Here is a 51392-nt window from a genome sequence, read left to right on the forward strand (position 1 = left end):
GAACCCTGGAGGCGCTTGAGCCGCATCCACAGGAAGCGCAGGTCGATGTCGGCCTGGAAGCCCGAGGTGGCTCCGCAGATCACCACCATCCCGGAGTTGTCGCACAGATAGAGCGAGGTGGGCAGGGTGTCCGCCCCCGTGTGCTCGAAGACGATCCTGGGCGCGCGCCGCTCGCCCAGCTCCTGCCAGAACCTCTTGCCGAACTCCCGCACCCCCCGCATCCACTCCGCGTAGGCCTGGGTGTCGCTCTCGTCGGGGACCCGGCCCCAGTGGTCGAAGTCGGTGCGCAGGATCGTGCCGACGGCACCGAGCTCGCGGCACACCTCGGCCTTCTCCGGGGTCGAGACCACGGCGATCGGCCTACCGCCCACCTGACGCGCCAGCTGGATCGCGGAACTCCCCAGACCGCCCGCGCCGCCCCAGATCAGCACTGGGTCGCCCGGTCGCACGACGTTGGGCTCCCAGCCGAAGAGCTGGCGGTAGGAGGTGGCCGCGCTGACGAGGAAGCCGCCCGCGACCTCCCAGGTCATCGTGTCCGGCTTGCGGTGGCACTGGACGTCCTGGACCAGCGAGAACTGGCCGAAGGAGCCGTAGTTGTGCTCATAGCCCCACACGCGCATGCTCCGTGAGGCGATGGGGTCCCGACCCATCCGGATGTCGTCCGAGCTCTCGTCCCACTGCCCCGGGGAGATGATGACGTGGTCACCGACCTCGACCCCGCGCACGCCCTCGCCGACGGCCCAGACCACGCCCGAGCCGTCGGAGCCGCCGATGTGGTAGTCCTCCGTGGCCCCCGCCTTCTCCCGCGCGGCGATGACGTCGGCGGGGTGGCCCATGGCCGCCCAGATGTTGTTGTAGTTGATGCCCGCGGCCATCGTGTAGACGAGGACGTGACCGGGCCGCAGCTCCGGCACCGGAACGACCTCCTGGGCGAACGCGTCACGGGGCTCGCCGTAGCGCTCACGCCGGATGGTGAAGGCGTGCATCCGCTCGGGCACGTGGCCCAGCGGGGGAACCTCACCGAGGTCGTACAGGTCCTTGAGGTCCTTGGACATGGTGCGCCAGTCCTTTCCAGAGCCGGGAGGCGGGGGCTGTCGGGGGACGTAGGGCGACCGGCGTGCGACCGCCGGGGCCGGGGGGTCGGTGGGACGGAGGGGGTCGGCGGGATGGAGGGGATCGGTGAACGACAGCGCGCATGCGCGTGCGAATGCACGGGAGACTACCCCGCTTCGCCTTGAACGCGCACAAACGGTCTCTTGGGGGACAAACTCACGCATGCCCGTAATTCACGCGACGACGCCGGACACCGGCCGGGGCGGGCACGCCGGCGGGGGCGGGGCCCGAAGGCGCCCGCCCCCGCTCGGGACCGGCTCGGTTCACCCCCGGGTCACGGCCGGGGGTCAGTCTCAGCTGTCGACCGGCTCCAGCTCGCCCCGGATCAGCGCCAGGATGACGTGGTTGTCCTGGTACTGCTCGTTCTGGGAGGTGGGGGTGTCGGTCGGGAACTCCTTGACGCGAACGCCCTCGACCGCCGGGGAGAGGTACTTGTAGGTCCAGATCGGGATGCGGGGAAGGAGCTCGTTGAAGACGATGGCCAGCGTCTTCAGGGCCTCCTTCTGCTCGTCCTCGTTCTCCGCCCGCTGGGCGGTGTCCACCAGCTCGGCGATGTCCACGTCTCCCTGGGAGGGGCTCTCGACCTGGAGGTCGAATCCCTGGCCCGGGGAGTCCTCGGTTCCGGCGTTCTCGGTGAGGAAGTTCATCTGGAAGGCGCCCCAGTAGTCCGGCTGCTCCGGGTTGCCCCAGTGGCGCACGGCCACCTCGAAGTCACCGGCGCCCCAGATGCCCCACGGGTTGTCCTCGGGCACGTTGCGCGCCTCGGTCTTGATACCGAAGGCGTTCCAGGCCTCCTCGACCTGGGTGGCGGTCAGCTCGAAGTCACCCCAGCCCGCGACACCGATGACCTCGAAGCTGGCCTCCTCCCCGTCCGGGAGGAGCCACTTGCCGCCCTCCTTGGTCCAGCCGGCGTCCTCCAGCAGCTCCGTGGCCTTGTCCAGGTCCTGGTCGAAGTTCTCGAAGTCCTCCAGCTCCTCGGCCGTGAGGATCTCCTCGGCCTGGATGTCGGCCAGGCCCGCGTAGTGCGTGACGCGGCTGTAGCCGTCGCCCCGGGCCACCTGACCGATCTGGTCTCCGTCGAGGACGTAGGCGAGCGCCTTGCGCACGCGCACGTCCTGGACCTCGGGCTTGGCCTTGTGGTTGAACATGATGCCGCAGCCGTCGTAGCCCGCGTGCTCCACCCAGCGGAAGCCCTCCACGCTCTGGAAGGCCTGCTGGTCGGCGGCGCTGGGTGCCAGGGTGGAGTAGTCCACCTCGCCCTGCTGCACCAACAGCGCCGACTGCCGGTTGTCACCCTTGTGGACGACGACCTCGTCGAACTTCACCTCGGTGCCCTGATAGCCGTCCTCGTTGCGCACCAGGGTGATGCGCGCGTCCGACATCTGCGCCTCGTCGAACATGTACGGGCCGCTGCACACGATCTCGTCCGGGTTGAACTCGATGAACCCGGCGTTCCACTCGGAGTGCTCGTCGTCGCCCTGGCGGACACCGTCGTTGACCATCTCGACCGCGCGCTCGCCGAACTCCTCGTAGGTGGCCTTCGAGACGATGCGGTGCTTGATGATGCTCCGCTCGATGTTGGGGAACGGGTTCTCGAAACCGAGGCGGACGCTGAGGTCGTCCAGCTTCTCCAGGTTCTGCACCTGGGGGAAGCCGAATCCCCACGGAGGGGCCTCCAGAACGCGCATGGCGTAGCTGCGGATCATGTCGTCGGCGTCGAGGTCGTTGCCGTCGCTCCACTTCAGCCCGGAGCGCAGGGTCAGGACGAGGTCGTTCCCGTCCCACTCGTGTCCCTCGAGCAGGAGGTAGTCCCAGTCGTGCTCGGCCCAGTTGAAGACGCCGCCCGGACACAGGAACAGGTCCTTGTACACGGAGCCGAGCAGGAGAGCGCCGTCCTCACGGTGGACGTTGCGCGTCATGGAGTCCAGGTCGTAGTCGAAGACCCCGGTGAACTGGGTGGCGTCGGAGCTGCCGCCGCTGTCGGCGGAGCAGGAGGACAGCAGTCCGGCGCCCGCCACCCCGACCGAGCCGAGACCGACGGCCTTGAGGAGCCGCCTTCTGCTCAGATCGTTCAGGATCGCGTTGCGCGAGGGGGTGGAGGTCATTCTTGACGCTTCCTTTCCAGAAGGACGGCGAGCAGACCGAGGGCGAGTACGGCCAGGCCGACACCGACGGTGACGACACTGATGACGAACTCGGCTGTGCCGGGGGATGTGATCACGGCCATGAGGGTGCAGGCGAGGGTGAGGAAGGCTCCGACGAACAGGCCGAAGCGTCCGATGAGGAGCAGCAACTCACCTCACCCCCTGGTCACGACATGGCAGGCCAGCAGCCGGTCGTGGCTGCGGACCAGCGGCGGCCGCACGGTGTCGCAGCTGCCCTGGGCGTAGATCGGGCAGCGCGGGTGGAAGTCGCACCCGGGAGGCAGGTCGGTGAGATCGGGGATGTCCGAACTGCGCAGCCGGACCCGCTCCTTGCTCCGCGCCAGGTCCGGGTCCGGTTCGCAGACCGCGGAGATGAGCGCCTTGGTGTAGGGGTGCTGGGGGTCGTTGACCACCTGGGGGGTGGGCCCGTGCTCCACGACCTTGCCCAGGTACATGACCGCGATCTCGCCCCGCCAGGCGAAGTACTTGGCCACGGCGAGGTCGTGGGTGATGAACAGGAAGCTCACGCCGAGTTCGTCGCGGAGCCTGCCAAGGGTGTTGAGGAGGCTCACGCGGATGGACACGTCCAGCATCGACGTGGACTCGTCGGCGATGATGACCTCGGGTTCCATCGCCAGGGCGCGGGCCACGGCGACACGCTGGCGCTGGCCGCCGGACATCTGGTGGGGGTACTTGTCCAGGTAGTCCTCGGCCGGGGTGAGGTCGACGCGCTCCAGCAGGTCGGCGGCGACCCGGCGGGCCTCGTGGCGGTTCTTCACCAGCTTGTGGCGGCGCAGCCCTGCGGAGACCGTGGAGTAGACGGTGCGGACCGGGTTCAGGGAGGCGTAGGGGTCCTGGTGGATGTACTGGACCGAGCGCCGGAAGGCCGCCCGCTCCTTGCGGTCCATGGTGGCGACGTCCCTGCCTCGGAACAGGACCGAACCGGCCGTGGGGCTGGACAGGGCGGCGGCCATGCGGGCCGTCGTGGTCTTGCCGCAGCCGGACTCCCCCACCAGGCAGAGGACCTGGCCGGGCCGGACGTCGAGGTCGACCCCGGCAACGGCGGGGACCTCGCCCCGCGACGTCCGGAAGACCTGTTGGGCCCCCTTGAGGGTCAGCACGGGGGGCTGGGCGCGGCGCTCGTCCGCCTCAATGGCCTTCGTGGTGCTGGCGGCGTCGATGACGGTGCCGGGCGGCGGGTCGCTGGGCGCGGGGGCTCCGCGGTGCCCGACCGTGTCGGCGGCGCGCGGCGCGGTGTCGTCTGGGCGCGGTTCGGCGTGGGTGGGGTTGACGGTCCGGTCAATCACGGGAGACCCCCTCGGCGTGGAGTGCGGCGTCGGTGGAGCGCAGGCAGGCGGCCGTGTGGCTCAGGCCCGCGTCGCGGTGCTTGAGAACGTCGAGCGTGGGGCGCGTGGCCGTGCAGGCGTCCAGGGCGTGGGCGCAGCGCGGCGCGAACGCGCAGCCCGGGGGCAGGGAGTGCAGGCTGGGCGGGCCGCCCGGCAGGGACTCGGGGACGTGGAGGTCGCCCACGACGGGGGGCACGGAGTTGATCAGCGCCGAGGTGTAGGGGTGCCGGGAGCGGTGGAAGATGTCCCGGGTGGTCCCGGTCTCGATGAGCCGACCGGCGTACATCGTGCCGACCCGGTCGGCGAGTTCGGCGGCCAGTCCGAGGTCGTGGGTGATGAAGACCATCGAGAACCGCAGTTCCTCGCGCAGCTCGGCGAGGCGCTCCACGATGGACCGCTGGGTGAGGATGTCCAGGGCCGTGGTGGGCTCGTCGAGGATGATGAGCTGGGGGTTGAGCGCGAGGGCCAGGGCGATGAGGCTGCGCTGGCGCATGCCGCCGGAGAGCTCGTGCGGGAAGCTGTCGAGGACGCGCGCCGGGTCGAGGCGCACCATCTCCAGCAGCTCGGCGGAGCGCTCGATGATCTCCTTGCGGGTGCGGCGGCGGCCGGCGGGTTCGTGGGCGCGGAAGGTGTCGAGGAAGTGCTCCTCGATCCGCAGCACCGGGTTGAAGGCGTTCATGGCGCCTTGGAAGACCATGGCCGCCTCGTTCCAGCGGAAGCGGCGCAGCTTCTCCTTCTCCAGGGTGCGCACGTCCACTCGGGTGCCGTCCTTGCGGCGGAAGAGGATCTCGCCCTTGGAGACGACGCCGGTGCGCGGGAGCAGGCGCAGCAGTCCGAGACCGAGGGTGGTCTTGCCGCAGCCGGACTCGCCGACCAGGGCCATCGACTGGCCGGGGTGGAGGTCGAAGGAGACGTCGTGGACGGCGGTGACCTGGGTCCTGCGCCCGGTCCGGTAGCCGACGTCGACGCCGCGGACGGACAGCAGGGGGCCGGGGGCGTCCGGGGTGGCGGGGAGGTCGTTCACGGGGCTCACCTGTCCCGGAGTCGTGGGTTGAGGGCCTGTTCAAGGGAACGGGTCATGGTCACCAGCCCGATCTGGAAGAGCATGATCATCACCATCGGGGCGATGAGGAAGGGCGCGGCCTGGGGCAGGAGGAAGGCGTTGTTGTCCCAGGCCTGCTGGATCATCAGTCCCCAGTTGTCGGCGGTGCTGGGCAGCAGGCCCAGCAGGTACATGCCGACGACCGCGTAGATGGCGTTGGTGATGGCGATGATGAAGTTGATGAAGATGTAGCCCAGCATGTTGGGCAGCACCTCGACGAAGAGGATGCGCGCGGTGCCGAGGTCCTGGAGCCGCGCCGCCTCGATGAACTCGCGTTCCTTCAGCGAGAGGACCTGTGCCCTGATGGACCTCATCAGGAACGGCCAGGTGACCAGGCCGATGATGAGGGAGACCACCATCGGGGAGGAGGTGCGGTAGAAGGAGGCGATGACCAGCATCAGGACGATGAAGGGGATGGTCATCGTGATGTCGGTCAGCTGGAGCAGCAGGTGGTCCAGACGGCCTCGGACGTACCCGGCCACCGCGCCCAGGACCACGGCGATGGCGACGGTGATGAGGGCGGCGACGAAGCCGACCAGGATGGGTTCGCGTCCGCCCAGGATGAGCTGGGTGAGGGTGTCCTTGCCCTCGTGGTTGGTCCCGAGCCAGTGCTCGGAGCTCATGGGACCCCAGATCCTGCTGACGTCCGTGGGGTTGTGGTGGTCGATGAGCAGGGGGCCGACGAAGGCGAAGAGGAGGACGCTGAGGACCAGGCAGAGCCCGATGAACCCGCTGGTGCTGCGGGTGATGCCCTGCCAGATGGTGCCCCAGACGCCCGTTGACGCTGGTGCGGTGGTGACTGCCATGGGTCGTCCCTTTAGTGCGTGTCCGGTGGATGCTGCCCGTTGCGAGCGGTGCGGACGGGTGTCCCGTGCCGAAGGCGTCCGTTGGGGTTGGTGGCGGGTGACGTGTGGGCGGTGCTGGCACGGGGTTCAGGAGGGTGGGCCCCTGCTGTGCTCGGCTCGTAAGGCTCCGCGGTGGTCGCGCGGCGGGGCCCGCCCGGGTCTGGCTGTCGGCTGGTGGGAACGCCGTGCCGGTGCGGCTGGGGCGACGCGCGGCAGGGCGCGTGTCCGACGAACACGCCCTAGTTCCGGATGCGCGGGTCGAGCCTGCTGTAGAGCAGGTCGGAGACGAGGTTGGCGATCACCACGCACGAGGTGATGATGATGAGCAGCCCCTGCAGGAGCGGGTAGTCGCGGTAGTTGACCGCGTCGAGGAGCAGCCCGCCCACGCCCTTGTAGACGAGGACCTGTTCGACGAAGATCGCGCCTCCGACCAGGGTTCCGAAGGAGATCGCGATCTGGGCGACCAGTGGCAGGACGGCGTTGCGACCGACGTAGGCGGTGGCGATGCGTCCGTCGCGCAGGCCCCGGGCACGGGCCACGGTCACGTAGTCCTCGCCGAGCACCTCGGTGGTGGAGGCCTTCATGACGAGCATCCAGGTGCCGATGATGGCCAGCACGTAGGTGCCGATCGGCAGCGCCGCGTGGAAGAACGCGTCCCCGACGAACCTCAGCGTGAACTCCGGTTGGACGCCGGGACTGAGGGTTCCGCGCAGTTCGATGGGGTTGAACCAGCCCAGGTACATGCCGCCGCCGACGACCAGCACCATGGCGATGAGGTAGTTCGGGACGGCGCCGAGAACCGAGGCCACGACGCTGAGCACGTGGTCCAGGATCTGGTTGCGGCGGTAGGCCATGATCATGCCCAGTGCGAGGCCGAGGGCGATCGCGACGAGGGTGCCGACGCCGATGCTGAAGAGGGTCCAGGGGAGGTAGGCGCCGATGGCGTCGGTGACGCTGAAGCCGGGGCGGTTGATGGTGCCGCCGAGGTCGAGCGTGAACAGCCCGACGATGAACTCCCACCACTGCCGGAAGAGGGGCGCGTCCGGGTCGTAGGCCAGCGAGTGGATCGCGATGGCACGGGCCTCGTTCATCGACATGCCGCCCTGGGTGAGGCGGCCCGCCATGACGTCGATGGGGTCGCCCGGCATGGCGCGGCCGAGGAAGAACGTCACGTTGGCCACCACGAAGACCACGACGAGGGCCTTGCGTACCTTCACGAAGACGTAGTTGCGCCAGACCCGGGCCAGGAGGCGTTGGGTCGTCCCTGGGGCGGCGGGCGCGGGTTCACCGGTGTCCGGGGGTGGTGGGGAGGCCGCGATTTCGGTGGCCACGAGGCTCCTTCGAGCAGGGGGCACGGCGGTGGTGGGGGAGATGGGGGCGAGCACGGAACTATTAGGAAACTTTCCTAATAGAACATCACGGTAACGCCACCGATGTGGCTCACGCCACCCTCGTGACCAAACGGCGTCTTTTGCGCGACAGGATCGGCATCACAAAAAGAACAAACAATGACATAACAGCACAAACAACCGAATGGCTTGTGGCCGTATTCGGCCACTCGTCCAAAGACGCTACTTTTGATGGTTTTGCGGCTCTCTGGGCGCTTCGTACTGTCACGGAGTCATCACTCACGCCTGCCGGAACGGGCCCGCTCCCCCACCGGCGGCAGGACTTCGGAGGGAACCCCCGTGCCCCGAGCACGCACCACCATCCGCGCGGCCGCGGTGGCCACCGCCACCGGCCTCGCCCTCTCCCTGACGGCGACGCTCCCCGCCGCCGCCGACACCGTCCCCTCCCCCGGATATCCGGTGGAGCGTGCGGCCCTGACTCCCTTCCTCGACCAGGAGATCGTCTGGGCCGAGTGCCCCGAGAGCGAACTCGTGGCGGCCGGCCTGGAGTGCGCCGAGTACGAGGTCCCCCTCGACTACGCCGACCCCGACGGCGCCCGGCTCACCATCGCCGCCAGCCGCGCGGCCGCCACCGACCCCGGGGAACGCCTCGGCCTGCTCCTGATCAACCCCGGTGGACCCGGCGGACCGGCCCGCCACATGCCGGCCGCCCTGTCCGGAACGTCCGCACACGGCGTGTACGACCTCATCGGCATGGACCCCCGCGGCACCGGGGCCTCCTCACCGCTCGACTGCGGCGTCGAGTTCCCGATGATCCGCCCCCGTGCCAGCGACGCCGAGATCTCGACCGACACTCGTGAGAAGATCCGCTACGCCCGGGCCTGCGACGCCGCCGAGGGCGACCGGTTCCCGCACATGACCACCGCCAACACCGCCCGCGACATGGACGTGCTGCGCGCCGCCGAGGGCGAGGAGCGGATCAACTACCTCGGCTACTCCTACGGCACCTACCTCGGCCCGGTGTACGGCTCCCTGTTCCCGGAGCGGCTCGACCGCAGCGTCCTGGACTCGTCCATCCACCCGGACGGGGTGTGGCGCGACGTCTTCCTGGGCCAGGCCCCCGCTGGCACGGCCAACATGGAGCGCTACACGGAGTGGCTCGCCGAGCACGACGACGTGTACGGGTTCGGCACCGAACCGGAGGAGATCGTCGCCCTCTTCGACGAGACCTCGGCGCGGCTCGACGAGGAGCCCCGTGACGACGTCCCGAACGTCGAACTGGTCGACGGCGCCGCCTTCGACCTCCTGGCCTTCAGCACCTCGCGTGCCCAGGGCTACTGGGACCTCAACTCCTGGTTCCTCCAGCTGCTGGTCGACGGCGAACCGGTCCCGGGTGAGGAGGTCGAGCAGCCGGAGATGAACCCGGTGTTCGACATGAGCATGGACCTGTTCTCCGCCGTGGTCTGCGAGGCCGAGTGGCCCGACCGGCTCGGCCTGTACCACCAGCAGTCGCGCGAGTACCGGGACGCGCACCCGTACGGCACGGGCGCCCTGTGGACCGCCCCGCAGGCGTGCACCTTCACCCGGAACGCACCGACCGAGAAGCCCGTCGAACTCGTGCGGGACGGCTACCCCGAGGCCCTGGTGATCGCCGCCGACCACGACGCCAACACCTTCTACGAGGGTGGACCGGTCATGGCCGAGCGCCTGGAGAGCCCCCTGCTCACCGTCACGGACGAGGGCGGCCACGGGTTCTACCTCATGTCCGACCCGTACACCGGGGAGCTGGGCCACCCCTGCGTGAACGACGTCGTGGACTCCTACCTGATCGACGGCGTGGTTCCGGAGGACACCGAGTGCGGCGGCATCCCCCGTCCGGGGAACCCCGAGGTGTCGACCTTCGACGGAGACCCGGGGATCCTGCTGACGGACGTCGAGCGCCCGAACGAGTGGCTGCTGCCGACCGCCCCGAGGTAGGGGCCGTCCGACCGGCATGACGAGGGCCCGCGCCGTCTGACGGCGCGGGCCCTTCGTGCCACGGAGACGGCCCGCTGGTCCGGCGGGGCCGACACCCCCGGATCAGCGGTTGGCGCCCTCGAGGCTCTCGGTGATGGCGCCGCCGTCGGACATCACGTAGCAGAGGATCTCGCGGTCGTCGATCAGATCCCAGCTCTCGACGGTCGGGCTGAAGCCGCCGACGTAGATCTCCGACTCCACGAAGTCCACGCCGACGAACTCCGCGAAGGCGCTGCCGGTGCAGATCTCGTCCACGGACTCCGACACGGACCCGTCACCCGGGTAGTCACCGTCCGGGAGGTCCTCGGCGTGGAAGACCTCGGCGTCGTGCGGCTCGGAGCAGTCGACGACGGGGACACTGTCGACCTCCCCGCCCCCCATGGCGGTCCGCATCTCACTGTCGGTGAAGCAGTCACCCACCCCGATCTCCATCACGTTGCCCGCCCCGAGGAAGGAGTCGAGCGCACCACAGGCGGAAAGGCTGACGACGGCACCGGCGGTGACGACCGCGAGGGCGGCTCTGCGGGCGACGGGGGAGGAGGAAGACATGAGGGAACTCCGGGCTTTCTTGCGTGCGGGGTTTTCGCCGGGGACAAAAGTGGCGAGAACGCAAGATTTCACCAGGTGATCTGCGATGTCAATCTGGTATTCCGACGAACACGAACATGTGGCGCACGCGTACTCCACGTGACCATGCGACGGCATTCCCACATTCCTGACCTGCCAGGTGTCGGCGTCCGGCACACGGGCCCGGGCGCCCCTTTCCCACTGCGTACGGCGCACGGAAGTCCGGGCTGAGGTGGGGCGAGGGAGGGTGGCGGAATCGAAAGTAACCGTCGGTATCCGACGATTCCCCGGGTTTTCCCACCGGGGAAAGGAGGCGGCACCCACCCGTTGATCGTCACGCGGGCCCACGACCTTCGGGCCGGACGTCACGGCGCCGCCACAATGGGCGCCCCTCCCCCACTCGAACCCGGGCGTCGACCCCCGCCCCGCTGACCCCACCGGCATGAGGAAGGCCCGCGCCGGTCTGCGGCGCGGGCCTTCGTTCACGTTCCGGGCCGGGCCCGATCACGCCGGGCCCCGCCTACAGGTTGGACTGAGCGAGGGTGCCGGTGGTCTGGGAACCGTCCATCTGGCCGATGAGGCAGAGGTACTCGCGGTCACCCATCTCCCAGCCCTCCTCCATCGGGAAGAGGCTCTGGATGGCCAGGACCGACTCCTCGTAGGCGGTGCCGACGAAGGCCGGGAAGGCGTCGTAGCAGTTCTCGTCGACCATCTCGATGACCTCGTCGCGGCCCGGGTAGTCGAGATCGCTGTCCAGGAAGCCGCCGTGGTAGACCTCCAGGTCGTGGGACTCGGAGCAGTCGACGATCGGCGCCGTGCTGACGGAGTCGTCGTACTCGACCTCCATCTCGTTCAGGCAGTCACCCACGGCCAGGGCGCTGACGTCCTGGTCCTCGGCGCCGAGGGGCTCCTCGGTCTCGGTCTCCTCGTCGTACTCGGACTCCTCCGCGGCCTCGGGGTCGATCGACTCGCCGGGTTCGTCACTGCCCCCGGACAGGGCGGGCGGCAGGAGCGGCAGGCCGCAACCGGACAGCGACAGGGCGGCACCGGTGGCCAGGGCCGCGAGGGCGACTCGGCCAAGCAGGGGGCGGCGCGCTTCGGACAACATGACGACTCCACGGGGTATCTGGTTGCCCACCGACTCGGGAGGGGTATCGGCGGTACCTATCCAGACGCGTCCCGAGGTGAGAAGGTTTCGACCGATTCGGGAGTTCGTTTCCGCGGAGTCCGCCCTGACCAGGGGCGGGAGGGGGCGCGGGCACACGGAAAAGGGCCCTGGCCGGTGGAGACGAACTCCACCCACCAGGACCCTTCGCTGTGCGTCATCAGGGACTCGAACCCCGGACCCGCTGATTAAGAGTCAGCTGCTCTAACCAACTGAGCTAATGACGCCGGCCTCCGCTTCGAACCTCGCGGCTCTCTGCGGCAACAAGTTAACTCTACCCGAACTTTGGAGCGCCCGGAGCCGGAACGGGCCGATGTGCCCCAGAACACGAAGGAGACCCCGCGATCGGCCCACGACCTCACCGGGCACACGGAAAAGGGCCCTGGCCGGTGGAGACGAACTCCACCCACCAGGACCCTTCGCTGTGCGTCATCAGGGACTCGAACCCCGGACCCGCTGATTAAGAGTCAGCTGCTCTAACCAACTGAGCTAATGACGCCGGTCTCCGCTTCGGGCCTCACGGCTCTCTGCGGCAACGAGTTAACTCTAGCAGGACCACGGGGTGGCCGCGAACCGGTTCCGGACCGACCCCTGGTCGGCCCCGTCACATCGCGGCCCTGGCCCGGAAGGGCGAACCCACCGGGCACGGTTCGTACCGCTCCGACTAGAAGAAGGCCACGAACAGGGCGACGATGATGCCGACGGTCAGGGCGACACCGACGCCGGCGAGTACCAGCGGCAGGATCGGGCGGCGCGGAGCCTCCTCGGGCTCGGGGTTGTCGTCGACGAAACGGCGGAAGTGCTGGGTGGTTCCCGCCGGGTCCAGGTTGGGATCGTTGTTCTGCGTCATGGCCTTGACACTAGCGACTCATCTGACCGCTGAGCACCCCTTGAGCAAGATCCGGTCGATCTCACAACCCTCTCTTGGGATGACCGAAACCCGCACTTTTCGAAAGGCGCAGGTCACCAACGGCCGTCTCCGCCCCCCGATCCGTGTCCGAGGACTTCGCCTGGATGAAAGCCGACCGTAAGACGGATCGCCCAGACTCAGGCCCGGGGTTCCGGACCCGGTCGGTACTTCCCTGCGACCGTGCCCGCCCCCAGGGGCCCGGCGCGCAGGACCGCGGCCATCCGGGCCGTGGGCGAGACCGCGTGCGCCGGGTCCTCCCTCTCCACCAGACGCACCAGCTCCGACGCGGACCGTTCCGGGTGGGCGTCCAACCAGGCCACCGCCATCCGCAGGGACAGCGGGAGACAGCCCGCCAGCTCGGCCACGCGTCGCAGCGCCTGCGGCGTACAACGATCGGGGCCCAGCAGCGAGCGCAGCAGGATGACCGCGTGCTCCTCCGGCAGGGCGTCCACCGGCAGGGCGCGCAGACCGTCCCGGACCAGGAGGTCGGTGAGCCAGCTGCGGCTGGCCACGACGGCGCAGCTCCCCTGACCGCCCGGCAGCAGGGGCCGCACCTGGTGCGCGGTGGCGGCGTTGTCCAGCAGGATCAGCACCCGGCGCCCCGCCATCAGGGAACGGGCCCGGGCGGCTACCTCGTCGGGTTCGGGTGCGGGTCCGTCCGGCCCTCCGGCGTCCACCCTCCCGGCGGACAGCGAACGGACCAGGCGGCGCAGGACCTCCCCCGGCTGGCGCGGACTGCCGTCGGGGGCGCGCAGGTTCACGTACAGCTGCCCGTCCGGGAAGTGCGCCGCCACCGAGTGCGCCCAGCGCACGGCCAGGGCGCTGCTCCCCGCACCGGCCGGCCCCCGGACCAGGACGCTGCCGGGCACCTGCGAGCAGGGGTCGACGAGGCGGTCGAGCTCGGCCAGTGCGCCGGACCGGCCGACCAGGGTGCGGGGGGCGGAGGGGAGTTCGGCGGGCACGAGTCCCGGGCCGGGCCGGGCGGTGCGGCGGGCGGCGCAGGGCCGGGTCTCGTTGTGGGTGCGCGGGCGCGGCACGAGGGTGCCTGTGGCGGCGCCGACCACCGGACCACCGGCCACCGGGCGGGTGCCGAGCCGGGAGTCGAGGTCGCCGCGCAGGATGCCGTGGAAGGTCTCCTGGAGTTCGCGCCCGGGGTCGGCGCCCAGACGTTCGGACAGCACGCTCCGGGCCCTGGCGTAGACGCGCAGCGCCTCGCTCTGGCGGCCGGACCGGTAGAGGGCGATCATCTGGGCCCGGATGAGGGGTTCGCGTTCGGGGTGGTCGGCCACGAGGGAGCCGATGCGAGCGGCGACGTGTTCGTGCTCGCCCCGGGCCAGGGCGGCGTCGAACCCCCGCTCGGCCACGCGCAGGAGTTCCTCGTTCAGTCCGGGCACGTCCCGGGCGTGCAGGAGGGGCGCGGTGACGTCGCTCAGGACCGGGCCGCTCCACAGGGCCAGGGCCCGGCGCAGGAGGTCCGCGTGCGTGTCGGCCTCGCCCCGCGCGGCGGCGAGCTCGGCCTGTCGGGCCAGGGCGCGAAAGAGCAGGAGGTCCGAACGGTGCTCGTCGAGGTCGATCCGGTACCCGCCGTCCGCTCCCCGGATGAGCGGCGTGCCCAGGAGGGGTTCGAGGAGGGCGCGTGCGCGGGCCACGTGGACCTGGAGCGCGCCCTTGGCCGCCTGGCCCGGGGTGTCCCAGACCCGTTCGATGAGTTCGTCGGTGGACACGGTCCGGCCCGCGTTGAGCATCAGGGTGGCGAGGAGGGCGCGGCGGCGGTCGCCGCGCAGTCTCAGCGCGGCGCCGTCGACCTGGACGCAGAAGCGGCCGAGGAGACTGACGTGGAGCCCGTGGGCGGCGGGCTCGGGCGGGTTCCGGGGATCGACGGTCGCCGCGCCGCGTACCTCTGGCGGGTCGTACAGCGGCACGGCTTCATCCCCCCTGTGAGGCGGACACGGGTGTGTTGGGTGGGAACGTGCCGCCTCGCTTCCAAGGGTGCCGTCCGAGCTGGGATACCGCAATCAGAAGGGGTGCACTTGCCGCACGGCCCGTCCCTTGAAATCCTTGAATCTCCCGGTTTTTCCCGTCAGTGCGTTGACTCTGCACCACGACCGAAAGAAACTTTCCTCCATGGCGCAAATCCCGAAGCCGTCTGGCGGCCGTGGCGACGTCCCACCACCGCCGGTCCCCACGACGGTCCTGCGGATCAGGTCGTTGCTCCCCTCGTTGGCCCCGGCCGAGCAACGAGTGGCCCAGCGGGTCGTCGACGACCCCGAACGCGCCGCCGCGTCCTCCATCACCCAGCTGGCCAAGGACTGCGCGACCTCGGAGGCCACGGTCATCCGGTTCTGCCGCACGATCGACTTCAGCGGCTACCGCGAGCTGCGCCTGGCGCTGGCCACCGAGGCCGGGCAGGCCCGGGGCGCGCGCGGCAACACCGCCGAGCTGGCCAGTGACATCAACCCCGACGACACCCTCGTCACCGTCGTGCAGAAGATCGCCTACACCGACGCGCGCGCCGTCGAGGAGACCGGCGCCGCCATGGACGTGGAGGTGCTGCGCGCGGTCATCGACGCCATGTCGAACGCGCGCCGGATCGACGTCTACGGAGTGGGCGCGAGCGCGTTCGTCGGCGCGGACCTCCAGCAGAAGCTGCACCGGATCGGGCTGACCTCGTTCGCCTGGTCGGACGCGCACGTGATGCTGACCAGCGCGGCCCTCCTCGAGGCGAGCGACGTCGCGATCGGCATCTCGCACAGCGGGACCACCATCGACACCGTGGAGGCGCTGACCGAGGCGGGCAGACGCGGCGCCCGGACGGTGGCGATCACCAACTTCCCCCGGTCTCCGATCGGTTTCGCCGACCACGTGCTGACCACGGCGGCCAGGGAGACCATGTTCCGTTCGGGGGCCACGGCCTCCAGGCTGGCCCAGCTGACGGTGGTGGACTGCCTGTTCGTCGGGTTGGCCCAGATCCGCTACACGGACAGCAGGTCGGCCCTGGAGACCACCTACGAGGCGGTCCGCGGTCTTCGCCTGAGTGACGACCGCAGACGACGGCGCAACGACGCGTCCGCCACGAGGAACACCCCCGCTGGAAACGACGACTGACCCGCAGAGGGTGCGGGCCGAACAGGAGAGCGCAGTGCACGCTGGCACGGAGCAGGACCCCGGGAACTCCGGAGGATCAGACGGGCGGGCACCCAACGGTGAGGCCGTGATCGTGCGGGCGCCCACCGAGGCCCGCAACTCGGGAACCTACGACATCGACCTGCTTCCCGCGTTGGACGTGCTGCGGCAGATCAACGCGGAGGACACCACCGTCGCGGCCGCGGTGGCCACGGTGCTGCCGGAGCTGGCCCGGGCCGTGGAGCTGGGGGTGGCGGCTCTGGAGCGCGGCGCGGGCATCCACTACTTTGGCGCGGGCACCTCGGGACGGATCGCGGCGATGGACGCCGCCGAGCTGCCCCCGACCTACGGTGTCCCCCCGGAGTGGGTGGTGGCCCACCACGCGGGCGGCGGTGAGGCCCTCGTGCGCGCCGTGGAGGGGATCGAGGACGACTGGGAGTCCGGCCGGATCGACGCCGCGGCCGTCGCGCCGGGTTCCCTCGTGGTGGGTCTGGCCGCCAGCGGCCGCACCCCGTACGTGGGCGGTGCCCTGGAGGCGGCCCGTGAGCGGTCGGCCGCAACGGTGCTGATCAGCGCGAACCCGGACGCCCCCCTGGCCTCCGGTGCCGACGTGCACGTGGGGGTGTCCACCGGTGCCGAGGTGATCGCCGGTTCGACCCGGATGAAGGCGGGAACCGCACAGAAGCTGCTCCTCAACGCCTTCTCGACCGCCGTGATGGTGCGGATCGGGCGGACCTACTCGAACCTGATGGTGGGCGTGGACGCCACCAACGGCAAGCTGCGCGGACGCGTGGTGACCATCCTGGTGGAGGCGACCGGTCTGACCGAGGAGGCGTGCGCCGGAGCCCTCTCCGAGGCCGAGGGCGACACGCGGGTGGCCCTGGTGTCGTTGTTGGCCGAGGTGGACGCCACCACGGCCGCGAGGTCCCTGGAGAAGGCTCGCGGCCGGGTGCGGACCGCACTGGCGAACCTGGGCCTGCCCGGCCAGGAGACCCCCGGAGCCTAGGTCGCGGAAGCCCGATCCACGGCGTCCGCGTCACCCGGTTCGTCGAGTGTGAGACCCGCGAACGCGAGGGTGGAGCGAACGACGAGGGCCGGTACGCGCTCGGTGGCCCCGTACGCCCCGTACTTGCGGGGAAGGAGCGGGCGTCAACGCGCGCGGTTCAGGATGGTTGCCCCGTGCCCCGCGCTCGCGGGGGCGGGTCGGCGGGTTCGGGCCCGTGGGCACCGGGTGCGGTGTCCACGGGCCGGGGCCGGTTTCAGCCGTCCAGGGCGGCGCCGATCAGGCCCAGGGGCGGCGAGCCCAGCTGGAGCAGCGCGCGGTGGAAACGGGGCAGCGAGAACCCGCTCCCCCACTGCTCCCTCGCGCGCTCTCGCAGCGCCATGATCTCCAGTTTGCCCCAGGTGTAGCGGCCGTACGTGGGGTCGAAGGTGGCCCGTCCGGCCTCGGAGAGCGCCGCCGGTCCCTGCAACGGGGTGTCCTGGGAGAAGCGCGCGGCCGCCTGCTCCACCGTCATCGTTCCGGTGTGCATGCCGATGGCCACGGAGAGCCGGGTGACGCGGATGAGCGCCTCCAGCCACACACCGATCTCGTAGTGGTCGGCGGTCCATCCGGGGTCACCGAGCCGCTCGGCGGCGTACGCGCCGAACCCCTCCTCCAGGCACATCTCCTCGGCGTAGTGGGCCCAGCCCTCGGCGAAGGTCATGGAGTGCAGGGCCCGGCGGACCTGGCTCGGTGCGCGGCGCAGGGCGCGGCCGTGGGAGAAGTGGCCGGGCGCGACCTCGTGGACGCTCACGGCGGGCAGGGTGGTGTGGCTGAACTGCTCCAGCCACTCGGCGGCCTCCCGCTCCGACAGCTCCGGGTCGGGCGGGGTGACGTAGTAGAAGGACGGGTTGTCCGTCTCCCATGGGCCGGACCAGGCCATCATCGCGGTGCCCCAGCGGAGCGCGGGCGGCGGCACGTCGATCCTGCACTCACCGTCGTTGAAGGGGGCCAGCTGGCGCTCCTCGGTGAAGTCGAGGCAGATCCGGGTCCATGTGCGGGCGGCGTCCAGGACGCCCTCGGCATCGGGGTGCTGGCCGGTGAGTTCCCGGCTGAACTCCATCGGGTCGCGGCCGGGGGCCAGCCGCGCGGTGGCCTCGGCGAGTCCGGCGCGCAGACGGTCGCGTTCGGCGTCGGCCCGGGACGCCAGGGAGTCGAGGTCGACCTCCATGGCCTCTCCGACGCCCATCAGGCGACTCAGCGCCTCGGCTCCCAGCGACGCGCTCTCCGGGCCGTGTTCCGCCGCGTGCTCGACGTGGGTGAGCAGGCGCGCGTGCGCGGCCAGGGCGTCGCGGCGCGCGTCCTCGGGGAGGCCGTCGGGGAGGTCGGCCAGGCCCCGGACCGGCCCGAGCAGGGACCGGGCGACGGGAGCGCTGAGCCGGTCCAGGGCGGCGACGGCGTTGTCAGCCAGGGTCGGCCACAGACGCAGGTGCTCGATCCGCGCGGCGAAGCGTTCGGCCTCGGGGGCGTACGCGCGTTCGTAGCTGGACAGGTCCATCTCGCCCACGTGGTGGAGCGGGTTGGTGCGGTGCGTCTCGAGTTCGCCCAGTTCGTGGCGGAGACCGTTCTCGAAGGCGGTCAGGTGGGCCTCGTCGTAGGGGTCATCCAAGGGCTCTCCGCCGAGCCGGGCCAGGGCGGCGCTCACCCCGTCCGGGGAGAGGTCTGCGGCCCTGCCGTCGTACTCGTGCATCCCCGCGCCCTCGCGCAGGGACGCGGGCATGAGGTCGGCGATGGCCCGCAGTCTCGGGAGGAGTTCGTCGTGGGGTTCGTGCGACTGTTCGGACATGCGGCGACTCTAACCCGCACGTCCGGTCTCCCACAGGTGGGTTTCCGGGGACGCGGTTCCGGAACTCCGTTCGTCCGCCGTGCGTCTCCCCTGGTGTGACGACCTCCGCGACACCCAGCCCCGCCGAGAACAGCGATCCGGACAGCGGAAGGCGGCTCCGGCGCCGCCTGGCGCTGCTGGCCGTCTCCCTGGTGCTGCTGGGGTGTGTCCCGTTCCTGTGGGTGCTGACCTCCACCGGTAACCAGCGGCACTCCGTCGACTCCGTGCCCGAGCGGCCCGTGGCCATCGTCCTGGGCGCCGGAGTCCGTCCCGACGGCCTGCCGAGCTACCTGTTGGCCCAGCGGCTCGACCTGGCTGTGGAGCTCTACGAGGCCGGGAGCGTCCAGGCGGTCCTGGTGACCGGCGACAACGGGGTCGAGCACTACAACGAGACCGACACGATGCGCGACCACCTCGTGGCGGCCGGCGTCCCGGAGGACAGGGTGGTGGGTGACCACGCCGGGTTCTCCACCTGGGACTCCTGCGCCCGGGCCAGAGAGGTGTTCGGTGTGGAGGAGGCCACGGTCGTCACCCAGGAGTTCCATCTGCCGCGCGCCGTGCGCCTGTGCCGCGCGGCGGGTATCGACACGGTCGGTGTGGGCGGGGCCAGCATGGACCAGCGCGCCGTCGCCACGGTCTACGGCTGGGCCCGCGAGGTTCCGGCGGCGGTGGCGGCCCTGGGCACCGTGGTCCTGCGGCCCGACCCCCGCTTCCTCGGCGACTACGAGACCGGGGTGGACGACGCCCTCGCCCTGGAGTCCACCCCCTGACACGCGAACCCGCTCCCGGTGTCCGGGAGCGGGTTCGGCGGCCGTGGCTCGACGGGGTCGGGCTCAGCGGCCCCCGCCGAAGAGTCGACCGAACAGGCCGGTGGGGGCCTCCGGGGCCTGCTGCTGCGGCGCGGCCTCCTGCGGCTCCTCCGCCTCGGGCTCGGGCTCCACGCCGACCAGGGCGCAGTACTCCTCCGCGTTGTCGGGCAGCGCCCAGGCGCGCAGGGTCTGCGTGAACTCCTCGTCCTCCCACGCCGATGCGGGCAGCTCCGCGATGGCCCACAGGACCTTCAGGGTCTCCTCGTCGTAGTCGGCCTGGGCGTGCTCCTCAACGGTGTACCCCTTGGAGCGCGGGCCCAGGACCAGCTCCAGACCGGCCCCGGTGACCAGGGCACGGGACTCGTCCTCACCCTTGAGCAGGCCGGACAGGATGTCCAGGCGCAGTCGACGGGCGCGGTCACCGGCGCGACCCAGCGCCAGGAAGCCCAGGACCTGGGGGGAACGCTGTCCGCAGTGCGGCCACGACTCGTTGAACAGGCCCTCGTAGCCCAGGGTCGTGCCGCCGCCGCGACCGACGCGGCGCAGCCCCTCCCTGGGGGTGTTCTCCCCGTGGATCAGCACCAGCGCCACGGAGGCGGCGAAGGAGTTGTACAGGTTGCCGCCGGCCATCTGGTGGGTGAGGCCGATGGTGGTGTCCACGTCCCCCGGGTCCGCGACCTGACCGAGGGCGAACAGCTCGGCGGGCAGCGGCTCGCCGCTGTCGAGGCCCTGCGTCATGATCTCGCGCATCGACGTGGGGGCCTTGGGTGCGGGGCGCAGGTCCTTGGCGAGGAGCATCTGGGAGGCGCCGGTGATCTCGGCGGAGATCCGCTCGGCCTCGGCGGGGAGGAAGCCCAACAGGTAGCTGACCCACTCCCCCGCGCGGTCGAGGCCGCCGCGGTTGGTGCCGCCCTGGAGGAGGGTGACCAGGTCGGGGACCCGGGCCAGGACCGCCTCGTAGGTGTTCAGTTCGGCCAGGAGCAGCTCGGCGCCGTCGTCGGCCTCCATCACGGCCAGGCGGTTGCGCATCCGGTGGAAGTGCTGCTCGTCGGGGGCCTCCTCCATCCAGGCGCGGTACTGTTCGCGGACCTTCGCGGCGTCGTTGGAGACGGCCCAGGCCACCTCGTCGCGCCACTGGTCGAGGTCACGGTGCTGGGGGAAGCGGTCCTCCGCGTGGGCGCTGACGAGTTCGAGGAGGAGGCTCAGGGGGCGCCACCGGTCGGTGGGCAGGGTCTCCTCGGCGGTCGCGATGTCGACCAGACGGTCCACGACCTTGGGGGCGGCCCGGTGGCCGGGGGCGGGGAAGTGGATGAGGTCGTGGAGGTCGGACAGGGCGCTGTCGCTGACCGCGACCTGTTCGAGCAGCTCGGGGACGCGCTCACCGCCCTCGGGGACCAGAGCGGCCCAGTCCGTGTCCGCCGTGTTGTCGTGTGGTTCGTTTCCGGTGGTCGCGTTCATGTGCCGATTATCCCGGCTTGGCGCCCGCGCGCGAATCGGCGCCCGGAGTCGTGCTTGTCACCGGCTGCCGGGGAACTCCTCGCCGTGTGCGCGGGGATCCTGGGGGTCCGAGTCGGTGAGCTCACCGTGGAGGGGTTCGGGGCGCAGTACGGCGTCCTTCAGGGCCTTGCCCGCGGCGCCGACCTCACGCGCGTAGCCGATGAGCGTGGACCGGCGGCGCGCCCCGAGGCTGGGATCGCCCACTCCCACGGCGTCGATCCCGGCGGCGCGTGCCAGGGAGACGGTGCGCGGGAGGTGGAAGGACTGCGTGACCATGGTCGCGGCGTCCACGCCGTAGAGCCCGCGCATCCGCACGCAGGTGTCCCAGGTGCGGTAGCCGAACGGGTCGGCCGTCACCAGGTCGGCGGGGACCCCTTGGGCCACGAGGTAGTCGGTCATGGTGTCGGTCTCGCAGCGGGAGACCTCGCGGTTGTCTCCGGAGACGATGACGCGGTCGACCCTCCCTGCCTCCACCAGTCGGACGGCGAGGTCCAGGCGGCGGGCGAGCAGCGGGGAGGGACCGTCGGACCAGGCCGCGGCGCCGAGCACCACCGCGACGGGCCGGTGCGGCACGGAGTCGACGGTGCGCCGCCGGCGCGCGCTCGCGAGGTAGGTCCAGGCGAAGGGTGCCAGTGCGAGGGCACACACGCCCGCCAGGCTCGCCGCGATCCAGATGCCCACAGCCCCGAGTCCTCCCGCTCCCCGCACGGCCCCTGCCGCGCGGCCACACCATCATGGCGCACGGCGGGGGCGGGCGGCCCGGGTGTTGGGGCTCCCGGGTCACCCGAAGATGTCGGTCCAGCCGCCTGACCTCTTGTGACGCACCTTGAGACTGCCGCCCTGGTTCTTGCCGGTGATGACGAAGTGCGGGGCGCCGTGGCGGGCGATGGAGTCGACGTCCGAACGCTGACTGCCGAACCACGAGGTCTCGAGGTTGACCTCGGCCGTGGCGCCCTCGGGGATGATCAGGTCTCCGGAGCCCCAGGAGACGTCCAGCCAGATCTCCGTGACGGGTGCGGTCAGGCGGGCCTCACGGAAGTCGAGTTTGGCCTCGCCGAACCGCACGTTCACCTCGACCCGTTGCGGAACGGTCCACTCCTTCTTGCGCACGACGGAGTCGCCCTGGCCCGTGAGGTACAGCGTCTGCCCTCCCGAGGAGGGCGGGCTCGGGACCTGGGGTGTGAGCGCGCCGGGGCGGCTCGGTCCGGCGGGCGCGGGGCCGCCGAAGCCGCCGGCCCCGGCGGGCAGGTCGGCCACAATCGGCTGGATGTCGGCGTAGGTCTTGGCTGTGTAGACGGCGTCGAGGCGTTCGTCCAGCTCATCAAGGCCCAGCCGTCCCTCGCCCGCGGCCTCGCGCAGGATCTCGGCGACCTGGTCGCGTTCGGTGTCCGAGATACGCAGGTGGTTCTTGTCGTTGGGGGCCACGTGCTCGTCCCGCTCCTTCCGCCCGGTTTGTCACCACCAACGTTAGAGCATGCTCCGCGCTCCGCGCCTCAGTGGACGGCGTGACCGCGGCGCTCGGGCCTGGGTGGTCACGCGTGGGGGTCGGAATGTCACACCCGGGCGGCAGGATGCGTCTCGGAGTTCCAGGGCCGGGTGGTTGACCGGACCGACTGTTGGAGGAGGTGCCACGTGGAGCCCGGCGAGCGCACGGAGTCCCGTCGTCGTGGGCCTCGTCCCGGAGTTCCGGGCACGGCCGGACCGACGCTGGCCCGCGAGGAGGGGGATGCCATGGGGAGCAAGCGCACGGGCGGGGGGACACCCCGGGGCACGGGAGACGGGGCGGGCGGTGCTCGGGCCCTACCGCGACGGGAGGAGGAAGGAGTCAGGTGCGCGAAGCATCCCGGGAGGAAACCCGTCCCGTCACCTCGATGTCCGAGGCCTTCGCCGCAGTCCGGCTTTCGGCGCTGCCAGGGCTTTGGGGAGGCCGGGGACGGGGTACCGCTTCTCTAGGGTGGTTGGGGTCCCCGCTCACCGGAGCGGTCGGCGGCCGCACACGCTGCGCGGGCCGACGACCTCGCCCTCCGGGTGGTTGAGGACTCTGCCGGGGTAGGACGGACCCCGGCAGAGTCCTGAACCACGCGTTGTGCGCCCCGGGTCCGTACACGATCTCGCACCGCACGGTCCTCCGCACAGAGAGTGTCCGATACCGGCCAGAGTGTGAGCCCGAGGCCGTCGACCTCTCATGTTTGACGGACTCTTCCCTCCTCTGGCCCATTCCGGTTTTCGGTCACCCTGTTCTCGCGCATCCGACCACTCCCACGCCTCCAACCCTCCCCAGGGGGAACAGCGAAGCACGCTCTCGGATCACGGGTTTCGGACCACTACACAACCCCACTTTCGGACATCGCTCACCGTCGAGGAATCGCAGGTCAGCCGAGGCCACTTCGACAGCCACTCAGAGGTTCCGGAAAGCCATCGAACTCCCTTACGCAAACACCTATCTGACCTGCATGTACGAGACGACCCAGGCCTCCCGGAAAGCGGTCGCGAATCCGCCCTCAGGCGGCGTTTGCCCAAATTCCGCCGCGAGCATGTCTCAGGTGAGAGCGAAGCCCACCGGCTTCCTCGAACGACACCATCCGCTCCGACCGTCCACCAGAGCCACCACCAGGTCGAAGACCGGAGGAATCCACCACGTGTCCGCCCTTGCGATCGCCCCGACGTTTCTCAGCGACTTCAGCCGCCTCACGCCCGAGGTCCAGCTCGACACCCTGGCCGTGATGCGCGCCTACCAGGCCGGTGACCACCCGGGAACGGAGTCCGTCCCGGGCGCCGCCGACCCCCGGGTCCGGGTCGTCAGCATCGCCCCCGACTGGTCCGGCGTCATCGTCCCCGACCCCGACGCCGGGACCGAACCGACCGAGGACACCGGCACCGGCACCGACGCCGATGCCGACGACACCACCTACCGGCTGCTCACCGTGCGCCCGCGCGACGAGGCCCTGCGCTACGCCCGGAGCCTGCGCCCGCACGCCCCCGCCAGCCTCACCGAGGTCGGAGCCGTGGGCGTCGACCCCACCCCCGTCGGCCCGCCCGAACTCGCCGGGGCGCTCGGCTCACCGTTCTCCCAGTGGCGGATCACCCTGCACCCGGACCAGCACCGGGTCACCGAGGCCCACTTCAGGGGATCGGCTCAGGTCACCGGCGGCCCCGGGACCGGCAAGACCGTCATGGCCCTCTACCGCGCGGCCCACCTGGCCGAACTGGACGCCGCCGCCCACCCCGAGGACCAGCGCGAGTCGATCCTGCTCACCTCCTACAACCGAGCCCTGGCCCAGTCCCTGTCCGAGCGACTCGACCAGCTGCTCCCCGATCCGGGCACGCGTTCCCGGGTCAGGGTCGCCACCATCGACAGCCTGGCCCGGTCGATCGTCCAGTCACACACCAGCGTGGCCCCGCGCATGGCGAGCCGGGACGAGCTGGCCCAGCGCTGGCGGGCGGTGGCGCTCGCCGACGGCCTCCCCTTCTCCGGGCGCTTCCTCGTGGACGAGTGGGAGCAGGTGATCCTGGCCAAGGGCCTCGAGCTGCTCCCCGACTACATCCGCTGCGAGCGCAGCGGCCGGGTCCAGCACCTGGCGCCCGAGCACCGGCGGCAGGTGTGGGAGACGGTCCGGCGCTACGTGGGCGCGATGCGAGTGGAGGGCCTGTGGTCCTTCCCGCAGCTGGCCGGTGAGGCCGCCCGCCTGGTGGGCCGCTCCGGTCCGCTGTACCGGCACGTGGTGGTCGACGAGGCCCAGGACCTGCACCCGGCGCAGTGGCGGATGCTGCGCGCCGCCGTCCCGGAGGGCCCCGACGACCTGTTCATCGTGGGCGACCCGAACCAGCGGGTCTCCGACAACCGGGTGTCACTGGCCTCGTTGGGGATCAACGTGCGCGGCCGGGGCCACCGGCTGCGGGTCAGCTACCGGGTGACCCAGGAGATCCTGGACTGGAGCATGCCGATCCTGGGCCGACGGTCGGCCCTGGGGATGGACGACGACGCCGACACCCTGGCCGGTTACCGTTCGCTGCTGCGCGGCCCCGCCCCGGTGGTGCGCGGCTGTGAGAACCGCACCGAGGAGCTCGACGCCCTGGGCGAGTGGGTGCGGGTGTGGCTGGAGGCCGGGGTGAACCCCTCCGAGATCGCCGTGGCCGGTCGCAACCAGTGGGTCGTGCGCGGTGTGACCAAGGAACTGGAGGCCCGTGGCGTGCGGACCACCCCGTTGGAGGGAGCCGCCGACACCTCCGCGGTCCGGGTCGGCACGATGCACGGGATGAAGGGCCAGGAGTTCCGCTGTGTCGCGCTGGTCGGCGTGAGTGACCACCTGCTTCCGCCCAAGGCCGCGCTGGAGGCGGCCGACGGCGACCAGGTGGCCCTGGAGCACGCCCGACAGCAGGAGCGCACTCTGTTGTTCGTGGCCTGCACCCGGGCCCGCGACGCCCTCTACGTGTCGCACGTGGGCCAGCCCAGCCGTCTGATCTCGGAGAACTGGTGAACCGGGGGCCGGTCAGCTGATCCTCCGCCGCTGAGGCCCTGAACGGGCGGGCGCCCCCGGTGGGTGACCCGCCCTTCGGGGCGCACGGGAACGGGGGCGCCGCGGTCGCGGCGCCCCCGTCGGGCGCTGCCGGTCCCCTCGTCCCGACCGGGGCGGCTAGCCGCCGTACCGGCCGTTCAGGTCGGGGATGGTCATCGTGTCGGTGTAGGCCATCGGGTTGTCCACGTCCACGTCGGTGAGGTACATGACCGGGAGCAGGAGCGGTGGGGGGAAGTCCGGCGTGAAGGTCAGCGGAATGCCGAGCAGCCGGATGTGCATGCGGGTCACGTGCATCTCCACGTCCCCGGTCATGTTCATGGTGGGCAGCCCGAGGCTCCGGCGGGTGCCGAGGTCGTCGAACCACAGCTCGCCGCCCCGGACGTCGCCGCTGCTCATGGTGAGGCGGATGTAGCGCTGGGGCCCGTCCTCGGTGGGGCACTCCACGACGCCCCGGTAGCGGGCGCCGTACATGGCGAGGCTGTCGGCGGTGAGGCCGGAGTCCCGGACCGACCCCCGGAAGCAGTCGTAGTCGGAGTCCACCACGACCTCCGGGTACAGTCCCTCGTCCCGGGCGGCCTGACAGGCCAGCACCGCCGCGAGGAGGTCCTCCTCGTCCTCGATGAGCGCGGCCTCGCCGACGCGCGGCTCGCAGTCCTCGGCGTCGCCCTCCTCCGGTTCGGCCTCCTCTTCCTCCTCGTCGGTGCCGTCCTCGGGTTCGTCGGTCTCGGAGTCGTCGTCGGCCGGCTCCTCCGTGGGGTCGTCCCCGGGGTCGGTGCCGCCGGGCCGCTCGGTGGGCTCGTCCGAGGGTTCCTCAGAGGGCTGTTCCTCGGTCTGTTCCCTGTCGTCGCCGGGGAGCAGCCAGTCCCAGGGCCAGCCCAGGGTGGGGGCGGGCGCCGAGGCGATCGTGACGGCGGCGGCGAGGGGCAGGGCGACGGCGGCCAGGTAGCGCGGGTGGTCCCGCGGTTCGGTCCGGTCGACGGTCTCGGTCAGGGCGCGGTCCCGGCCGGGCCCCTCTGTACGGGCCCCGGTGTCCTCGGTCCCGCTGGCGGTGTCGGTGTCGGTGTCGGCGTCGGTTCCCTGGGGGTCGGTCTCCTCGTCCTCCTCGGTGTCGGCCCTGGTCTCGTCGGACGCGGGCGGCCGGGCACTCCGGCGTCGACGGGGAGGTCGCCGTACCTCGGGGGACCACGCGAACACCAGGGACCCGCCGACGATGCCGAGCAGCATGCCGATCACGAACCCGCCGAAGTTGGAGGTCGGGAACGACACGAGCGCGAGCATGAGCCCGACCAGGCCGAAGAACACGTGCTGCGCGGGCTGGAGCCAGCTCAGCACGCCGAGCGAGATCAGCAGGAACGCGATGAGGGGGCCGTAGACCCCGGCGATGCCCGCGTAGATGACCAGGTCGATCGGCAGGACCAGGCTCTGCGCGGCCGGTGCGACCAGCAGCTCGATCCCGGCCGCGACGAGCAGGAAGCCGCCCCAGAACGGTCGGCTCCGTCGCCAGCCACGGAACCATCCCCACGCTGAGCGGATCGGCGTCAGTGCGTGCGCCATGGGCTCAGAAGCACTCGTGGTTGCCGGGCTTGATCGCCAGGTTCAGCCCGGTGAGGCGCAGCGAGCCCGAGCTCACCGCCCACGTGGTCATCCGCATCTCCGAGACGGTGATGGTGTCGGCCTGGAGGCCGAATCCACCGGTGGGCCCCTGGCCGCCCTCCGCCTTGTCCAGAGTGCTCGCGTCCCGGCCGATCTCGATGGCGCCGAACTCGGCGTTGCCCTGGAGCTGTTCGATGTCGATGACGAGGTTGGTGCCCTCGACCGGGTTGCTGGCCCCGGCGTTGATGACGAGGGTGGCCTCACCGATGGGCAGGTCCCACAGGGAGGACATGCACAGGTTCTCCAGCTCGGCGTTGTTCACGGTGGACAGGCCGACGGCGCGGGCGGAGCCGTCGACCGAGTTGGCGACGTCGCCGTACTGGCTGAACCCGGTTCCGGAGAGTGAGTCCGCGGACATCTTGAAGCTGTCCCCGGAGACCGCGAAGGAGGCGGCGAGCAGGCCCTGGGTGGTCATCGCACCGAGGACGCCGGCCGCCAGGAACCCCGGCACGGCCACGAGGGCGAACCTGCGCCAACGCGTTCCACCACTGCCTTCGCGCTGTTCGGACGCGTCCTGCGGCGCCTCGGGCACCTCTTCGGGGGCCTTGGGCATGTGAACCTCCAGTGATCCGCCGCCGGGGGAAGCGGCGAGGGGGAGCGATACTTGCGCCGAAGCACGCCTCGTGTGTTATATGGAACACACCTTACTCGGCGGTAGTGACGAACATTACAATATCGAATGTCACATTTCTAGTTGGCGCATTCATCGTTGCGGACTCGTATCCGGCGCAATACGGGCCCCGCATCCGACCTGGAGAGAGACCCGAGACATGTCCCCTCAGCGCACGGAAGCCCCCGCCGAAGCACCACCGCACCGCACCCAGGACCCCTTCGACTACGACGTGGTGGTGATCGGCTCCGGCTTCGGAGGGTCGGTCAGTGCCCTACGCCTCACCGAGAAGGGTTACCGCGTCGGCGTCCTGGAGGCGGGCCGACGATTCACACCCGAGACCCTGCCGTCGTCATCCTGGGACGTGCGGAACTTCCTCTGGGCCCCGGGCGCCGGACTGTACGGAATCCAGCGCATCCACCTCCTGCGGGACGTGATGATCCTGGCCGGAGCGGGTGTCGGCGGCGGTTCGCTCAACTACGCGAACACGCTGTACCACCCGATGGACGCCTTCTTCGAGGACCCGCAGTGGCGCCACATCACCGACTGGAAGTCGGAGCTGGCGCCCTTCTACGACCAGGCCCGCCGCATGCTCGGCGTCCGCACCAACCCCACCGTCACCCCCTCGGACGTGCACCTCAAGGCGGTCGCCGAAGAGATGGGAGTCGGTGACACCTTCCGCCTCACCCCGGTCGGCGTGTGCTTCGGCGACGGGCAGGACGGTGACGGCGCCAAGGCGGCCCCCGGCGCGTCCGTCGGCGACCCCTACTTCGGTGGCGCGGGCCCCGACCGCCGGGCCTGCACGGAGTGCGGTGAGTGCATGACCGGCTGCCGACACGGCGCCAAGAACACCCTCACCGAGAACTACCTCCACTTCGCGGAGCGCGGCGGCGCCGAGGTACACCCGCTGACCACCGTCGAACGCCTGCGCGAGCGCCCCGAGTCCCAGGGCGGCGGCTACGCGGTGGACACCCTGCGCACCGGCGCACCCAGGCGCCGCTCCAACGCCCGGACCTTCACCGCCCGCCAGGTCGTGGTCGCGGCCGGGACCTACAACACCCAGTCCCTCCTGCACCGGATGCGCTCCGACGGGCTCCTCCCCCGGCTGTCCGAGAAGCTGGGCACCCTGACCCGGACCAACTCCGAGGCGCTGGTCGGCGCCATGAGCAAGCAGGTGCCGCCGCCGGAGGACCTCACCCACGGCGTGGCGATCACCTCCTCCATCCACCCGGACGCGAACACCCACATCGAGCCCGTCCGCTACGGCAAGGGCTCCAACGCGATGGGCCTGCTCACCGCGATCCAGGTTCCGGGCGGCGGTTCCATCCCGCGCTGGCTGCGCTTCCTCGGCCTGGCCGCGCGCCACCCGACCGTGTTCCTGCGCAGCTTCTCCAACCGGCGCTGGTCCGAGCGGATCATCATCGGGCTGGTCATGCAGTCCCTGGACAACTCGCTGACCACCTCGGTCAGGCGGGGGTTGCTGGGCGGCAGGAGGAAGCTCACCTCCCGGCAGGGCCACGGCGAGCCCAACCCGACCTGGATCCCCGCGGGTCAGGAGGTGGCCACCCGGTTGGCCGACCGGATCGACGGCCACGCGGGCGGCACGGTCGGGGACATCTTCAACATCCCGATGACCGCCCACTTCCTGGGCGGCTGCCCGATCGGCGACAGCGCCGAGACCGGTGTCATCGATCCCTACCACCGGCTCTACGGGCACCCCGGCCTGCACGTGGTGGACGGTTCGGCGGTCACCGCGAACCTGGGCGTGAACCCGTCCCTGACCATCACGGCCCAGGCCGAGCGGGCGATGTCGATGTGGCCGAACAAGGGCGAGGAGGACGCCCGCCCGGCGTCGGGCGAGGGATACCGGAGCGTCCGTCCGGTCTTCCCGAAGACCCCGGCGGTCCCGAGCGGCGCCTTCGCCGAACTGCGCTTCACCACGTCGCTTCCCCTGACCGTGGTCGACAGCACGACCGTCCCCGCTCCCGAAGCCGCGAAGGTCAACGACTGACGGACCGGCCCCGTGCGCGAACGGGCCCGGACACCTGCTCTGGTGTCCGGGCCCGTGGTTCGTGTGGAGGGGGATGGTGGAGCTCCGGCTGGCGGTCCGGGTGTGGGGCCCGGTGCCGAGGGACGGGAGGAGGCTGGGGTGGGGGTCGGGGCCTCGGCTGTCGGGGCGACGGGGGTCCGGGGCCCGAGAGGGCCGGAGAGCGGGTCCGGCGGGAGTGGGCCGGCCCTGTGCCGGTCAGGGGCCGTGGGGGCCGTCGGTGTCCTGGGTCGCCTGGTCCTCGCTCCGGAGGTGCTCCATGGCGACGGCGAAGTGGTCGCCCATGACGTTGGTGAGGTGGTGGGCCATCTCCTGGGCCAGGACCGCGTCCACCGCCTGCTGGGCGAGGGGGCGCACCTGACGGATGAGCTCGGCGATCTTCGCGACGTCCTCGCTCTGGATCACGGTGCCGGGGGCGTGCTCGGCGATGATGTGGTCGGAGACCTGGCGGACCATGTGTTCGGAGACGTCACCGATCCTGTCCCGCAGGTTCTCCGCGATGTCCAGCACCGCCCCCACGCTCATCCCCAGCTTGACCAGCTCGACACCGGCGTGCAGCAGGCGCGGGCTCGGCACCCGGAAGCGCAGTCCGTCGCGCTCCAGTACACCGAGGTCCAGGGCGCGCCGTATGGTCCTGGGGGTCACCCCCTTGCCGAACAGGTCCTTGAGGTCGCCCATGCCGACGTAGTCGGCGATCTCGTCGCTCCAGGCGTCGCCGACGGCGGACTCGAAGCCGAGGATCTCGGACAGGTCGCCGCCGCGCTCCCACACCTGGAACATCTCGCCGATGTTGGCGAAGGTGTAGCCGCGACGGAGGAGCTGGCCGATCAGCCGCAGACGTGCCAGATGCGCCTCGGAGTAGATGCCCACGCGGCCCTGGCGCCGGGGCGGGGCGAGGAGACCTCGGTCCTGGTACACCCGGACGTTGCGCACCGTCGTGTCGGCGAGCCGGGCGAGTTCGTCAATGCGGTATTCGGCCATGGAACCCAGCCTAGAGACCCCGGAGTGCCGTACTCATCAGTAAATCCGCTCCCCGGGGCCGTTGAACGATGACAACGGAGATTGTAACGTTCTGGGTGATCGGAGTGAACGGGGTCACACCACTCGAACCGCCCGTTCGGCGCGCCTCCGGCACGGAAACCCCTGGAGGGACCCATGTCCGTGGGAAACGCGCCGACACCGAAACTCACCGACCGCGAGGACATCGCCAAGCGCCTGCTGCGCGGCTCAGCCAAGGCCTCGTTCGACCCCCTGGTGGAGATCGACTGGGAGGCTCCCCTGGAGGACCTGTGGGGCATGCGCCCCGAGCGGGTCTCCCTCTACGGCACGCACCTGTGGGGCCGCCTCAGCGAGGACGAGCGCCGGAAGCTGTCCCGGCTGGAGATGGCCAGCACCATGGCCACGGGCATCTGGTTCGAGACGATCCTGATGCAGATGCTGGTCCGGCACGTCTACCACAACGACCCCACGACCCTCCACGTCCAGTACGCCTACACCGAGATCGCCGACGAGTGCCGCCACACGGTCATGTTCGCGAAGGCCATCGAGAGGTTGGGGTCCAGCGCGTACCGGCTGGACCCGGTCGCCCACTTGCTGGGCAACCTCTTCAAGGCGATCGCGCACGGGCCGCTGATCTTCGCCGGCGCCCTCTTCGTGGAGGAGATCCTCGACCAGCTCCAGCGGGAGATGATCGACGACGAGAGCATCGAGCCGGTCGTGCGCGCCACCTCCCGCATCCACGTGATCGAGGAGGCCCGCCACATCCGCTACGCCCGTGAGGAGTTCCGCCGGGACTGGTTGCGGCGCGGCGCCGTGGACCGGGCCTACTCGCGGCTCGTACTGGGCCTGGTCACCTACTACGCGACCACCCGGCTGATCCACGCGAGGGTCTACGAGAGCATCGGCCTCGACCCCCGCGAGGCGCAGCGGGCGGCCCGCCGCAACACCCGCTTCGTCGACAGCAAGACCGAGCTGTCGCGCAAGGTGGTCAGAACCCTCGACACGGTCGGGGCCATCTCCGGCCTGGGCCGGTACTTCTGGCGGAAGGCGGGGCTGCTCGGACGCTAGGGCGAACGCGGAACCGGGCGTCCTCCACCGGGGGGCCGTGCGCACGCGCGCACGGCCCCCGGCGTGTCCGCACGCCCCCTCCGAGCCCCTGCCACACCGCCGGAACACGGACCTTACTCGTGAGTAAATTTCCCGTGTCTACCCATTGCATTGTGACAATGCTCGTTGTAACGTTCCGGCAATGACTGTGGAGGAGATCACATGACGACCCCCTTGCCTCGCCACCTAGGTCGGCTGCCCGGCCAGAACGCCATCGTGACCGGTGCCTCCGGTGCGTTCGGCAGCGCCACGGTGGCGGTCCTGCGCCACCTCGGCGTCAACGTCGTCGGGATCGACCGCAAGCCCGCCCCCGGCGTCGTCGCCTGCGACATCACCGACGACGAACAGGTGCGCGCGGGGGTCGCCCAGGCGATCGACCAGCTCGGCGGGAGCCTGGACCTGCTCATCCACTACGCCGGGGTCGGCCCCTCCGTGGACATCGGCCACCTGCCCGACACCCATGCCCACCAGGCGCTGGAGGTCAACCTCCTCGGCACCTGGCGGGTGACCGCCGCCGCGATGCCCGCCCTGCTCCGCAGCCGTGGCCGCGTGATCGTCACCGCCTCGCTCCTGGCCAACCTCCAACTGCCGCTCGCCGGGGCCTACACGGTCTCCAAGCGCGCGGTGACCGCCTACGCGGACAGCCTGCGCGCCGAGTACGGCACGCATGTCGGGGTGACCACGGTCTACCCCGGCTACGTGGACACCCCCATCCACGAGAGCTCCCGCGCCACCGGCGCCTCCCTCGACGGCCTGGTGCCCGCCGAGACCGAGCGCGACACGGTGATGACGGTGGTCCGCGCCGCCGGTGCCCGACGCGCTCCCCGCGACGTCGCCTGCACGGCCTTCGGGACGGCCGCCCTGCACCTGACCAAGCACTTCCCCGGAACCACCGAACAGATCGTGTCGCTCCAGCTCGGCCTGCTCCTCAGCGACGGCGCCTTCTCGGACGCGGAGATCGCCCGGGGGCTCCATTCGCGCCACGGTTCCCCGCACGCCCTGACCAGCGCCTCCTGAGGAGGAACGAGATGACCGCCGAAGTCGTCGCCAAGCCGAAGACCACCGACCGCGAGGACATCGCCAAGCGCCTCCTGCGCGGCTCCGCCAAGGCCTCCTTCGACCCCCTGGTCGAGATCGACTGGGACGCCCCCGTGGACCCCGAGATGTGGGCGATCCGCCCCGAGCGCATCTCCCTCTACGGCACCCACCTGTGGGACCAGCTCAGCGACGAGAAGCGCAAGGAGCTCTCCCGGCTGGAGGTCGCCAGCGTCGCCACCATCGGCATCTGGTTCGAGACGATCCTCATGCAGATGCTGGTCCGGCACGCCTACCACAACGACCCCACGAGCCTCCACGTCCAGTACGCCTACACCGAGATCGCCGACGAGTGCCGCCACACGGTCATGTTCGCGAAGATGGTGCAAAAGCTCGGCTGGGAGGCGCACCGGCTCGACCCGGTCACCTTCCACCTCGGCCGCGTGTTCAAGGCGATCGCGCACGGACCGTTGATCTTCGCGGGCGCGCTCTTCGTGGAGGAGGTCCTGGACCAGCTCCAGCGCGAGGCGGTCCCGGACGCGCAGATCCTCCCCCTGGTGCGTTCCGTGGCCCGCATCCACGTCACCGAGGAGGCGCGCCACATGCGGTACGCCCGCGAGGAGTTCCAGCGTGACTGGCCCGAGCGCGGCGCCCTGAACAAGGCCTACAGCCGGATCGTGCTGGGCCTGGTCACGTACTACTCCGCGACCCGTCTCATCAACCCGAAGGTCTACGAGCAGGTCGGACTGGACCCGAAGGAGGCCTCCCGGGTCGCGAAGGGCAACCCGCACTGGGTGGAGACCAAGACGTGGGCCGCCCGCAAGGTGGTCAACACGCTGGACACCGCGGGTGCGATCACGGGCCTGGGCCGGTACTTCTGGAAGAGGGCCGGGCTGCTCGGACGGTAGTACCGTCCCGACCAGTCCCACCCGCGACCACCGTGGCCCCCGTGCCACGGCTCCCACGAGAGGACCGCCTCTCCCCGAACACCGTCGTCGGAAGGCGCAACGCGCCACGTCTTCCGGCGGCGGCCCGGCGTCGGGGGCTGAGAGCGAACGCGCCACGCGCTCAGCCCCCGACCCCCTCCCCCCGGGGAACGTAACGCGCCACGTTCTCCGGGGGCCCATACTTACCGGTCGGTACACCAGCGTCCAGGGCCGCACCGAGCCCGTACGAAGGGAACAGCATCGTGACCGAAGCAGTGCCGCACTACCGGGTCGCCATCATCGGCTCCGGGTTCGCCGGGATCGGCATGGCTGTGCGCCTCACGCAGGCCGGACTCCGGGACTTCGTCATCCTCGAACGGGCCGACGGGATCGGCGGGACCTGGCGCGACAACTCCTACCCGGGAGCCGCCTGCGACGTCCCCTCGCACCTGTACTCCTTCTCCTTCGCGCTCAACCCGGACTGGAGCCGCACCTTCTCCCCTCAGCCGGAGATCTGGGAGTACATGAAGCGGGTCGCCGGTGAACACGGCGTGGACCGGCACGTGCGCCACGACAGCGACGTCCGGGCCGCCCGTTGGGAGCCCGAGGAGAACCGCTGGCGGATCGAGACCTCCAGCGGCACCGTCACCGCGCAGTTCCTGGTCAGCGGCGCGGGACCGCTCGCCGACCCCACCTACCCGGACATCAAGGGCCTCGACTCCTTCGAGGGCAGGCTCTTCCACTCCGCCGAGTGGGACCACGACCACGACCTCACCGGACGCAAGGTGGCGGTGATCGGAACCGGTGCGTCCGCGATCCAGTTCGTGCCGAGGATCCAGCCGCTCGTGGGGAAGCTGTCGCTGTTCCAGCGCACCGCCCCGTGGGTGATGTTCCGCCACGACCGGGACATCACCCGGGCCGAGAGCTGGCTCTACCGGAACGTCCCCGGCGCCCAGCAGATCGCCCGCAAGGGCATCTACTGGGGTCGCGAGACCTACATCCTCGGGTTCGCGAAGAACCCCAGGCTGCTCGGGGTGGTGGAGCGGCTCGGCCGGGCCAACATCAACCGCAGCGTGAGGGACCCCGAGCTGCGGCGCAAGCTCACCCCGACCTTCCGCGCCGGGTGCAAGCGCATCCTGATGTCCAACGACTACTACCCCGCGCTGGCGCGGCCCAACGTGGACGTGGTCACCGACGGCATCGTCGAGGTCCGGGCGAACTCCGTGGTCACCCGGGACTCCTCCGGCCGGGAGACCGAGCACGAGGTGGACACGATCATCCTCGGCACCGGCTTCCAGGTCACCGACCCACCCATCGCGCACCGGTTGTACGACTCCTCGGGGCGGTCCCTCGCCGAGCGCTGGGGCTCCGACGTCCAGGCCTTCCGGGGAACCACCGTCAACGGCTTCCCCAACGCGTTCGTGCTGGCCGGGCCCAACACCGGCCTGGGGCACACCTCTCAGGTGTTCATGATCGAGGCGCAGATCCGCTACACCATGCAGGCACTCAAGTTCGCCTGCAGGAACCGGGTCGACCGCCTGGAGCCCCGACCCGAGGCCCAGCGCGCCTACAACGAGATGGTCCACAGGTCCATGCGGGGAACCGTGTGGGTGACCGGCGGCTGCGACAGCTGGTACCTGAACGCGCAGGGCCGCAACACGACGCTGTGGCCCACCTTCACCTGGAACTTCGCGCTGCGCACCCGCTGGTTCGACCCGCACAACTACGACCTGCGCCGCGCCCCCGGCGGACGGCGCCCGAGCCGGGTCCCGGAAGGAGCGGCCACATGAGCGGATTCGACGACGAGGAAGAGGAGTACCAGGGCACGGTGACGGTCCAGTTGCTCCAGGAGGCCTCCAACGACTCGGACGCGGAGAGCTTCGAGGTCCGCGCGCACTTCGCCGGGCACTTCTCCCCGCTGACCGGCGACTACCGGTGGAAGGGACGCCTCTCCCCGGAGCCCGGCCTCACCAGGGCCTACGAGCAGGGTGCGCGTACAGTCGTCGTGCGCACCCCCGACGGACACGAGGGTGTCGGCAGGCTGGACACCCCCAACCTGTGGGGCGGGCACCCCGTGAACGGCTCGGGCACGCCGCCCTTCGCCGTCCCCCGTATCGACCTCGACGACGGCTGAGGCCCCGCGCCCACCCGACCTGACTTCCCCCGAGTGAGAGGCAGACCCCCATGGCGACACGACACGTGGGACAGGCACAGGAACTCCGGGTGCGCTCCGCGGACGGCACCCGGCTGCACGTGGAGGTGCGCGGTCCCGCGGACGGGCCGACCGTGGTGTTCTCCCACTGCTGGTCGACGTCCCTGGCCTCCTGGGGTCCCGTGGTGCGGGACCTCGACCCCGACCTCCGCGTGGTCCTGTACGACCAGCGCGGGCACGGCCGCAGCCAGACCCCCCTCACCCGGGCGGGATACGGGCCGGAGAAACTGGCCGACGACCTGTGCGCGGTCCTGGAGGCCACCGTTCCCTCCGGTCGGAAAGCTGTGGTCGCGGGGCACAGCATGGGCGGGATGACCGTCATGGCCTCCGGGCCGCGTGCGACCTTCAAGGAGAAGGTGGGGGCGGTGCTCCTCACCAACACCGGGTGCACGGAGCTGGCTGATCGGGCCACCGCGATCCCGCTGCCGGGGGCGCTCGGGCGACTCGGGTCGAGGGCCTTCCTGACCGCACCGCTCCCCCTCGGACCGGCCAACGCCGGGAGCGCCAGCGTGCTGCGGTTCCTGGTCATGGGGAAGAGGAGCAGCCCGGCCGCCAAACGGCTCTGCGCCCGGCTCGTCCACGGGTGCGCCAGTGTTCCCCGCAGTGAGTGGGGCCGCGTCATCACCCAGCTGCACCTGGACGATTCCGTGCGGGAGATCGCGGTGCCCACCATCGTGGTGGGCGGTGAGGAGGACAAGCTGACTCCCCCGTGGCACGCGCGGCACGTCGGCGGTCTGGTCCAGAACCCGGTGGAGGTCCGCATCATCCCGGGGCTCGGCCACATGGGTCCGCTGGAGGCCCCCGACACCCTGGCTGACCTGATCGGGAAACTGGTCGCCAGCCACATCGACACGGAGTCCTAGGGCGACCCCACATACCGGGGCGCGGTGCAGAGGTGGCACCGCGCCCCTTCTCTGTTCACCGGTCGCGGGCTCCGACCGGTGGAGCTTCGTCGACGGAGTGTTCCCGGGCCGGGGTGGAGCCGTCGGCGACCAGGGAGAGAGGGGGTGGGGCCGTCGCCTCGTACTCGGGGAACACCTCGTCCAGCTGTGACGCACCGCCCAGCCGCGACCAGCCCCGACCAGCCCCGCGTGCGGGGAGCACTCTCGTTGACCTACGCTTCCATTCCGGCAGGTCAGTCGCAGTTCGCACGCCCCTCGGAGCCGGACCAGAGCGACACGAACATCCTCAGTGCTCGCGGCCACCGGTGGGAATCACGTGCTCCGACACCTCGGAGTGCACCTGGTGGAGACGCGCCTGGACCGACCGGCGCAGTTTGGCCAGGCACTCGACCAGCGTGATGTCGTCCCCCACCAGGCCACCCTTGGCCACCACGGGGGTTCCGTCGAGCGGGCCTCCGCTGAGGTGGCCGTGGACTGCCAGCGGGACGATCTCCCCGCCCACGTCGAAGGCGTGCACGTCGAGTTCGTCCAGCAGGCTGGCGGTCAGATCGCCACCGGTCAGGTAGAGGCCGCTGGGCAGTGCCTGGGGCCCGACCGTGTCGGCGAGCTCGTTGACGACGTCGGCCACCAGGCGGGCGACGCGTCCGGGCAGCTCGGCCCGAGCGTACGCGGGCAGTTCGCGAACGCCCTCGGCGGTGGTGACCACCCTCAGCACGCAGAGTTCGGGAAAGCCGGAAGAGGACAGGTGGTCAGTGAGCTCGCTCGCCACCTGGTCGGCGTGGTCGCTGTCGGGATCACTGAGCGCCACGGCGTCCAGGTCCACGAACCGGACCGCGCCGGTGCGGGCGACCGTGGCGAGCTGGCGGCGGGTGAGGTCGGTGGTGCTCCCCGCCACGGCGAGGAGGGGTCCCCGCGAACCGGCCTGGCCGCGCAGGCGCAGGGCGTAGGCGAGCAGGGCCCCGGTGGGACCGGGGTCCACCGCCACCCAGACGATCCCCTCGGCGTGGTGGGCGGCGGCCGCGGCCTCGGCGATGTCCGTGAGGTGCTGCTCGGTGCTGGCGTCGCAGAGCACGATCGGCTCGTCCCCGGCAAGGAGTTCGGCGGTGAGCATCTCCTTGGTGATCCGTCTCAGGGGCACGTGGCGCACGGCGAGGTCGCTCTGGGACCGGAGGATGTCCGAGACCACGCTGGTGGTCATCGGGCAGAGGGGGTCAAGGGCCAGCTCGCTGCGTTCCAGCGGCACCCCGTCGAGCAGTTGCACGCCGTCCTCGGTGATGCGGCCGGAACCGGGGAAGGCCGGGGCGAACAGCACCCGGACACGGGTTCCGGCGGGCAGGCGCTCGCGAACGGCCGCGTAGGTGGCCTCGATCTCCGCGCCGACGTTGCCGCGCAGCGTGGTGTCGGTGCGCTTGACCACCAGACCCACGGGCCACACGGCCTCGACGACGTCGGTGACGAGGTCCGCCGCCTGTTCGGCGGGGACATGTCTGCTGTCGAGGTTGGCGACCACCACGTCGTAGTCCCCGGCGACCCGGCTGACGTGCTCGGGGGTCACCGTGGCCACACGCATACCGGTGCGGGCGAACCGTGCGCCGGTGGCGTTGGCTCCGGTGAGGTCATCGGCGACCACGAGGACCTGGGCCACGGCGCTGCTCCTTCGATGTGGAAAACCCTGCACTCCAACATAGGGCCAAGGGGAGGGTTCGGGAGCCGGTCAGCTGGCTGGCAGGCGCACCACGGATCCGGTCCGGGCGGCGCGGCGGGCCGCCTCGATGACCTCCAGTCCGTGGATGACCTCGTGCAGGTCCACCGGCAGTGGCTCACCCTCGCCCACGGCGTCGCGGACCCCGGCGTAGAACTCCGGGTAGGCGCCGCGTGCGCTGGGCACCGGTTCGGTCCGGCCGTCCGCGCCGAGGAGGCCCCAGTCCTCTCGGGGCACCACGCCCCAGTCCGCGGTGTCCGGGCGCTCCCCCGCGGTCAGCCGGGCCTCCTGGCCGTCCAGGCCGTGGCTGGTGAAGGCGGCCTCGTCGCCGAGGACCCTGAACCGGGGGCCGGTCTGCGCGCTGAGGGCGCTCATCCACAGGTGGGAGCGGGTCCCCCGCTCGTGCCCCAGGGACAGGAACACGTCGTCGTCGGCGTTCACACCCGCGCGGCGGGCGTCGATCTCCGCGTAGACGGTGGCCACCGGACCGAACAGGTTGACCGCCTGGTCGATCAGGTGCGGGCCGAGGTCGTACAGCAGCCCCGCTCCCGCGTCCACGCCCCCAGTCTCGCGCCAGCTCCCCTTGGGTTCGGGCCGCCAGCGCTCGAACCGCGACTCGAAGCGGTGCACCCGTCCCAGACTGCCCTCCTCGATCAGCTGCCACAGGGTGAGGAAGTCCGCGTCCCAGCGACGGTTCTGGTAGACGGTGAGCACGTGGCCGAGCTTGTCGGCGAGGTCGGTGAGTTCCCGGGCCTGGTGCGCGGTCAGCGCGAAGGGCTTGTCCACGACCACGGCCAGCCCCGCCTCCAACGCGGCCCGCGCGAGCGGCGCGTGGGTGTCGTTGGGGGTACTGACGACCGCGACCTCGTAGCGCCCGGCGTCGGCCCACAGGTCGGCGGCGGTGGCGTACACGGAGACCCACGGATAGCGCTCCCGCGCGGCCCGGGCGCGATCGGCGGAGCCGGTGACCACGGCGGACAGGCGTAGTCCGGGTACGGCGTCGATGAGCGGCGCGTGGAAGACCTCACCGCCCTTGCCGTAGCCGACCAGGGCCACATGCAGCTCGGGTCCGTCGTGTCCGGAGGCGCCCTGATCAGGGCTGGTGGGTGCGTCAGCCATGCCCCCAATGTACGGCTCCGTCGGACCTGCCGGGCGGTCGGACCCGCCCCGCCGGGCGACGGTGACGGCCCTGGGCACCGCACACGGGCGTCAGGTGGAGCGGACGGCGGTCCGCGCGGCCTCAAGGGCGGTGGTCCGGTAGGCGGCGCCGAAGAGGCACACGTGCACGAGGAGCGGGTGCAGCTGGTGCAGGGCCACCCGGCCGCGCCACCCGGCCGAGAGCGGGGCGACCTCGTTGTACGCGTCGCGGACCCGGTCCAGGTGGGGCAGGCCGAACAGCGCAAGCATCGCCAGGTCGGCCTCACGGTGGCCGCCGTGCGCGGCCGGGTCGATGAGCACCGCGTCGCGGGTGCGCCACAGCACGTTGCCGCTCCACAGGTCCCCGTGGATGCGCGCGGGCGGTTCGGGTTCCCCCGCCAGCTCCTCGACGGAGTCGACCACGCGCTCGATCGCGCGGGCGTCGGTGGGCGTGAGCGCCCCCTGGTCCAGTGCCTGGCGCAGGTAGGGGCGTAGCCGCTGTTCGGCGTAGAAGCGCGGCCAGTGCCGGGCGGGCGTGTTGTCCAACGGCAGCGGACCGATGTAGCCGGGCCAGTCAGCGCCGAAGGCGTCCGCCCCGGTCAGGTGGGTCCCGGCGAGCTGTCTGCCGAGCCGTTCGGCGGCGGCGGGCGTGGGCTCGTCCTGCTCCACCAGGGGCAGGACGAGCAGGCGTTCGGCCCAGCCCAGTGGCTGGATCACCGGAGAGCCGAAGCACCGGCCGAGCCACTCCAGGCCGCGGGCCTCGGCTGCCAGGGCGCCGACCGGTTCGGGCCCGCGTGACTGGGACTTCACGAACAGCCGGGTGCCGTCGGCCAGTTCGACGTAGGACAGGGTCCAGTCGTGGCTGGTCCCGGCCTTGGCGGCGCGGCGGACCTCGGTGTCCAGCAGCGCCGCGACCCGGTCGGCGAGGGTGCCGGTCTGCGGGTCACGGCCCGGTCTTCCCGGCCCGTCGCCGGTGCCCCCGAAGGACCGCACGATCGGCTCCCTCTCCATGCGACTAGCCCCGCAACCGGGTGACGAGTTCCCCTGTGAGGCCCTTGGACGAGGCCTCGACCATGTTCAGCACGGCGGTGAACCCGTCGTCCCCGCCGTAGTAGGGGTCGGGGACCTCCGGGTTGGGGCCGCCGCCGGGCGCGAAGGAGCGGAACAGACGCAGTCGGGCCGGGTCGAAGCCCAGTTCGGCTCCGCGTTCGTCGACGAACCGGCGCAGGTCATCGAGGTTGTCCAGGTCCATGGCCAGGACGAGGTCCCGGGTGGCCAGGTCCTCGGGGTCGAACTGTCGGGCGGTGTGGTGGGTGAGGTACCCGTGCACCCGCAGGGTGGCCGAGGCGCGGGAGTCCATCCCGTCGCCGATGTGCCAGTCGCCCGTGCCGGAGCTGTCGACCCGCACGAGGTCGTTCATTCCGGCGCGTTCGAGGTCGGCGGTGAGCACCTTCTCGGCCATGGGCGATCGGCAGATGTTGCCCAGACACACGACGCTGACGCGGTAGGGACCAGTGGGGTCACGCGGTTCCGGCAGGCTCATGCCCCAACCGTAACGAAAAACCGCCACACCCACCCGATCCGGCGCGGTGAGTGCCGGTTCCGTCCCCGGTCCGTTCTCGGTTCAGCCCTTGGGGAGCCTCACCACGGTCACGAAGAAGTCGTCGATCTGCCGCACCACCCGGATGAACTGCTCGAAGTCCACCGGTTTGGGGACGTAGGCGTTGGCGTGCAGGCGGTAACTGCGCAGCACGTCCTCCTCCGCCTCCGAGGTCGTGAGCACGACGACGGGGATGTGCGCCAGGTCGTCGTCGTTCTTGACCTCCTCCAGGACCTCCCGGCCGTCCTTGCGCGGCAGATTGAGGTCGAGAAGGATCAGGTGGGGCCGGGGGGCGTCGGCGAACTCGCCCTCACGCCGCAGGAAGCGGAGCGCCTCGACACCGTCCGAGACCACGTGCAGGCGGTTGCCCAGCTTGTGTTCCTCGAAAGCCTCCTTGGTCATCAGGACGTCCCCGGGGTCGTCCTCGACCAGCAGCACCTCAATGGGATGCACCAACATGACCTCGCTCAAGCTTCCTGACCCCTATACGGGTCCCGCCCCGTGACCGGGTGGAACCGTACCGCCGGCGCCGCCGGGCAGGGGACGCGGTTCCCCCTCGGGTTCTTGGCCCGTGGGGGACTCGGTCTCCGGCTCGGTGCCGCCGAACTCTCGTGTGGCCGTCGGTGCCTCGTCCGTGGGGGCGGGCTCGGCGACCTCGGTGCCCTGTACTCCACTATCGACGTCGTCGGTCGGTTCGGTTCCCTCCACGGCAACCGACTCTTCCTTCTCCGCCTCGGTGTCTACGGGCAGGGTCCAGCATATGCGGGTTCCGGTCCGTCCGGAGTCCGTGTCGTCGGTGGTTTCGGCCCCTTCGGTGGTCTCGGCGCCGGTGTCGAGCCACATGCGGCCGCCGTGGAACTCCACGATCTTCTTGCACATGGCCAGGCCGATGCCGGTGCCGGTGTACTTCTCCCTGGTGTGCAGGCGCTGGAAGATGACGAAGATTCGCTCGGCGTACTGCGGTTCGATACCGATACCGTTGTCCGCACAGCAGAAGACCCACTCGTCGCCCTGGCGTTCGACGCTCAGGCGCACCTCGGGTGCGTCCTCGCCCCGGAACTTGACGGCGTTGCCCACCAGGTTGAAGAACACCTGGGTGAGCAGGGTGCGGTCACCCTGGACGGTGGGCAGGGGATCGCCGGAGATCTCCGCGCCCACCTCCTCCAGACGTGTCTCCAGACTGCTCAGGGCGTCGTCCAGGGCCACGTTGAGGTCGACCGGGGCGAAGTTCTTCGTCCGCCCGACCCGCGAGAAGGCCAGCAGGTCGTTGATGAGGGTCTGCATGCGCTTGGCGCCCTCGACCGCGAAGTCGATGTAGGAGTCGGCGCGCTCGTCCAGCTGACCGTGGTAGCGGCGCTGGAGCAGCTGGCAGAAGCTGGCCACCTTGCGCAGCGGTTCCTGGAGGTCGTGCGAGGCGACGTAGGCGAACTGCTCCAGCTCCAGGTTGGACCGCCGCAGCTCCTCGGTCTGCTGCTCGAGCAGGGTGGACTGTTCCTGGAGCTTGCGGCGCGCCGAGGCCACCTCGTCCAGGTCCTGCACGATGCGCTCGCGCATGGCGTCCACGTCCTGGCCGAGCTGGACGATCTCGGGCGGCCCGTGCAGGGAGATGCGGTGGGCGTAGTAGCCCTCGGAGACCTGGCGCATGTGCCCGGCCAGCTCTTCCAGGGGGCGCAGCACCCACTGCTGGAGCATGACCCACAGGAACACCGACAGGAACACCACGACCAGGCCGACGAGCACCAGCAGCGCCACGACCTGCTGGGTGGCCAGGGTCAGGCCGCTCTGGGCCTCCTGGATCTCGTTGGCGAGGTAGTTGGTGGTCGCGTCCGCGGCCCGGTTGAGCTCCAGGAAGAGCACGCGCCCGCGCTGGAGGTCCTCCTGGGTGGGGGTCTCGCCGCTGCGGACCTCCTCCAGGACGGGTTCGGCGAACTCCTCGCTCCAGACGTCACCGGCCTCGATGAGCTCGTTGACCTTGGGCGCTATGTCCGGATTCTCCTCGGCCAGGGTGGCCAGGGCGCTCCGGTGCTCGGCGAGCGACATGCGCTGCTCGACGAAGGGCTGGAGGAAGTCGCGGTCACCGGTGAGGATGTAGCCGCGCAGGGCGTGGTCCTGGCTGAGGTAGGCCGAGCGGGTCTGCTCGACGGTGCTCAGCCCGGGGGTCAGCGAGTCGACCTGGAGCACCAGGGAGTCCCTGGCCTGGAAGGCCGCGAGGGTGATGACCGAGACGGCCACCACAAGGACGACGGCGACCACCGTCAGGAGGCTGGTGACCCTGCGGCGCAGGCTCCAGGAGTGGCGGCTGGAGTGGACGCGCTCGCGCGGGGAGGCGTTCACGAAGGGGGCGCCGCCGACGGAGGTGCGGGACTCCTCCCCCCGTTCGGCTTCCTCGTCCTGGGCGTCCGTGGTCCGGGACTCGGTGTCCATGGCGTGGTGTTCCTCCCCGGTGGGGCTCACTCCGGCTCTCCGTGGTTGATGAGCAGCATCGCCACGTCGTCCTGGAGCGGGCCTCCGTTACTGCGTTCGGCCTCGTCCACCAGGTGTTCGGGCAGGTTGTACAGGGCCACGCCCTGGCTGAGGACCCCGTTCACCATCCGCCGCAGGCCCGCGACCTCCAGACGGGCGGGCGGCCCGCCGTCGTAGGCGTCGACCAGGCCGTCGGTGTAGAAGAGCATGCTGGAGCCCTTGGGCAGGACCACCTCGGTCGACTCGTCCTGGTCGACGGGGAAGACGCCCAGGGGAGGCTGCGGGGCCGCCTGGATCTCCTCGGCGACCCCGTCCGTGACGATCATGGGCGGCGGGTGTCCGAGGACGCGTACGCGGGCGCGGTCGCTGCCCGTGTCGAGGCTGATCATGCACAGCGTCGCGTACATCTCCTCTTGTGCGCGCTCGCTCACCAGGAGGTCCTCCAGGTTCGGCAGGACGCGCTCCTCGGCGACCCCGCTCATGACCAGGGTGCGCCAGGCGATGCGCAGGCTGACGCCGAGCGCCGCCTCGTCGGGGCCGTGGCCGCTGACGTCGCCGATGATGACGTGGGTGGTGCCGTCCTTCTCGACGGCGTCGTAGAAGTCGCCGCCGACCAGGGCGCGTTTACGGCCGGGCCGATAGTAGGCGCGGTGGCTCAGGGGTGAGGCGTCGAGCAGGACCTGGGGCAGCAGTCCGCGTTCCAGGCGCATGTTCTCGCGGGCGCGCATGCGGGCCTCGCGCAGCTGGCGGGCGTTCTCGTCGGCGCGGCGCCGCTCCAGGGAGTAGCGCAGGCTGCGGGCCAGCAGGGAGCCGTCCACCTGGCCCTTGACCAGGTAGTCCTGGGCGCCCGCGGCGACCGCGGCGATGCCCTCGTGTTCGTCGTCGAGGCCGGTGAAGACCACGACCGCAGCCGAGGGAGCGCCCTCGAGGACCTCGCGCAGGAGGCCGAGGCCGTGCCCGTCGGGGAGGTTGAGGTCCAGCAGCACGCAGCCGCGGAAGCCGTTGAGGTGTTCTCGGGCGGCCGCGAGCGTGGAGACCCAGGTGATCCTGGTGGCCAGTGCGGTGTCCGCGAGGAGTTCCTCGGCGAGGAAGGCGTCGCCGGGGTCGTCTTCGATCAGCAGGACGTCAACTGATTCGACAGCAGCCTCCACCCGGTCGTCCAGGACGGTGTCGTCACCCAGGGCGGCGCTGCCGTCTGTCGCAGCGCCGTCGGCGGCTCGGGCCGCGTCGTCGCCGATCACTGTCGCGTGATCGTGCCCTGTTCTCCTGGTATCCACTCATCGCCTCAAGGTCCACTGTGCCGTGGGGGTCAGTCACTCCGGGTTCCGAGGCGGACACCTCGGGTCCGACCGGTGGTTCGGACCGCACGACACCCAAACGATAAACGCCCCGGCGACCAGTTGACCAGCGGACGAGACGAGACACATCCAACGCCGGGAGGCGGAACCTCCCTCGTGCGCGCGTGTCGCAAGGGTCGAGCGGGGCGGGCGGCCCGGCGTGGCTCGGGGGTCGCGCAGGTGGTCAGCGCGTGCAGGTGCGTGTGTGAAGGCACGTGAAGACTGTGACACAGGACACTTCCAGTGGGCGTTGTGTCACATTTTTTCTGACAGAGTGTCGTATCGATCTTGACAACCCGAACCACCTAAATGACATCATGTCATAAAGATCCCGGAAAGAGAGGTGAAGGTGACGATGAGCGCCACGGTCGAGGCCCCCACGGCGGACCCCACCGCCGAACCGTTCTCCGCGAGGCTGAAGGCCGCCACCTGGAACGACCACGCGGCCGCCGAACACCACGGCTTCACCAAGGCCCTCACCGAGGGCGAACTCCCCCTCGACGGCTACACCGCGATGGTCGCCCAGCACTACTTCGCCTACGTCGCGCTCGAACGGGTCGGCCGCGAGCTGGTCGGCGACCCCGTGGCGGGCCGGTTCCACTACCCCGAACTGGAACGCGTCCCCGCACTGGAGACCGACCTCGCGCACCTGCTCGGCGCCGACTGGCGCGACCGCGTCGCCCCGACCCCGGCCACCCGCACCTACGTGGCCCGCATCGAGCAGATGGCCGACCACCCGGCGGGCTTCGTCGCGCACCACTACACCCGCTACCTGGGAGACGTCTCCGGCGGACAGTTCATCCGGCGGATCGCGGCCGGGGCGTACGGCCTCACCGACGACGCGGGCGTGGCCTTCTACGTCTTCGACTCCCTCGGCAGCCTGCCCAGGTTCCGCACCGGGTACCGCGAGCGCCTCGACTCCCTGGAACTCGACGAACGCACCGCCGACTTCCTCGTACGGGAGACCCGGCTGGCCTACCAGCTCAACACCGAGGTCCTCGCCGACCTCGGCAGGCGGTACGCCTGACCCGCGCCCGCGTCCCCCGGCCGCGCCTCGGGGAACGTTCGGCACTCCCCTGGCGTGCCACCATAGGAGTCATGCCCAAGATCACGGCTCCGACCATCGCCGCTCACCGTGCCCGCACACGGGAGCGCATCATGGACGCCGTCGAGGAGCTGACCAGGTCACAGGGGATCGACCGCATCTCCATGACCGACGTGGCCAACGCGGCGGGCATCACCCGCACCGCGTTGTACAACTACTTCCCGGACAAGCCCGCGCTGCTCCTGGCCTTCACCGAGCAGGTCAGCACCGCGTTCGTCGAACGCTACAAACGCGAGCTCCCCTCGGGGGTCTCGGCCGCCCGCCGCCTGTCAGCCTTCGTCCGCCTCCAGCTGGAAGGCATCGTCGCGCACCCGCACCCGCCCGCCGCCGAGCTGGGCGCCAGCCTGGGGCCCGACGCCTACCAGGCACTGGCCGCGCACGTGGCCCCCATGCAGCGCCTGCTCGCCGAGATCCTGGAGGAGGGCACCGCCGCGGGTGAGTTCGACCGCCTGCCCTCCGAACGCGTCGCGGGGCTGACGTTGTCCATGGTGGGCTCGCAGCGACTGCCACTGGTCAACGGTGAGGTCGACATCGACGGGACGCACGCTCTGGTGACCCGTTTCGTGCTCCGCGCCCTCGGCGTGAGGACCGAAACGGTGGACACGATCCTGCCCTCGACCACCCCGGAGAACACTCAGAGTTCCGAGTGAAACACCCTCGGTAATAAGGGTCCGGTTCTAATCGGATGCTGGCCGTTAGCGGCCAGCGCCCCACTGCATGAAGCGACGGAGGCGGGGAACGACCCGCACTGCCCGATCCCCACCCGGGCGTCCCCATCCGACCGCCGCCGAGTTCAGTTAGGCCCTCCTCTCGTGTCCCTCACACTGATCGCCTTCGGCGCCACCCTGGTGTCGATCGCCCTCTTCAACAAGGTGCCCCGCTTCGTGCCCGGACGCCTGCCCGATCCACGCTCCGCCGGTGGGGTCGCCACCGCCCAGCGGACCAGCGTGCCCCCGCGGGTGTGCCTGGTCTCCGCCCGGCTGACCGAACAGGGGCGCGCCCTGTTCACGGCGGTCGGCGGAAGCGCGCTGATCGTGGCGTTCTTCCTCAGCCTGTCCGGACTCTGACCGAACCGGCCGAACCCGGTCGGTTCGGCCTGCTCGGCCTGTTCGGCCGGCCGGTTCAGTTCGAGCGGCCCCCGGGGCCGCCGCGCCCACCGGCCATACGCACCAGCAGCCCGCCCGCGACGGTGGCCGCGATCCCTCCGGTCACCGCCGCGACCGCGGCGACCCGGCTCCTCAGCCGGGACCCGCGCCGCGCGGCGGACTCCGCGACCACGCGCTCCGTGGCGCGGAAGGCGCCTCCGCACAGCGCCGCGTCCAGCTCGGAGCCGCGCCAGCGCGCGTTCCAGGTGTTCAGGGGGTCCAGGCCACCGGGCAAGGGAGTGGTCCGGGGCTTCCAGCGCACCGGCTCCTCCAGGAGCGCGTCCTCGTCCGGGGACACGTCGACCCGGAGGAGGCGGGGCTCCGGGCCGGTGTAGCGCAGCTCGCCCGGAGCGTTCGCGATCATCTCCACGAGCAGCCGGGCGCACGCACGCGCGTCGCCGAGCGCCGTGTGCTGACCGGTGGGCCACTCCCCGCTCAGCAGGTGGGTGGCGCGCGGCAGCGAGTAGCGCGGCAGATCCAGCTGGGAGCGCAGGGCGCGCAGCGTGCACAGCCCCGAGAGGCCGCGCGGCAGCCCTGCGGGCACCAGTTCGGAGGAGAGGAAGCGCTCCTCGAAGTCCAGGTTGTGGCAGACCACCACGGCGCCGGAGAGCAGCTGGGCGATACGGGGCACGATCGACTCCGCGCGCGGGGCACCGATGACGTCCCCCTCGCCGATTCCGTGGAACTCCTGACCGCTGACGGGCGCCCGCGGGTCCACCAGGGTGCTGAACTCCTCCACGAGGGTGCCGTCCCCGCGCACCCGCACCACGGCGATCTCGACCAGCCGCGCGCCCTCGCGCGGGTCGAGCCCGGTCGTCTCGACGTCGAGTACCGCGTACTCCAGGTCCGCCGCTCGCATGCCGACCCTTCTCCGGGTCAGTGCGCCCGTCCGCAGCGTTCCCATCGTCTGTCCCTACTCCCTGTGGTCGATCAACGTCGGTTCACGACCCTACTGCCCGTGCCCGACACCGGCCGCCCCACGGCGTGGGGGTTCACGGACGGCACACCGGCGGACGGGAAGAAGGAGGGGGGTGTGTACGTTTTGACGCGTGCCCGGCGTCAACGGGCACTCACCGCACAGCCTCAACGGCGAGGAGAAGCCGCATGAACCAGTCACCGCTGCCCAGCTACGCCCCCCTGGCCGAGGTCGTCCGGTCCGGGATGCGCGAGGGCGTGCACTACGGAGCGGTGATCGGTCTGTCCGCCGAAGGTGAGATCGCCTACGCGCGCGGCCCCGTACACGACCCCATGTTCCCCCGCTCGTCCGCCAAGCCCTTCCAGGCGCTGGCCATGCTGCGCGCGGGCGCCGAACTGACCGGCCCCTCCCTCGCGATCGCGGCGGGCAGCCACGGCGGTGAGGAGTTCCACGCCGCCGAGGCCGAGCGGATCCTGACCTCCGTCGGGCTGACCACCGACGCCCTCCAGTGCCCGCCCGACTCCCCCGGCTCCCCCACCGCACGCCGGGCCTTCGTCGCCGCGGGGCGCGAGCCCGAGTCCCGGTACATGAACTGTTCCGGCAAGCACGCGGGCATGCTCGCCGCCTGTGTGGCCGGGGGTTGGAGCACCGACGACTACCTCGACCCGGAGCACCCCCTCCAGCTGCTGGTGCGCGAGGCCATCGAGGACATGTGCGGGGAGACCATCGCGCACACCGCCGTCGACGGCTGTGGCGCGCCCCAGCTGGCCGTGACCCTCGCCGGTCTGGCCCGGGGCGTCCAGGGGATGCGCCTGTCTCCGGAGGGCACACACGAGCACGACATCATCGAGGCGATGAGCGCGCACCCCGAGTACGTGTCGGGCCCCGAGCGCGTCGACACCGACCTCATGACCCGGATGCCCGGCCTGGTCTCCAAGATCGGCGCGGACGGCGTGCTCGTGCTCAACGCGCCCACCGGCGAGACCGTCGCGGTCAAGATCAGCGATGGTGACGCCCAGGAGCGTTCGCGCGTGGCCGTCGGGCTGACCGCCCTGCGTGCCCTGGGCGTGGACGTGAGCCCGGTGGGCGACCGCCTGACCACCCCCGTGAGCGGCGGCGGGGCGACCGTCGGCGAGGTGCGGGCCCTGTAGCCCCCGCTCCGCTGGCGCCTCCTCGGCCGGTGTTCGGAGCCCTTGGGACGGGGACGGGCAGGAGAGCGCCGGGCGGAGGGCGGGACGTGGGTGCGCGGGACCCGGGACAACGGGACGACTGAAGGAGAGATCGGTGTCGGACACCCTGAACGAGATCGTCATCGCCGGTGCGGGCATGGCTGGCCTGCACGCGGCCGAGGCCCTGCGTGAGCGGGGGTACGAGGGGCGCCTGACCCTGGTCGGGGAGGAGGCCCACCGGCCCTACTCCCGGCCTCCGCTGTCCAAGGAGGCCCTGACCGGTGTGGGTCTGGAGCCGACCGGCGGCGACCCGGGCTGGCTGGTCGGACACCGCGCGCTCCGACTGCGTGAGGACTCCGTCATCGACGGCCTGGACCTGGACTTTCGGCCCAGCACCCGGGTGGTCGGACTGGACGCCGCCGCACGGGAGGTGCGTGTGGAGGGGCCTGGCGAGCGGGATTCGCTGCGCTACGACGGGCTGATCGTGGCCACCGGGGCGCGGGCACGGCGCCCGGACACCGACCTGGCGGGCGTGCACGTCCTGCGCACCCTGGACGACGCCGAGGCGGTCCGGGCGGCCTTCGACTCCTCCGGGCACCTGGTGGTGGTCGGTGCCGGGTTCGTCGGCGCCGAGGTGGCCGCCAGCGCCCGAGCCGTGGGCATGGAGGTCACACTGATCGAGGCGGCGCCCACTCCGTTGACCCGGGTGGTCGACCCCCGGATCGGAGGGGTCCTCACCGACCTGCACAGGGAGAACGGCGTGGACGTGCGCCTCGGTGTGGGTGTGAGCGGGTTCGAGGGCGCGGGACGGGTGGAGCGGGTCCGATTGGCGGACGGCTCCGCCATCGACGCCTCCCTGGTGGTGGCCGGTGTCGGCGTGCACCTGAACACCGAGTGGCTGCGCGGTTCGGGGGTCGAGCTGTTCGACGACGGCTCGGTGGTGTGCGACGAGTACTCCGCGACCTCGGTGCCGAACGTGTACGCGGTCGGGGACCTGGCCAACTGGCCGCACCCGCGCTTCGGCGGTCGGATTCGGCTGGAGCACTGGACCAACGCGAGCGAGCAGGGCGAGGCGGCCGCCCGCAACCTGCTCGCCGGATCGGGGCGGACACCGTTCACCCCGGTGCCCTATTTCTGGTCGGACCAGTACCGGAAGAAGATTCAGCTCCTCGGGCAGGGCGCGCCCGCCGATCAGGTCAGCTTCGTGCACGGGTCACCGGAGGACCGAAAGTTCGTCGCGTTCCTGGGGCGTGGGGGGATGCTCACCGGTGTGCTGGGTCTGCGCTCCACCCCACGCACCATGCGCTACCGCGGCCTGCTGGAGAAGCCCACCACCTGGGACGAGGCGCTGGCCGCCGCGGGGGTCACCCCGTCACGGTGACGGCTCGTTTGGGGCACAGGCGCTCCGCCCTGAGGACGCTCTCGCGGAGTTCCTCGCCCGGCTCCTCGGTCAGGAGGTAGAGGAAGTCGTCATCCCTGACCTCGAACACCTCGGGGGCGGCGGCCATGCACAGGGCGTTGCTCTCGCACTGGTCGTAGTCGACCTCTACTCGCATGTCGTCCTTCTCTCCTGGGCCGTGGGCCCTTGGGGTCTGCGGGTGGCAACACCCTAGCCACACCCCGCCGCGTCGCCGGTGGCTTCTCCCGGGACCTCTTCCGGCCGGAGGAGAACCAGCCCAACGCGACCGCCGCCACACCCAACACCTGTTTGCGGAACGGCAACGGTGTGGGAGGTGGGTCATGGGTACGGACGACACGAGCACGGACGACCGGGACATCGACGAGGACCGGGGGCACCGCTCGGTCCACGGGCCGGACGCACCCGCCCTCCCTGCGCCCCGGCAACGATCGCCGCTCCCGGCCGCCCCGCTGTGGCTGTCCGGGCGGGACCGGCGAACGCACCGACTGCTCCGTCCCGTACCGCTACTGGGGCGTGGGGGGGCGCCCCCGCGGGCGG

The 51392-nt window shown here is 71.0% G+C and carries 45 protein-coding genes and 2 tRNA genes (1 of these 47 cut by a window edge); 17 read left to right on the forward strand and 30 right to left on the reverse strand.

Going from position 1 to position 51392, the window contains the following annotated elements:
• The 7 genes from ccrA to KBX21_RS15940 all read right to left on the reverse strand — a co-directional run.
• Positions 1 to 1055, reverse strand: partial view of a crotonyl-CoA carboxylase/reductase gene (gene ccrA / locus KBX21_RS15910; RefSeq protein ID WP_210842368.1) — the 5' portion only. The gene continues 199 nt to the left of window position 1, outside the view; only the first 1055 of its 1254 coding nucleotides appear in the window; the start codon lies at positions 1053 to 1055; its stop codon lies off the left edge, out of view.
• Between the two features lie 351 nt (positions 1056 to 1406).
• On the reverse strand, positions 1407 to 3218 hold the full coding sequence (locus KBX21_RS15915) for an ABC transporter substrate-binding protein (protein ID WP_210842369.1): 1812 nt from the start codon (positions 3216 to 3218) through the stop codon (positions 1407 to 1409).
• On the reverse strand, positions 3215 to 3406 hold the full coding sequence (locus KBX21_RS15920) for a membrane protein (RefSeq protein WP_049579828.1): 192 nt from the start codon (positions 3404 to 3406) through the stop codon (positions 3215 to 3217). Before KBX21_RS15920 ends, KBX21_RS15915 begins: the two co-directional genes overlap by 4 nt.
• Before the next feature lie 6 nt (positions 3407 to 3412).
• Positions 3413 to 4564, reverse strand: coding sequence for an ABC transporter ATP-binding protein (locus KBX21_RS15925; RefSeq protein WP_210842370.1), 1152 nt, complete (start codon positions 4562 to 4564; stop codon positions 3413 to 3415).
• A complete protein-coding gene (locus KBX21_RS15930; RefSeq protein WP_210842371.1) occupies positions 4557 to 5627 on the reverse strand; it encodes an ABC transporter ATP-binding protein in 1071 nt (356 codons plus the stop codon). The genes KBX21_RS15925 and KBX21_RS15930 overlap by 8 nt, the downstream gene beginning before the upstream one ends.
• A 5-nt stretch (positions 5628 to 5632) precedes the next feature.
• Positions 5633 to 6511, reverse strand: a complete 879-nt coding sequence (locus KBX21_RS15935) for an ABC transporter permease (RefSeq protein ID WP_049579929.1) — start codon at positions 6509 to 6511, stop codon at positions 5633 to 5635.
• A gap of 278 nt (positions 6512 to 6789) precedes the next feature.
• A complete protein-coding gene (locus KBX21_RS15940) occupies positions 6790 to 7881 on the reverse strand; it encodes an ABC transporter permease (RefSeq protein ID WP_210842372.1) in 1092 nt (363 codons plus the stop codon).
• A 357-nt stretch (positions 7882 to 8238) separates the two neighbouring features.
• On the opposite strand from KBX21_RS15940, the gene KBX21_RS15945 reads away from it, so the two are divergent.
• A complete protein-coding gene (locus KBX21_RS15945) occupies positions 8239 to 9876 on the forward strand; it encodes an alpha/beta fold hydrolase (RefSeq protein WP_049579894.1) in 1638 nt (545 codons plus the stop codon).
• A 102-nt stretch (positions 9877 to 9978) separates the two neighbouring features.
• On the opposite strand, the gene KBX21_RS15950 is transcribed toward KBX21_RS15945, so the two are convergent.
• From KBX21_RS15950 to KBX21_RS26960, 6 genes are all read right to left on the reverse strand, one after another.
• Complete coding sequence (locus KBX21_RS15950; RefSeq protein ID WP_049579896.1) at positions 9979 to 10464, reverse strand: septum formation family protein; 486 nt, start codon at positions 10462 to 10464, stop codon at positions 9979 to 9981.
• A 538-nt stretch (positions 10465 to 11002) separates the two neighbouring features.
• Positions 11003 to 11590, reverse strand: a complete 588-nt coding sequence (locus KBX21_RS15955; protein WP_210842373.1) for a septum formation family protein — start codon at positions 11588 to 11590, stop codon at positions 11003 to 11005.
• A 210-nt stretch (positions 11591 to 11800) separates the two neighbouring features.
• Positions 11801 to 11874: transfer RNA gene (locus KBX21_RS15960), tRNA-Lys, on the reverse strand.
• A 198-nt stretch (positions 11875 to 12072) separates the two neighbouring features.
• Positions 12073 to 12146: transfer RNA gene (locus tag KBX21_RS15965), tRNA-Lys, on the reverse strand.
• Between the two features lie 165 nt (positions 12147 to 12311).
• Positions 12312 to 12497 (reverse strand): hypothetical protein, encoded by a 186-nt coding sequence (locus KBX21_RS15970; protein WP_049578766.1) that lies wholly within the window; start codon positions 12495 to 12497, stop codon positions 12312 to 12314.
• Between the two features lie 197 nt (positions 12498 to 12694).
• Positions 12695 to 14479 (reverse strand): AfsR/SARP family transcriptional regulator, encoded by a 1785-nt coding sequence (locus KBX21_RS26960; protein ID WP_082206711.1) that lies wholly within the window; start codon positions 14477 to 14479, stop codon positions 12695 to 12697.
• A 202-nt stretch (positions 14480 to 14681) separates the two neighbouring features.
• Between KBX21_RS26960 and KBX21_RS15980 the strand changes: the two genes are divergently transcribed.
• Positions 14682 to 15662 carry a MurR/RpiR family transcriptional regulator gene (locus tag KBX21_RS15980; RefSeq protein ID WP_049578768.1) on the forward strand — a complete coding sequence of 327 codons (981 nt, stop codon included), beginning with the start codon at positions 14682 to 14684 and terminating at the stop codon, positions 15660 to 15662.
• Positions 15663 to 15672: 10 nt separating this feature from the next.
• Positions 15673 to 16686, forward strand: coding sequence for an N-acetylmuramic acid 6-phosphate etherase (locus KBX21_RS15985; protein WP_199776670.1), 1014 nt, complete (start codon positions 15673 to 15675; stop codon positions 16684 to 16686).
• A 253-nt stretch (positions 16687 to 16939) separates the two neighbouring features.
• Here KBX21_RS15985 and KBX21_RS15990 read toward each other — a convergent pair whose 3' ends face one another.
• A complete protein-coding gene (locus tag KBX21_RS15990) occupies positions 16940 to 18508 on the reverse strand; it encodes a DUF885 family protein (protein ID WP_049578772.1) in 1569 nt (522 codons plus the stop codon).
• A 95-nt stretch (positions 18509 to 18603) separates the two neighbouring features.
• On the opposite strand from KBX21_RS15990, the gene KBX21_RS15995 reads away from it, so the two are divergent.
• On the forward strand, positions 18604 to 19317 hold the full coding sequence (locus KBX21_RS15995; RefSeq protein ID WP_210842374.1) for a vancomycin high temperature exclusion protein: 714 nt from the start codon (positions 18604 to 18606) through the stop codon (positions 19315 to 19317).
• Positions 19318 to 19380: 63 nt separating this feature from the next.
• Here the strand turns inward: KBX21_RS15995 and KBX21_RS16000 are convergent, their stop codons facing one another.
• The 3 genes from KBX21_RS16000 to KBX21_RS16010 form a co-directional block, all read right to left on the reverse strand.
• On the reverse strand, positions 19381 to 20814 hold the full coding sequence (locus KBX21_RS16000; RefSeq protein WP_049578777.1) for a hypothetical protein: 1434 nt from the start codon (positions 20812 to 20814) through the stop codon (positions 19381 to 19383).
• A gap of 57 nt (positions 20815 to 20871) precedes the next feature.
• The gene (locus KBX21_RS16005) at positions 20872 to 21534 is read right to left on the reverse strand and encodes a vancomycin high temperature exclusion protein (protein ID WP_210842375.1); all 663 of its coding nucleotides are present in this window, start codon (positions 21532 to 21534) and stop codon (positions 20872 to 20874) included.
• A gap of 99 nt (positions 21535 to 21633) precedes the next feature.
• On the reverse strand, positions 21634 to 22278 hold the full coding sequence (locus tag KBX21_RS16010) for a DUF1707 domain-containing protein (RefSeq protein WP_049578781.1): 645 nt from the start codon (positions 22276 to 22278) through the stop codon (positions 21634 to 21636).
• Between the two features lie 1214 nt (positions 22279 to 23492).
• Between KBX21_RS16010 and KBX21_RS16015 the strand changes: the two genes are divergently transcribed.
• Positions 23493 to 25331, forward strand: a complete 1839-nt coding sequence (locus KBX21_RS16015; RefSeq protein ID WP_049578785.1) for a UvrD-helicase domain-containing protein — start codon at positions 23493 to 23495, stop codon at positions 25329 to 25331.
• Between the two features lie 156 nt (positions 25332 to 25487).
• Here KBX21_RS16015 and KBX21_RS16020 read toward each other — a convergent pair whose 3' ends face one another.
• Both KBX21_RS16020 and KBX21_RS16025 read right to left on the reverse strand, forming a co-directional pair.
• Positions 25488 to 26924 carry a DUF6114 domain-containing protein gene (locus tag KBX21_RS16020; RefSeq protein WP_210842376.1) on the reverse strand — a complete coding sequence of 479 codons (1437 nt, stop codon included), beginning with the start codon at positions 26922 to 26924 and terminating at the stop codon, positions 25488 to 25490.
• Positions 26925 to 26928: 4 nt separating this feature from the next.
• Positions 26929 to 27576 (reverse strand): DUF6230 family protein, encoded by a 648-nt coding sequence (locus KBX21_RS16025; RefSeq protein ID WP_210842377.1) that lies wholly within the window; start codon positions 27574 to 27576, stop codon positions 26929 to 26931.
• A gap of 217 nt (positions 27577 to 27793) precedes the next feature.
• Here KBX21_RS16025 and KBX21_RS16030 point away from each other — a divergent pair, with 217 nt between their 5' ends.
• Positions 27794 to 29644: a GMC oxidoreductase gene (locus KBX21_RS16030; RefSeq protein WP_210842378.1), complete on the forward strand. Its 1851-nt coding sequence runs from the start codon at positions 27794 to 27796 to the stop codon at positions 29642 to 29644.
• 234 nt (positions 29645 to 29878) lie between these two features.
• Here the strand turns inward: KBX21_RS16030 and KBX21_RS16035 are convergent, their stop codons facing one another.
• Complete coding sequence (locus tag KBX21_RS16035; RefSeq protein WP_049570407.1) at positions 29879 to 30661, reverse strand: MerR family transcriptional regulator; 783 nt, start codon at positions 30659 to 30661, stop codon at positions 29879 to 29881.
• Positions 30662 to 30835: 174 nt separating this feature from the next.
• On the opposite strand from KBX21_RS16035, the gene KBX21_RS16040 reads away from it, so the two are divergent.
• From KBX21_RS16040 to KBX21_RS16065, 6 genes are all read left to right on the forward strand, one after another.
• On the forward strand, positions 30836 to 31747 hold the full coding sequence (locus tag KBX21_RS16040; protein ID WP_210842379.1) for a diiron oxygenase: 912 nt from the start codon (positions 30836 to 30838) through the stop codon (positions 31745 to 31747).
• Between the two features lie 201 nt (positions 31748 to 31948).
• Positions 31949 to 32803, forward strand: a complete 855-nt coding sequence (locus KBX21_RS16045) for an SDR family oxidoreductase (RefSeq protein ID WP_210842380.1) — start codon at positions 31949 to 31951, stop codon at positions 32801 to 32803.
• A gap of 11 nt (positions 32804 to 32814) precedes the next feature.
• The gene (locus KBX21_RS16050; protein WP_210842381.1) at positions 32815 to 33729 is read left to right on the forward strand and encodes a diiron oxygenase; all 915 of its coding nucleotides are present in this window, start codon (positions 32815 to 32817) and stop codon (positions 33727 to 33729) included.
• Positions 33730 to 34010: 281 nt separating this feature from the next.
• Entirely contained in the window at positions 34011 to 35537 is a 1527-nt protein-coding gene (locus tag KBX21_RS16055) for an NAD(P)/FAD-dependent oxidoreductase (RefSeq protein WP_049570392.1), read from the forward strand.
• Positions 35534 to 35881, forward strand: coding sequence for a DUF4873 domain-containing protein (locus KBX21_RS16060; protein ID WP_210842382.1), 348 nt, complete (start codon positions 35534 to 35536; stop codon positions 35879 to 35881). Before KBX21_RS16055 ends, KBX21_RS16060 begins: the two co-directional genes overlap by 4 nt.
• A gap of 50 nt (positions 35882 to 35931) precedes the next feature.
• The gene (locus KBX21_RS16065) at positions 35932 to 36822 is read left to right on the forward strand and encodes an alpha/beta fold hydrolase (RefSeq protein WP_210842383.1); all 891 of its coding nucleotides are present in this window, start codon (positions 35932 to 35934) and stop codon (positions 36820 to 36822) included.
• 55 nt (positions 36823 to 36877) lie between these two features.
• On the opposite strand, the gene KBX21_RS16070 is transcribed toward KBX21_RS16065, so the two are convergent.
• From KBX21_RS16070 to KBX21_RS16105, 8 genes are all read right to left on the reverse strand, one after another.
• Positions 36878 to 37063 carry a hypothetical protein gene (locus KBX21_RS16070; RefSeq protein WP_210842384.1) on the reverse strand — a complete coding sequence of 62 codons (186 nt, stop codon included), beginning with the start codon at positions 37061 to 37063 and terminating at the stop codon, positions 36878 to 36880.
• Between the two features lie 84 nt (positions 37064 to 37147).
• A complete protein-coding gene (locus KBX21_RS16075; protein WP_210842385.1) occupies positions 37148 to 38506 on the reverse strand; it encodes a four-carbon acid sugar kinase family protein in 1359 nt (452 codons plus the stop codon).
• A gap of 69 nt (positions 38507 to 38575) precedes the next feature.
• Positions 38576 to 39682: a Gfo/Idh/MocA family oxidoreductase gene (locus tag KBX21_RS16080; RefSeq protein WP_210842386.1), complete on the reverse strand. Its 1107-nt coding sequence runs from the start codon at positions 39680 to 39682 to the stop codon at positions 38576 to 38578.
• Between the two features lie 90 nt (positions 39683 to 39772).
• On the reverse strand, positions 39773 to 40711 hold the full coding sequence (locus KBX21_RS16085) for a fructosamine kinase family protein (protein WP_049570375.1): 939 nt from the start codon (positions 40709 to 40711) through the stop codon (positions 39773 to 39775).
• A 4-nt stretch (positions 40712 to 40715) separates the two neighbouring features.
• Entirely contained in the window at positions 40716 to 41243 is a 528-nt protein-coding gene (locus tag KBX21_RS16090; protein ID WP_049570372.1) for a low molecular weight protein-tyrosine-phosphatase, read from the reverse strand.
• A gap of 81 nt (positions 41244 to 41324) precedes the next feature.
• Entirely contained in the window at positions 41325 to 41759 is a 435-nt protein-coding gene (locus KBX21_RS16095) for a response regulator (RefSeq protein ID WP_026129711.1), read from the reverse strand.
• 24 nt (positions 41760 to 41783) lie between these two features.
• On the reverse strand, positions 41784 to 43754 hold the full coding sequence (locus KBX21_RS16100) for an ATP-binding protein (protein ID WP_210842387.1): 1971 nt from the start codon (positions 43752 to 43754) through the stop codon (positions 41784 to 41786).
• A complete protein-coding gene (locus KBX21_RS16105) occupies positions 43751 to 45004 on the reverse strand; it encodes a PP2C family protein-serine/threonine phosphatase (protein ID WP_210842388.1) in 1254 nt (417 codons plus the stop codon). The genes KBX21_RS16100 and KBX21_RS16105 overlap by 4 nt, the downstream gene beginning before the upstream one ends.
• A 451-nt stretch (positions 45005 to 45455) precedes the next feature.
• On the opposite strand from KBX21_RS16105, the gene KBX21_RS16110 reads away from it, so the two are divergent.
• From KBX21_RS16110 to KBX21_RS16120, 3 genes are all read left to right on the forward strand, one after another.
• Complete coding sequence (locus KBX21_RS16110) at positions 45456 to 46127, forward strand: heme oxygenase (biliverdin-producing) (RefSeq protein ID WP_210842389.1); 672 nt, start codon at positions 45456 to 45458, stop codon at positions 46125 to 46127.
• Between the two features lie 71 nt (positions 46128 to 46198).
• The gene (locus tag KBX21_RS16115; RefSeq protein WP_210842390.1) at positions 46199 to 46855 is read left to right on the forward strand and encodes a TetR/AcrR family transcriptional regulator; all 657 of its coding nucleotides are present in this window, start codon (positions 46199 to 46201) and stop codon (positions 46853 to 46855) included.
• Positions 46856 to 47017: 162 nt separating this feature from the next.
• On the forward strand, positions 47018 to 47272 hold the full coding sequence (locus KBX21_RS16120) for a hypothetical protein (RefSeq protein ID WP_049570364.1): 255 nt from the start codon (positions 47018 to 47020) through the stop codon (positions 47270 to 47272).
• Between the two features lie 55 nt (positions 47273 to 47327).
• On the opposite strand, the gene KBX21_RS16125 is transcribed toward KBX21_RS16120, so the two are convergent.
• The gene (locus tag KBX21_RS16125; RefSeq protein ID WP_049570360.1) at positions 47328 to 48254 is read right to left on the reverse strand and encodes a PolC-type DNA polymerase III; all 927 of its coding nucleotides are present in this window, start codon (positions 48252 to 48254) and stop codon (positions 47328 to 47330) included.
• Positions 48255 to 48454: 200 nt separating this feature from the next.
• On the opposite strand from KBX21_RS16125, the gene KBX21_RS16130 reads away from it, so the two are divergent.
• Both KBX21_RS16130 and KBX21_RS16135 read left to right on the forward strand, forming a co-directional pair.
• Complete coding sequence (locus KBX21_RS16130; protein ID WP_049570358.1) at positions 48455 to 49417, forward strand: asparaginase; 963 nt, start codon at positions 48455 to 48457, stop codon at positions 49415 to 49417.
• Positions 49418 to 49550: 133 nt separating this feature from the next.
• Positions 49551 to 50816 carry an NAD(P)/FAD-dependent oxidoreductase gene (locus KBX21_RS16135; protein ID WP_210842391.1) on the forward strand — a complete coding sequence of 422 codons (1266 nt, stop codon included), beginning with the start codon at positions 49551 to 49553 and terminating at the stop codon, positions 50814 to 50816.
• On the opposite strand, the gene KBX21_RS16140 is transcribed toward KBX21_RS16135, so the two are convergent.
• Positions 50800 to 50991, reverse strand: a complete 192-nt coding sequence (locus KBX21_RS16140; RefSeq protein ID WP_049570351.1) for a ferredoxin — start codon at positions 50989 to 50991, stop codon at positions 50800 to 50802. The genes KBX21_RS16135 and KBX21_RS16140 overlap by 17 nt on opposite strands.
• Positions 50992 to 51392: the final 401 nt, after the last annotated feature.

It is taken from the genome of Nocardiopsis sp. B62, from assembly GCF_018070675.1.
GTDB lineage: Bacteria > Actinomycetota > Actinomycetes > Streptosporangiales > Streptosporangiaceae > Nocardiopsis > Nocardiopsis prasina.

What these genes read in the sequence shown, in the direction of transcription:
- KBX21_RS16045 (WP_210842380.1), top strand. Translation starts at nt 31,949, where the DNA reads ATGACGACCCCCTTGCCTCGCCACCTAGGTCGGCTGCCCGGCCAGAAC.
- KBX21_RS15990 (WP_049578772.1), bottom strand. Translation starts at nt 18,508, where the DNA reads ATGTCCGAACAGTCGCACGAACCCCACGACGAACTCCTCCCGAGACTG.
- KBX21_RS16050 (WP_210842381.1), top strand. Translation starts at nt 32,815, where the DNA reads ATGACCGCCGAAGTCGTCGCCAAGCCGAAGACCACCGACCGCGAGGAC.
- KBX21_RS16030 (WP_210842378.1), top strand. Translation starts at nt 27,794, where the DNA reads ATGTCCCCTCAGCGCACGGAAGCCCCCGCCGAAGCACCACCGCACCGC.
- KBX21_RS16125 (WP_049570360.1), bottom strand. Translation starts at nt 48,254, where the DNA reads ATGGGAACGCTGCGGACGGGCGCACTGACCCGGAGAAGGGTCGGCATG.
- KBX21_RS15980 (WP_049578768.1), top strand. Translation starts at nt 14,682, where the DNA reads ATGGCGCAAATCCCGAAGCCGTCTGGCGGCCGTGGCGACGTCCCACCA.
- KBX21_RS16060 (WP_210842382.1), top strand. Translation starts at nt 35,534, where the DNA reads ATGAGCGGATTCGACGACGAGGAAGAGGAGTACCAGGGCACGGTGACG.
- KBX21_RS16080 (WP_210842386.1), bottom strand. Translation starts at nt 39,682, where the DNA reads ATGGCTGACGCACCCACCAGCCCTGATCAGGGCGCCTCCGGACACGAC.
- KBX21_RS15970 (WP_049578766.1), bottom strand. Translation starts at nt 12,497, where the DNA reads ATGACGCAGAACAACGATCCCAACCTGGACCCGGCGGGAACCACCCAG.
- KBX21_RS16130 (WP_049570358.1), top strand. Translation starts at nt 48,455, where the DNA reads ATGAACCAGTCACCGCTGCCCAGCTACGCCCCCCTGGCCGAGGTCGTC.
- KBX21_RS16065 (WP_210842383.1), top strand. Translation starts at nt 35,932, where the DNA reads ATGGCGACACGACACGTGGGACAGGCACAGGAACTCCGGGTGCGCTCC.
- KBX21_RS16110 (WP_210842389.1), top strand. Translation starts at nt 45,456, where the DNA reads ATGAGCGCCACGGTCGAGGCCCCCACGGCGGACCCCACCGCCGAACCG.
- KBX21_RS16095 (WP_026129711.1), bottom strand. Translation starts at nt 41,759, where the DNA reads ATGTTGGTGCATCCCATTGAGGTGCTGCTGGTCGAGGACGACCCCGGG.
- KBX21_RS16115 (WP_210842390.1), top strand. Translation starts at nt 46,199, where the DNA reads ATGCCCAAGATCACGGCTCCGACCATCGCCGCTCACCGTGCCCGCACA.
- KBX21_RS16085 (WP_049570375.1), bottom strand. Translation starts at nt 40,711, where the DNA reads ATGGAGAGGGAGCCGATCGTGCGGTCCTTCGGGGGCACCGGCGACGGG.
- KBX21_RS15955 (WP_210842373.1), bottom strand. Translation starts at nt 11,590, where the DNA reads ATGTTGTCCGAAGCGCGCCGCCCCCTGCTTGGCCGAGTCGCCCTCGCG.
- KBX21_RS15935 (WP_049579929.1), bottom strand. Translation starts at nt 6,511, where the DNA reads ATGGCAGTCACCACCGCACCAGCGTCAACGGGCGTCTGGGGCACCATC.
- KBX21_RS16020 (WP_210842376.1), bottom strand. Translation starts at nt 26,924, where the DNA reads ATGGCGCACGCACTGACGCCGATCCGCTCAGCGTGGGGATGGTTCCGT.
- KBX21_RS16140 (WP_049570351.1), bottom strand. Translation starts at nt 50,991, where the DNA reads ATGCGAGTAGAGGTCGACTACGACCAGTGCGAGAGCAACGCCCTGTGC.
- KBX21_RS16025 (WP_210842377.1), bottom strand. Translation starts at nt 27,576, where the DNA reads ATGCCCAAGGCCCCCGAAGAGGTGCCCGAGGCGCCGCAGGACGCGTCC.
- KBX21_RS16040 (WP_210842379.1), top strand. Translation starts at nt 30,836, where the DNA reads ATGTCCGTGGGAAACGCGCCGACACCGAAACTCACCGACCGCGAGGAC.
- KBX21_RS16035 (WP_049570407.1), bottom strand. Translation starts at nt 30,661, where the DNA reads ATGGCCGAATACCGCATTGACGAACTCGCCCGGCTCGCCGACACGACG.
- KBX21_RS16090 (WP_049570372.1), bottom strand. Translation starts at nt 41,243, where the DNA reads ATGAGCCTGCCGGAACCGCGTGACCCCACTGGTCCCTACCGCGTCAGC.
- KBX21_RS15915 (WP_210842369.1), bottom strand. Translation starts at nt 3,218, where the DNA reads ATGACCTCCACCCCCTCGCGCAACGCGATCCTGAACGATCTGAGCAGA.
- KBX21_RS15950 (WP_049579896.1), bottom strand. Translation starts at nt 10,464, where the DNA reads ATGTCTTCCTCCTCCCCCGTCGCCCGCAGAGCCGCCCTCGCGGTCGTC.
- KBX21_RS16000 (WP_049578777.1), bottom strand. Translation starts at nt 20,814, where the DNA reads ATGAACGCGACCACCGGAAACGAACCACACGACAACACGGCGGACACG.